Origin of the sequence: Streptomyces sp. NPDC057302 (genome assembly GCF_042667685.1) — a bacterium.
Taxonomy (GTDB): domain Bacteria; phylum Actinomycetota; class Actinomycetes; order Streptomycetales; family Streptomycetaceae; genus Streptomyces.
Genome location: NZ_JBHUZJ010000006.1, coordinates 57,165 through 114,835, shown reverse-complemented (window position 1 = coordinate 114,835; position 57,671 = coordinate 57,165). Strand labels below are relative to the sequence as shown.

Annotated in this window: 30 protein-coding genes and 1 tRNA gene (2 of these 31 cut by a window edge); 17 read left to right on the top strand and 14 right to left on the bottom strand. The window is 71.4% G+C overall.

Annotated elements, in window-relative coordinates; genetic code table 11:
* Positions 1–566: the 5' end (the start) of a glycosyltransferase 87 family protein gene (locus ACFUPX_RS07015; RefSeq protein ID WP_383317271.1), read on the bottom strand. The gene continues 691 nt to the left of window position 1, outside the view; the window shows 566 of its 1,257 coding nt (coding positions 1–566); the start codon lies at positions 564–566; its stop codon lies off the left edge, out of view.
* A gap of 111 nt (positions 567–677) precedes the next feature.
* Between ACFUPX_RS07015 and ACFUPX_RS07010 the strand changes: the two genes are divergently transcribed.
* Positions 678–750, top strand: a tRNA-Ala gene (locus ACFUPX_RS07010).
* Positions 751–810: 60 nt separating this feature from the next.
* Here ACFUPX_RS07010 and ACFUPX_RS07005 read toward each other — a convergent pair.
* The gene (locus ACFUPX_RS07005) at positions 811–2,406 is read right to left on the bottom strand and encodes an NADH-ubiquinone oxidoreductase-F iron-sulfur binding region domain-containing protein (RefSeq protein ID WP_383317268.1); all 1,596 of its coding nucleotides are present in this window, start codon (positions 2,404–2,406) and stop codon (positions 811–813) included.
* Positions 2,403–3,635, bottom strand: a complete 1,233-nt coding sequence (locus tag ACFUPX_RS07000; protein WP_383317265.1) for a cytochrome b/b6 domain-containing protein — start codon at positions 3,633–3,635, stop codon at positions 2,403–2,405. Before ACFUPX_RS07000 ends, ACFUPX_RS07005 begins: the two co-directional genes overlap by 4 nt.
* Positions 3,636–4,049: 414 nt before the next feature.
* Between ACFUPX_RS07000 and leuS the strand changes: the two genes are divergently transcribed.
* The 6 genes from leuS (at position 4,050) to ACFUPX_RS06970 (ending at position 14,346) form a co-directional block, all read left to right on the top strand.
* Positions 4,050–6,959, top strand: a complete 2,910-nt coding sequence (leuS, locus tag ACFUPX_RS06995) for a leucine--tRNA ligase (protein ID WP_383317263.1) — start codon at positions 4,050–4,052, stop codon at positions 6,957–6,959.
* Positions 6,960–7,111: 152 nt separating this feature from the next.
* Positions 7,112–7,885, top strand: a complete 774-nt coding sequence (locus tag ACFUPX_RS06990) for a hypothetical protein (RefSeq protein WP_383317260.1) — start codon at positions 7,112–7,114, stop codon at positions 7,883–7,885.
* Between the two features lie 99 nt (positions 7,886–7,984).
* Positions 7,985–8,830 carry a DegV family protein gene (locus tag ACFUPX_RS06985; RefSeq protein WP_383317257.1) on the top strand — a complete coding sequence of 282 codons (846 nt, stop codon included), beginning with the start codon at positions 7,985–7,987 and terminating at the stop codon, positions 8,828–8,830.
* A gap of 781 nt (positions 8,831–9,611) precedes the next feature.
* A complete protein-coding gene (locus tag ACFUPX_RS06980) occupies positions 9,612–10,403 on the top strand; it encodes a helix-hairpin-helix domain-containing protein (protein ID WP_383317253.1) in 792 nt (263 codons plus the stop codon).
* Positions 10,400–13,183 carry a ComEC/Rec2 family competence protein gene (locus tag ACFUPX_RS06975; RefSeq protein WP_383317250.1) on the top strand — a complete coding sequence of 928 codons (2,784 nt, stop codon included), beginning with the start codon at positions 10,400–10,402 and terminating at the stop codon, positions 13,181–13,183. Before ACFUPX_RS06980 ends, ACFUPX_RS06975 begins: the two co-directional genes overlap by 4 nt.
* 197 nt (positions 13,184–13,380) lie before the next feature.
* On the top strand, positions 13,381–14,346 hold the full coding sequence (locus ACFUPX_RS06970; protein ID WP_383317511.1) for a YceI family protein: 966 nt from the start codon (positions 13,381–13,383) through the stop codon (positions 14,344–14,346).
* Between the two features lie 39 nt (positions 14,347–14,385).
* On the opposite strand, the gene ACFUPX_RS06965 is transcribed toward ACFUPX_RS06970, so the two are convergent.
* Positions 14,386–14,631 carry a hypothetical protein gene (locus ACFUPX_RS06965; RefSeq protein ID WP_371529219.1) on the bottom strand — a complete coding sequence of 82 codons (246 nt, stop codon included), beginning with the start codon at positions 14,629–14,631 and terminating at the stop codon, positions 14,386–14,388.
* A 93-nt stretch (positions 14,632–14,724) separates the two neighbouring features.
* Here ACFUPX_RS06965 and holA point away from each other — a divergent pair, with 93 nt between their 5' ends.
* Positions 14,725–15,711: a DNA polymerase III subunit delta gene (gene holA, locus ACFUPX_RS06960; protein ID WP_383317245.1), complete on the top strand. Its 987-nt coding sequence runs from the start codon at positions 14,725–14,727 to the stop codon at positions 15,709–15,711.
* A 75-nt stretch (positions 15,712–15,786) separates the two neighbouring features.
* On the opposite strand, the gene ccsB is transcribed toward holA, so the two are convergent.
* Complete coding sequence (gene ccsB, locus ACFUPX_RS06955; RefSeq protein WP_383317241.1) at positions 15,787–16,875, bottom strand: c-type cytochrome biogenesis protein CcsB; 1,089 nt, start codon at positions 16,873–16,875, stop codon at positions 15,787–15,789.
* A gap of 558 nt (positions 16,876–17,433) precedes the next feature.
* Between ccsB and ACFUPX_RS06950 the strand changes: the two genes are divergently transcribed.
* The 3 genes from ACFUPX_RS06950 to ACFUPX_RS06940 all read left to right on the top strand — a co-directional run bounded on the left by ACFUPX_RS06950 (position 17,434) and on the right by ACFUPX_RS06940 (position 20,979).
* Positions 17,434–18,672 (top strand): PLP-dependent aminotransferase family protein, encoded by a 1,239-nt coding sequence (locus ACFUPX_RS06950; RefSeq protein ID WP_383317239.1) that lies wholly within the window; start codon positions 17,434–17,436, stop codon positions 18,670–18,672.
* Between the two features lie 121 nt (positions 18,673–18,793).
* Positions 18,794–19,906, top strand: coding sequence for a 4-hydroxyphenylpyruvate dioxygenase (gene hppD, locus ACFUPX_RS06945; protein ID WP_383317236.1), 1,113 nt, complete (start codon positions 18,794–18,796; stop codon positions 19,904–19,906).
* Positions 19,903–20,979 (top strand): alpha-hydroxy acid oxidase, encoded by a 1,077-nt coding sequence (locus ACFUPX_RS06940; protein ID WP_383317233.1) that lies wholly within the window; start codon positions 19,903–19,905, stop codon positions 20,977–20,979. The genes hppD and ACFUPX_RS06940 overlap by 4 nt, the downstream gene beginning before the upstream one ends.
* Positions 20,980–21,074: 95 nt before the next feature.
* Here ACFUPX_RS06940 and ACFUPX_RS06935 read toward each other — a convergent pair whose 3' ends face one another.
* The 5 genes from ACFUPX_RS06935 to rpsT all read right to left on the bottom strand — a co-directional run bounded on the left by ACFUPX_RS06935 (position 21,075) and on the right by rpsT (position 41,769).
* Positions 21,075–22,424, bottom strand: a complete 1,350-nt coding sequence (locus ACFUPX_RS06935) for a hypothetical protein (protein ID WP_383317230.1) — start codon at positions 22,422–22,424, stop codon at positions 21,075–21,077.
* Positions 22,425–22,453: 29 nt separating this feature from the next.
* Positions 22,454–22,684, bottom strand: coding sequence for an MbtH family protein (locus ACFUPX_RS06930; RefSeq protein ID WP_383317226.1), 231 nt, complete (start codon positions 22,682–22,684; stop codon positions 22,454–22,456).
* On the bottom strand, positions 22,681–26,697 hold the full coding sequence (locus ACFUPX_RS06925; protein ID WP_383317223.1) for an amino acid adenylation domain-containing protein: 4,017 nt from the start codon (positions 26,695–26,697) through the stop codon (positions 22,681–22,683). Before ACFUPX_RS06925 ends, ACFUPX_RS06930 begins: the two co-directional genes overlap by 4 nt.
* A complete protein-coding gene (locus ACFUPX_RS06920) occupies positions 26,694–40,976 on the bottom strand; it encodes an amino acid adenylation domain-containing protein (protein WP_383317221.1) in 14,283 nt (4,760 codons plus the stop codon). Before ACFUPX_RS06920 ends, ACFUPX_RS06925 begins: the two co-directional genes overlap by 4 nt.
* 526 nt (positions 40,977–41,502) lie before the next feature.
* Entirely contained in the window at positions 41,503–41,769 is a 267-nt protein-coding gene (rpsT, locus tag ACFUPX_RS06915) for a 30S ribosomal protein S20 (protein ID WP_383317216.1), read from the bottom strand.
* A 277-nt stretch (positions 41,770–42,046) separates the two neighbouring features.
* Here rpsT and lepA point away from each other — a divergent pair, with 277 nt between their 5' ends.
* Both lepA and ACFUPX_RS06905 read left to right on the top strand, forming a co-directional pair.
* Positions 42,047–43,924, top strand: a complete 1,878-nt coding sequence (gene lepA, locus ACFUPX_RS06910) for a translation elongation factor 4 (RefSeq protein ID WP_383317213.1) — start codon at positions 42,047–42,049, stop codon at positions 43,922–43,924.
* A gap of 218 nt (positions 43,925–44,142) precedes the next feature.
* A complete protein-coding gene (locus tag ACFUPX_RS06905) occupies positions 44,143–46,032 on the top strand; it encodes an AMP-dependent synthetase/ligase (protein WP_383317208.1) in 1,890 nt (629 codons plus the stop codon).
* Positions 46,033–46,074: 42 nt separating this feature from the next.
* On the opposite strand, the gene ACFUPX_RS06900 is transcribed toward ACFUPX_RS06905, so the two are convergent.
* Positions 46,075–46,659: a two-component system response regulator gene (locus ACFUPX_RS06900; protein WP_383317205.1), complete on the bottom strand. Its 585-nt coding sequence runs from the start codon at positions 46,657–46,659 to the stop codon at positions 46,075–46,077.
* A 12-nt stretch (positions 46,660–46,671) separates the two neighbouring features.
* On the bottom strand, positions 46,672–50,769 hold the full coding sequence (locus ACFUPX_RS06895) for a HAMP domain-containing protein (RefSeq protein ID WP_383317508.1): 4,098 nt from the start codon (positions 50,767–50,769) through the stop codon (positions 46,672–46,674).
* Between the two features lie 270 nt (positions 50,770–51,039).
* Here ACFUPX_RS06895 and ACFUPX_RS06890 point away from each other — a divergent pair, with 270 nt between their 5' ends.
* Both ACFUPX_RS06890 and hemW read left to right on the top strand, forming a co-directional pair.
* Positions 51,040–52,962, top strand: coding sequence for a SpoIIE family protein phosphatase (locus tag ACFUPX_RS06890; RefSeq protein ID WP_383317201.1), 1,923 nt, complete (start codon positions 51,040–51,042; stop codon positions 52,960–52,962).
* 63 nt (positions 52,963–53,025) lie between these two features.
* Positions 53,026–54,258: a radical SAM family heme chaperone HemW gene (gene hemW, locus ACFUPX_RS06885; RefSeq protein WP_383317197.1), complete on the top strand. Its 1,233-nt coding sequence runs from the start codon at positions 53,026–53,028 to the stop codon at positions 54,256–54,258.
* A 201-nt stretch (positions 54,259–54,459) separates the two neighbouring features.
* On the opposite strand, the gene ACFUPX_RS06880 is transcribed toward hemW, so the two are convergent.
* Positions 54,460–55,284, bottom strand: coding sequence for a DUF3097 domain-containing protein (locus tag ACFUPX_RS06880; protein ID WP_383317194.1), 825 nt, complete (start codon positions 55,282–55,284; stop codon positions 54,460–54,462).
* Positions 55,285–55,318: 34 nt separating this feature from the next.
* Positions 55,319–56,062, bottom strand: coding sequence for an MBL fold metallo-hydrolase (locus ACFUPX_RS06875; RefSeq protein WP_383317191.1), 744 nt, complete (start codon positions 56,060–56,062; stop codon positions 55,319–55,321).
* Between the two features lie 199 nt (positions 56,063–56,261).
* Here ACFUPX_RS06875 and hrcA point away from each other — a divergent pair, with 199 nt between their 5' ends.
* Both hrcA and dnaJ read left to right on the top strand, forming a co-directional pair.
* Positions 56,262–57,278, top strand: a complete 1,017-nt coding sequence (gene hrcA, locus ACFUPX_RS06870) for a heat-inducible transcriptional repressor HrcA (RefSeq protein WP_383317187.1) — start codon at positions 56,262–56,264, stop codon at positions 57,276–57,278.
* Positions 57,279–57,671, top strand: the start of a protein-coding gene (dnaJ, locus tag ACFUPX_RS06865; RefSeq protein ID WP_361828118.1) for a molecular chaperone DnaJ. 744 nt of this gene lie beyond the right edge of the window; 393 of the gene's 1,137 nt are visible here — the first part of the coding sequence; it begins with the start codon at positions 57,279–57,281; its stop codon lies beyond the right edge, outside the window. It abuts the gene before it with no gap.

Below are 57,671 nucleotides of genomic sequence, written 5' to 3'. Positions count from 1 at the left end.
GTGAGCTTGATCGCCGCCGCGATGCCGATGCCCAGGCCCGCCCAGCGGTGGCCGGGGCGCCGTGACAGGTCCCACAGGACCAGGACGGCGAGCAGCAGATTGATCTGGCCGTAGCGAAGGGTCGTCCACACCGGCTCGGCCCAGACCGCGAGGGCGGACACCCACAGGGCGCTCTCCACGCGCGCGTGCCCGACGGCCCAGAGGGGTCCGACGCCCGGGACGGGACCGACGAGCCGGAGAGCGAGGTGCGTGAAGGACACCAGGAGGAGCAGGTTCCCCAGCGTCGCCAGCGTGCGCATGTCCGCCGTGTCCAGGAGCGTCAGCGGCGTGAACAGCAGGGCGGCGAACGGCGGGTAGGTGGTGGGCAGATGGGCCTCGGTGGTGCGAAGCGCGTAGAGATCGCCGCCCGCGCGCACGGTCTCGCCCTCGGCGCGGTAGACCATCAGGTCGATCATCGAGACGTCCGCGGCACGCTGCGCGAACCAGAAGGCCGTGAAGGAGAGCAGGCACACCCCGGCGGCGAGGGGCACGCGGCGGCGGGCGCCGACAAGCGCGATCACGGTCACGAAGGCTGACAGTACCGGCCGTATCCGTACAGACCGGAAACGATTTGGTGGAGCACGGGGAGGACCGTGTAATGTTGGCGGAGCCGCCGGGGAAACCGGGCGGACAGGCAAGGGGCTATAGCTCAGTTGGTAGAGCGCCTGCATGGCATGCAGGAGGTCAGGAGTTCAATTCTCCTTAGCTCCACAGCAGATGAGAGCGGGCCACCCGGATCGGGTGGCCCGCTTTCGTGTGTCTTCTTGTGGGTTACTGCCGTCCGCTGCCGAGCGCCCTGCGGCCACGGCCGCGCCCCGGCGGGAGCGCGAGCGGCAGCGCCGTACGCGGGGAGGGCGCCGACGGGTCCTCCTCGATGCGCAGCGCGAGCGCGGGGCAGCGGCGTACGGCACGCTCGGCGCGCGCTTCGGAGTAGCGCGGTACGGACGCCTCCGCCACCCCGGGGAAGCCGTCCGGGCCCAGCTGGATCAGCTCGGGGATGATGTCCGCGCACAGCCCGTGGCCCTGGCAGAGCGTCCAGTCGACGGCGAGCCTGCGGCCGCTGGGGGCCTCGGCCGAGGAGACCTCCGCCTGCAGCGGCAGGACGCCCTCGACGGGGCGGCCGCAGCCGCCGCCGAGTACGTGCGCGGCGAGGTCGTCCGTGAACGCCGAGATCGTGGAGTCGATGAAGGCCGCCGTGCCGTCGGGGTGTTTGCAGGCGCCGCGTCGCTTCACGGCCCGTGTCACCTCGCGCAGCGCCTCCAACGCGGTGGGGCCGCCGCCGTCCAGGACGTCCGCGAGGCCGCGGGCCGCCGCCGGGAGGCCCAGATAGCAGGGGCCGCACTGCCCGGCGCTCTCGGAGGCCAGCCAGTTCGCCACGTGCAGCGCCTCCCCGAGCGGGCAGGTGCCGGGGCCGATCGGCAGGATCGCGCCCGCGCCGAGCGCGCCTCCACAGGCCTCCAGGGAGGCGCGTGAGACGACCGCGTCGTGCGCGGTGACCGCGTCGAGCCACTTGCCGTGATAGCCGCCCGTCAGGACGCCCTGGGGGAGCGGCGGGGCGCCGGCGAGCTGAAGGACGTACCGCAGGGGCACTCCTGTGGGCACCTCGACCACCATCGGCCGGGCGACGGCTCCGGAGACGGTGAGCAGGACCGTACCGGGCTCCTCGCGCAGGCCGGTGCGGCAGTAGCGGTCGGCGCCGATCCGGGCGGCGACCGCGAGCTGGGCGAAGGTCTCCGCGTTGGACAGCAGGGTGGGCGCCCCGCCCACTCCGGAGTCGGAGGTGCGCACCTTGCGCCCCGGCGGCACAGGGGGGCCGCCGTCCGCCGAGCGCACCAGGGCCGACGATTCGCCGGTCACCATGCGCACCGGATTGCGCTGCACGCGCGCGCGGATGCTCGATCCGCGCCGGTTGGTCAGGCCGCGCTCGGCGAGCGCCGCGAGCATCGAGGACTCGGTGGAGTCCCGGGTCACGCCCACGACGAGGGTGCGGGCGCCCAGGGCCTCGGCGGCAAGGAGAGCGCCGTCGAGGATGAGGTGCGGGGCGCGGTTGATCAGGACGGTGTCCTTGCGGCAGGCGGGCTCGTCCTCGCTGCCGTTGACGACGACCACGGGGCGCACGCCGCGACGTATCGCCGCGTCGGCGACCGCGCGCAGCTTCTTGGCGAAGGGGAAGCCTGCGCCGCCCCGGCCGCGCAGCGAGATGGCCTCGGAGAGGGAGGCGAGGGACTCGCCCGCCATGGGTTCGAGCGGGCCGTGCACCTTGAGGTGCATCGCCAGATCGAGGCGCTCGACCAGGTCGAAGCCGGAAGTCAGGAGGGGAAGCCCGACGACGCGTACTTCGGGGACGTCGGGCAGCGACGCGTTCACTTGTTGCCTCCGGTGGCGGCGTTCCAGGGTTCGCCCGAGCTCGGCGCCTGAAAGGTGTGGGGCAGCGGCTCGGTGGCGGGGCCGTTGTCGTACGGGGCTTGGTACGGCGCCTCGTACGGGGGGTGGTGGGCCGCTTCGTACGGCGGGTCGTACGGCGGCTCGTAGGCGGTGTCGTGGGAGCGGTAGGGGGTGTCCTCGGAGCCGTACGCCTGGGAATGGGTGTCGTACGGGGGGTCGTAGGGGATGTGCGGGGCCTCGGCCGGGGGCGGCGGGGACGGGGAGGGCCAGCGCGGTGGCGGAGGGTCGGTGATCGGCAGGACCTCCGTGGGCCTGCTGGTGGAGCCCAGGACGCGGTAGGCGGCGGCGATGCCGACCACCGGCGGCGGGTCGGAGGCGGCTTCGGGGCCGCGGCCGGGAGCGGCGGTCGTGCCGGGGAGCGGGGACTCGGCGGTGTCCCGGCGGACGGCCTCCCGGTTGCGGGCCCTGCCCTCAGGTTCGAGCAGGGCCAGGATCCGGGCGGCGACCTTCCGCTTGATCGGCAGCGGGGCCGCGCGCAACGCGACCGCGCCGGCGACGGCGAACAGGCAGAGGCAGTACAGGGCGATCACCCACGGCTTGGGCGCGCGTCCCGCGTACAGACCGTGGATCAGCGCCGAGCACCAGGCGGGGTAGGCGAGCATGTGCAGCGCACGCCATCGGGACGCGACCTGGGCGGGCGAGGCGAAGGCGCTGCGCAGGGCCCCGGTGACGGCCGTGACCACCATGAGGAGCCCGGCGAGCGAGCCGAGGCCGATGAGCCCGTCGCTGCCCGAGAAGCCGAGCCCGAAGGGGATGAGGGCGCCGACCGGCGACACGTGGTCGAGCGCGAGTTTGACGGTGACGTGCAGCAGAAGGAAGCCGATGGAGGCGACGGCTGTGGCCCGGTGCACGGCCTGGGCGAGCAGTCGCTGACGGGAGTGCAGGAAGAGCCGGTCGGTGGCGACCAGGCCCCAGACGACGGCGGCGGTCAGGGAGACCAGGGACAGGACGCCGGTGGTGAAGTCGAGGGCGGCGCGGAAGGCGTCGCTGCCGACTATGACGAGCAGGGGTATCAGCAGAAGTGCGGCGGTGGTCAGGACTCCGCGCGTGGTTCTGCTCGGTTCGGGGAAGGCTGCGAACGAACGGCTCTTGCGGCTTGAACGGTTGGAGCGGTTGGTGCGGCTCTGACGATGCGGATTCAGAGGGTTCATGGGGGCGACTCCGAAATGGCTCGATCGCCGCATGCTAAGTGGCCTCATACCAGTGAGTACGAGGTTTGAGTTATTGCGTCGTTATCTAAAAGCGATGCGATCTTGGTGTTGCCCCGATAGAGGTCGGTACGCGGGGTAACCCTTGGCCAAAGGTCGGGTTCCGGGCCTCCGCGCGACTCCGGAGCGGCCGTGGTCGGCGCGGTGGAACCTCGTCGCGGGTCACGGGGGCGCTGCGGTACCCTGACGCCATGCGTGCCGTACGCCTTCTGCTTAGCGGGCCGCGCTGATCAGTCCCGACCGCCGGAAAATCGCGGTCGGCATCGGCGCGGCGTCCCCTCCTGTGTGAGGGGCTTTTTCATTTGGCCGGGACGGTCATTTCCGCAGGCAGAGACGATCGATGGAGCTTTGAGGATCATGAGCGAGACGAATTCTGCTGCCGCCTCCGAGGTGGCCGCACCGCACCGCTATACGGCCGCCCTGGCCGCCGACATCGAGGCACGCTGGCAGGACTTCTGGGACGCGAACGGCACGTACGAAGCGCCGAACCCGAGCGGTGACCTGGCCGCGGACGGGGACGCGCAGGCCGCGCTGGTCGCCAAGCCCAAGCGGTTCATCATGGACATGTTCCCCTACCCCTCCGGCGCGGGCCTGCACGTCGGCCACCCGCTGGGGTACATCGCCACGGACGTCTACGCGCGCTTCCAGCGCATGACGGGCCACAACGTCCTGCACACCCTGGGCTTCGACGCCTTCGGCCTGCCCGCCGAGCAGTACGCCGTGCAGACGGGCACCCACCCCCGGGTCTCCACCGAGGCCAACATCGAGAACATGAAGTCGCAGCTGCGCGGTCTGGGCCTGGGCCACGACAAGCGCCGCTCCTTCGCGACGATCGACCCGGACTACTACAAGTGGACCCAGTGGATCTTCGTACAGATCTTCAACTCCTGGTACGACGCGGAGGCCGGCAAGGCCCGCCCGATCGCCGACCTGGTCGCCAAGTTCGACAGCGGTGAGCGTGCCGTACCGGGCACCACGCGCGCGTGGAGCGAACTGGACGCCACGGAGCGCGCCGAGGCCCTGAGCGAGTACCGCCTGGCGTACGCGTCGGACGCGCCCGTCAACTGGTGCCCCGGCCTGGGCACCGTCCTGGCGAACGAGGAGGTCACCGCCGACGGACGCTCCGAGCGCGGCAACTTCCCCGTCTTCAAGGCCAAGCTGCGCCAGTGGAACATGCGCATCACCGCGTACGCGGACCGCCTGCTGGACGACCTGGACGCGCTGGACTGGCCCGAGGCCATCAAGCTGCAGCAGCGCAACTGGATCGGCCGCTCCGAAGGCGCCCGCGTCGCCTTCCCCGTCGGCTCCGAGGACGGCGACGCGATCACCGTCTTCACCACCCGCCAGGACACCCTGTTCGGCGCCACCTACATGGTCCTGGCGCCCGAGCACGAGCTGGTCGACAAGGTCGTCCCCGACGCCTGGCCCCAGGGCACCCACGAGACGTGGACCGGCGGGCACGCCACCCCGGCCGAGGCCATCGCCAAGTACCGCGCGTTCGCCGCGTCCAAGTCCGACGTCGAGCGCCAGGCCGACGCCAAGGAGAAGACCGGCGTCTTCACCGGCGTCTACGCCACCAACCCGGTCAGCGGCGAGCAGGTCCCGGTCTTCATCGCCGACTACGTACTGATGGGGTACGGCACCGGCGCGATCATGGCCGTCCCGGCGCACGACAGCCGCGACTTCGCCTTCGCGCGCGCCTTCCACCTGCCGATGCGCTGTGTGGTGGAGCCGTCCGATGACCGCGGCACCGACACCTCGGCGTGGGACGAGGCCTTCTCCTCGTACGAGGCGAAGCTGATCAACTCCTCGAACCCGGAGATCTCCCTGGACGGCCTGGGCGTCGTCGACGCCAAGGCGCGCATCACCGGCTGGCTGGCCACCCGGGGCATCGGCGAGGGCACCGTCAACTTCCGCCTGCGCGACTGGCTGTTCAGCCGCCAGCGCTACTGGGGCGAGCCCTTCCCGATCGTCTACGACGAGGACGGCGTCGCCCACTCGCTGCCCGAGTCGATGCTGCCCCTGGAGCTGCCGGAGGTCGAGGACTACTCCCCGCGCACCTTCGAGCCGGACGACGCGGACACCTCTCCGGAGACGCCGCTGTCCCGCAACGAGGACTGGGTCAACGTCACGCTGGACCTGGGCGACGGGTCTGGTCTGCGAAATTACCGCCGCGAGACCAACACCATGCCCAACTGGGCCGGTTCGTGCTGGTACGAGCTGCGCTACCTGGACCCGCACAACGACCAGAAGCTGGTCGACCCGGCCATCGAGCAGTACTGGATGGGCCCGCGCGAGGGCCGGCCGACGGGCGGCGTCGACCTGTACGTCGGCGGCGCCGAGCACGCGGTGCTGCACCTGCTGTACGCCCGCTTCTGGTCGAAGGTCCTGTTCGACCTGGGGCACATCTCGTCCGCCGAGCCGTTCCACAAGCTGTTCAACCAGGGCATGATCCAGGCCTACGTGTACCGCGACAGCCGTGGCTTCCCGGTCCAGGCCACCGAGGTCGAGGAGCGCGACGGCCAGTACTTCTTCGAGGGCGAGCCGGTCAAGCGCGAGCTGGGCAAGATGGGCAAGTCCCTGAAGAACGCGGTCACCCCGGACGAGATCTGCGAGGAGTACGGCGCGGACACCCTGCGTCTGTACGAGATGGCGATGGGGCCGCTGGACGTCTCGCGCCCGTGGGACACGCGCGCGGTCGTCGGCCAGTACCGCCTGCTGCAGCGCATGTGGCGTCTGATCGTCGACGAGTCCACCGGTGAGGTCACCGTCACGGACGTCGCGGAGTCCGACGTCGCCGAGGGCACGCTGCGCGCCCTGCACAAGGCGATCGACGGCGTGCGCCAGGACCTGGACGGCATGCGGTTCAACACCGCCATCGCCAAGATCACCGAGCTGAACAACTACCTGACCAAGGAGGGCGGCGCGCTGCCGCGCCCGGTCGCCGAGCGCCTGGTGCTGCTGATCGCTCCGCTGGCCCCGCACGTCGGCGAGGAGCTGTGGCGCAAGCTGGGCCACGGCGACTCGGTCGTCCACCAGGACTTCCCCGTGGCAGACCCGGCGTACGTCGTGGACGAGACCGTGACCTGCGTCGTGCAGATCAAGGGCAAGGTCAGGGCGCGCCTGGAGGTCCCCCCGTCGATCTCGGACGAGGAGCTGGAGAAGGTGGCCCTGGGCGACGAGAGGGTGCTGGCGGCGCTGGACGGCGCCGGGATCCGCAAGGTCATCGTGCGGGCGCCGAAGCTGGTGAACATCGTTCCGGCCTGAGTTCGGCCCCTGGCCGGCCCGAGTCGCGCGAGGGGGCATGAGGGTAGTCCCCTACGGGCAGGTTGGGGGTTCCGCTGGAACCCTCGGCCTGCCCTTTGCGTTTACCGTTGAGGAGTCGGTGCGGACCCGCCGCAGGACCTGGAAGGAGCGTCATGGAAGCCGTGGGCGTGATCGTGGCGCTACTCGTCCTGCTGTTCGTGGTCTTTGGTGCGTACATGACGGTGAAGGCGATCGGTGCCGCCAAGCGCGGCGTGGACCGCACGATCTCGCAGGCACGCCGTTCGGTGGAGGACACGACGCTTCGCGCGAAGAGCTTCGCGCAGGTGGGTTCGTCCGCCGAACTGGCCCAGCTGCGGCTCTCTTTGCGTACGTCGATGCGGGCCACGCAGGACGCCCTGCACGCGGGTGTGGCCGAGGACGCCTCGCTGAAGGAGTCCCTGGGGCTCTTCGAGCGGCTCAGCGCGCACGGCCACGAGCTGGACGAGGAGCTCCGGCGCCTCGAGCGGGACCCGGACAAGGTCTCCCTGGCCCAGCGACTCCCCGCGCTGCGGGAGCGTACGACCCAGATCACGAAGTCGGCGGACTCGCTGCGGTGGGCGGTGCGCGAGAGGGCCCACCGTTTCGCGGACGACGACCTGGAGTCGCTGAGCTCGCAGATCGACCTGGAGACGGGCGCGCTGCGGCACTGGACGAAGGAGCCGGCGCCCACCCAGACCCCGGCCGCCTGGCCGGAGCCCGAGCAGGCGCCCGACGCGGGCAGGAGCGCGGAACAGACCTGGACGGAGCCGTCGGGTCAGCCGGGCCGGCCGGAGCAGTCGAGGCCGTCCGCATCGGCTGAGGAGTCCGAGCGGCCCGCCATCACGCCGCCGACGCCGCGGCCCTCCTACCCCTGGGAGAAGCAGGCCAGGCCCGAAAGCACGACGTGAGCGCACGGGTGACGTGGCACGGCCGGGAGCACGGCTGGCACACTGACCCGCGAGGGGTCGGGCTGCCGCCTTCGGGCCCAGGCAGGTAATCTCCACCGCATGTCCCGTCATGTCGCGATCGTCACGGATTCAACGGCCTATCTGCCGCAGCGGACGATGGAGCGGCACGGCATCACGTCGGTACCCCTGACCGTGGTCCTCGGTGACCAGGCGCTCGAAGAGGGCACGGAGATCTCCGCCCGCTCCCTGGCCCTGGCGCTGCAGAAGCGGCGCTCCGTCACCACATCGCGGCCCAGCCCGGAACTCTTCGCCGAGACCTATCGCAGGGTCGCCGATGCGGGCGCGAAGGCCATCGTCTCGCTGCATCTGTCCGCCGAGTTCTCGGGCACGTACGACGCTGCCGTCCTCGCGGCGAAGGACGCGCCGGTGCCGGTGCGGGTGGTGGACACCGGAATGGTCGCGATGGCCCTGGGCTTCTGCGCGCTCTCGGCGGCGGAGGCCGCCGAGTCCGGGGGCTCAGTGGACGAGGCGGTCACCGCGGCGGAGAAGCGGGCCGCGAACACGTCCGCGTACTTCTACGTCGACACCCTGGACTACCTGCGCCGGGGCGGCCGGATCGGCGCCGCGCAGGCACTGTTGGGTTCGGCGCTCGCCGTGAAGCCGCTGCTCCAGCTGGACGGCGGGCGGATCGAGATGCTGGAGAAGGTGCGGACGGCGTCCAAGGCGATCGCGAGGCTCGAGGAGATCGTGGTCGAGCGGGCCGGGGCCGACCCCGTCGACATCGCGGTCCATCACCTGGCGGCGCCGGAACGGGCGTCGACCCTCGCGGACCGGCTCAGGGACCGGGTGCCGGGCCTTGCGGAGCTGCACGTCAGCGAGGTCGGGGCGGTGATCGGGGCGCATACGGGGCCCGGGTTGTTGGGGGCTGTGATTTCGCCTCGGTGAGGTGTGGGTGAGGCGTGTCCGTGGGCGTGGGCGCCGGTGGTGGATGAGGGCGGCGGGGTGCTTGTGGGTGGCGGAGTTATCCACAACCGCTGGGTAATCCACGGGAATTGACCAAGATCAACATGATTTCGCCGGGGTCCCTAGCGTCGTCGGCATGGCACTTCGATCACTTTCACGGACACCTGCCGCGACGAGCGGACCGGGGCGAGGCCCCGCGTCGGACGGCCGCGCTTCCGATGGCCGCGCTTCCGGTGGACGCGTTTCCGACGGCCGCGCTTCCGGTGGACGCACCACTGATGACCGCGCTCCCGGCGGCCCTGCTCCGGACGGCCGCGAGCGATACGGGCACGCCCGCAGGCGGGCGGCCCGGCGCAGACATGCCTCGGCGGAGGCGCGGGCGCAGGCGTTGCGGCAGCGCGCGGAGTCGCTCTTCGCCGAGCCTGAACGGGAGGGTGCCGGTGGGGGGTTGAGGTCGGGGGCGCCGCCGGAGCCGGGTGTGTTGGGAGTGGGGGTGCCGCCGGGTCCGGGTGGGTCGGAGGTGGGGCGCGGGCGGGCGGTTCGGGGGCCTCGGGGCGTGCCGGTGCGGGGGGCGCAGGGGGTGCCGGTGCCTCTGTCGCAGCCGCGGGTTGTGTCGCCGTCTCGGCCTGGGGTGCCGTCCTGGGTCCAGCCGCAGGTCGTGTCGTCTCCTCGGCCGGTGTTGCCGTCTCGGGGCGAGTCCCAGGCTGTGCCGCAGTCGGTGGTGCCGTCTCGGGACCGGGTGGAGCCCAAGCTTCGGCAGCCTGTGTCGGTTCTGGCCGAGGGTGTGTCGGCGCCGACGCTGTGGGGGCGGGTGGGGCTTGCTGTGCGGGAGCGGTTGCCGGTGTGGCTGCAACTGCGGTGTGGTCTTGAGCGACGGAGCATCGTCGCGCTCGCGGTGGTTCTCGTCATCGCCGCGGTGTTCGCCGCCCAGCACTTCTGGGCGGGGCGGACGCAGCCGGTGCGGGCTCCGGACGTGGTCGGGGCGGCGCCTGATCGGGGCGCGGAGCCGTCTCCGTCCCCGGGGGCTCCGCCTCCTGCGGAGGGTGGTGGCCGGGCGACGGCCGGAGCGAGCGGTGCGCCCGGTGCGGGCGGCGGTGGGGTCGTGGTGGACGTCAGCGGGAAGGTCCGCAGCCCCGGAATTCTGCGGCTGCCCGCGGGTTCCCGGGTCGCCGACGCACTGAAGGCCGCGGGCGGGGTTCGCCCCGGCGCGGACACGGGAGGGCTCAACCGCGCCCGCCTGCTCATCGACGGCGAACAGGTGGTGGTGGGCGCCCCGGCTGCTCCATCGGCTCCATCGGATCCAGTGGCTCCGGCGGTGCCTGGTGCGGGGGCGGCCGCCGGGTCGACGGGAGCGGGTCCAGCCGCTCCGGTCGGCCTCAACACGGCCACGCCCGAGCAGCTCGACGAACTGCCGGGTGTCGGCCCCGTGCTGGCCCAGCACATCATCGACTACCGCACCGAACACGGCGGCTTCCGCTCGGTGGAGGAGTTGCGCGAGGTCAACGGAATCGGCGACAAGCGCTATGCCGACCTGCAGAATCTCGTGCGGCCATGAGGTCGAGAAGTCAGGCGGCCGTGGTCCCCGGAGCCTCGACGGGCCCGCCCGACAACACAGTTGGCGCCGCGTCCGGGCGTCGACTCGGCGACGCCCACCCCCGCCAGGAGGGCCCGCTGGACCTTCGCCTGGTGCCGCCCGCCCTCGCGGCCTGGGGGACGGCGGCCCTGGCACTGGACGCCCCGCCCCGGTGGGTGATCGCAGCCGTGGTGGTGGGTGTGGCGGTGGCCGGCGTTCTGTTGGTGACGTGGACGGTGCGGGCGCACCCGGAAGGGGCGGTGCGGGCGCGCCCGGCGGGTGGTGTGCGGGATGGTGCGCCGGGGGTGGATGCGGTCCCGGCGCGGCGGCAGCCCTGGCGGCGGGTGTCGGTGGCGGCAGTCCTCCTCTGTGCCGCGGCGGCCGCCGGCTCCGCGGCGCTGCACGGGGCCGACCTGCACCGGGGGCCGGTTCCTGCCTTGGCTCGGCACTATGCCGAAGCGGAGGTCGAGTTGGAGATCACCTCCGACCCTCGGCTCACCAGGCCCCGCGTCACGGGAGCCCATGCCATGCCGCCCTCCGTCATGCTCAACGCGGAGATCGTCCGGGTCAGGGCGGCGGACGGCTCGACCTCCGTGACACGGACCCCGGTCCTGGTCTTTGCCGGGGACGGACACCGGAGCAAGGGCGGGGCAGGCGGCGAGGACTCCGCCGGTCCCTGGTCCAAGGCGCGCTGGCTCAAGCTGCTGCCGTCGACCAAGCTGCGCGTCCAGGCGAGCCTCGCGCCTCCTCTGCCGGAGGGCGACCGTGTCGCGGCGGTGCTCCGGGTGGACGAAGAGCGGACACCGCTGGTGATCGAGGCGCCGTCCGGGCCGCAGCGCCTGGCGGGGCGGTTGCGGGGCGGGTTGCGGGAGGCCACGGACGGGTTGGCGCCCGATGCCAGGGCGCTGCTGCCCGGGCTGGTGGTGGGGGACACCTCCCGCGTGCCGCCCGAGCTGGATGAGGCGTTCAGGGCGACCGATCTGACGCACCTCCTCGCCGTCAGCGGGGCCAATCTCACCATCGTCCTCGCCCTGCTCATCGGCCCGCCCGGCCTCGCTCAGCGTGCCGAACGGCGTGGCCTCGCCCCACGGCTGGGGATTCCGCTGCGGGCGACCGCGCTGCTCGGCGGCGCTCTCACCCTCTGCTTCGTCATCGTCTGCCGACCGGACCCGAGCGTGCTGCGGGCCGCGGCCTGCGGGCTGATCGCGCTGCTGGCCATCGGCACCGGTCGGCGCCGGTCGCTGATCCCGGCCCTCGCCGCGGCGGTACTGCTGCTCGTCCTGTACGACCCATGGCTGGCCCGCAGCCCTGGCTTTCTGCTCTCCGTGCTCGCCACCGGCGCCCTTCTCACCCTGGCGCCGAGGTGGAGCGCCGCCCTGCAAAGGCGCCGGGTTCCCCCACGTCCGGCGGAGGCACTGGCCGCCGCGGCTGCCGCGCAGGCGGTGTGCGCGCCCGTCGTCGCCGTCCTCGCGGCGCGGGTGAGCCTGGTGGCGATCCCCTGCAATCTCCTCGCGGAGGTGGCCGTCGCCCCCGCGACGGTCCTCGGCTTCGCCACGCTCGCGGCGGCGCCGTTGGCGATGCCGGTCGCCAAGGGGCTCGCCTGGTGCGCGAGCTGGCCCGCCTCATGGATCGCGGACATCGCCCGCACGGGTGCGGCCCTGCCCGGCAGCGGTGTCGACTGGCCCGGCGGCTGGCGTGGCGGTCTGCTGCTCGCCCTCGCCACGGTCGGCGTGGTCCTGGTCGGCCGCAGGCTCGTCCGGCATGCCTGGCTCAGCGCGCTCTGTGCCCTGCTGCTTGTCCTGGCGATCGTGCAACCCCCGCCCCTCACCCGGGTGATCGCGGGCTGGCCGCCGCCGGGGTGGCGGTTCGCGATGTGTGACGTGGGCCAGGGGGATGCCACCGTGCTGGCCGCGGGGGACGGGGCGGGGGTGGTGGTGGATGCCGGGCCGGACCCGGTGCTCGTGGACCGCTGTCTGAGTTCGCTCGGCGTGACCCGTGTGCCACTCGTCCTGTTGACCCACTTCCATGCGGATCATGTGGCGGGGCTGCCGGGCGTGCTGCGGGGGCGTTCGGTCGGGGCGATCCAGACGACGGGGTATCAAGAGCCTCCCGAACAGGCACGGTTCGTGCGCGAACAGGCGGCTGCCCACCGGATTCCCGTGAGCGACGCGGCGGCGGGAGAGCGGCGCCGTGCGGGCGTTGGCCTCCTCGACTGGCAAGTGCTCTGGCCGATGCCGATGCCGATGCCGACCCAGCCGCAGCCGCCGCCGCAGCAGCCGCAGCCGCCGCCGCAGTCGCCGATGTCGACGGCGCCGGGGCCAGCTCCGGGAGCGGGGCAGGTGCCGACTCCCGAAGGGCCGAACGATGCCAGTGTCACCCTGCTCGTGCGCGCCCAAGGGGTGACCCTGCTCCTGCTCGGCGATCTCGAACCGCCCGCCCAGCGGGCCCTGGCCCGCACGCCTGCCGTGGCGGCGCTGCCACCCGTGGACGTCCTCAAGGTCGCCCACCACGGCTCGGCCTACCAAGACCCCGGGCTCCTGCGGCGGACCGCGCCACGCCTCGCACTCATCTCCTGCGGCAAGGACAACTCGTACGGACACCCGGCACCTCGTACGGTCGCGGCGCTGCGGGCCGGGGGAGCGGAGGTGTTCCGGACGGACACGAGCGGCTCGATCGCGGTCATCGGGCCCAAGGGCGGAACGGAGGCCGGGTCGGTGGACGGGGCGGCTCCGGCCCTGAAGGTGGCCACTCGCCCGCCCTAGCCCGCCCTAGCCCACCCTGCGGAAGCCCCAGCATCGCGGCTCGGTCGCTCGCAGGGGCCAATTCGGGCTACTCGTGACAGTTCAAGCTCTAGCGCAGCATTACTGCGAAGTGGGTTCGTGTTGCATCGAATGCCGCAACGGTGATCGAATGCCTCTTCGTGACAGGAGTTGTCAAGGTGCGTGGGGGTGTGTCGCAAGTGTTCGGCCGTTGGCTGGGAGACCGTACGAACCGAGTCGATCGGACGAACCGAGTCGATCGGACGAACCGAGCCGGTGGGGCAGGGCGAGTCGGGGGAGTGGGGCGGGCCGGTGGGGCAGGGCGGGCCGGGGGGCCCTTGTCCGCCGTGGCGGTTCCGCCCCGTGCGGGAGTGCTCAGCTGCCGGGTGCTCGACCCCGTCAACGAGCCCGTGCGGCACGCGGAGTTCGCGGTCAGCGATGCCATGGGGCGCAAGGTCGTCGGTGGGGGTCTTGATCCGTTCGGTTCGTTCGTCGCGACCGTTCCGGCCGGGGACTACCGCCTGGCGGTCTCGGCGGAAGGATTCACTCCCTACCGGGCGAACGCCACGGTCGGGGAGAGCGCGCACGCCTCGCTCGGTGACGTCATGCTCCAGATCGCGCAGCCCCCGGCGCTCCCGGAGGCCGGTGACTGGGAGATCGACCCCCTGCATTCCTCGGTCGCCTTCACCGCGCGGCACATCGGGCTTGCCCGTATCCACGGCCGGTTCAACAGTTTCGCGGGAGCCATACGGCTGGGCGAGCAGATGGAGGAGTCCGCGATGCACGTCGTCATCGACGCCGCCTCCATCGACACCGCGGTGAAGATGCGCGACGACCACCTGCGGTCCGGCGACTTCCTGGACGTGGAGCGCTTCCCGACGGTGGAGTTCTACAGCGACCGCTTCGTGCACAAGGGCGGCAGCCGCTGGGTGCTGACCGGCGGTCTGACGCTGCACGGCGTGACGCGCACGGTCACGCTCGAGACGGAGTACCTCGGGGTGGGCCAGGGGCTTGAAGGGGAGACCCGCGTCGCCTGCCGCGCCTCCACCGAGCTGCACCGCGACGACTTCACGATCAACTGGCAGACGATGCTCGCCCGCGGCATCGCGGCCATCGGGCCCAGCATCACGATCGACCTCGACATCCAGGTCCTGCGCAAGGGCTGAACCGCACAGCTGCGTGAGGCCGGTCAGCCGGTCAGCCGGTCAGGGAGCTTCGAGCCAGCCCTCGTGCTCCGCCGCCAGTTCGTCCAGGGCCGCGCGGTCGAGGCGCCGGTCGGGGTCCTCGACCACGACCAGCCACTGGGCGTCCTCGGCGTCGTCCTCGCCCGCCAGGGCGTCACGGACGAGCTGGGGCTGCTCGCGCACGCCGAAACGGTCGGGGAGCTCTTCGGCCACTTCCTCCGCGGCATCGCGGTCGGGCAGCACCAGGACATGTCGTACGTCGGTCACCTGCCCATTCTGGCAGCAGCGCGAGACAGGGCGGGCGGCACGGGACCGGCAGTACGGGACGGGCTGTCAGTGCCTCGTGGGATGCTTACCGCGATGGCCAGGAAGACAGATACCGCCGACCCGCTGACTCCTCTCACGCTCGCCGTGGGCCAGGAGGACCTCCTCCTCGACCGCGCCGTGCAGCAGGTGGTCGCCGCCGCCCGTGCCGCCGACGCGGACACGGACGTGCGCGACCTCACGTCCGACCAGTTGCAGCCCGGCACGCTCGCCGAGCTGACAAGCCCGTCGCTCTTCGCCGAGCGCAAGGTCGTGATCGTCCGCAACGCGCAGGATCTGTCGGCCGACACGGTCAAGGACGTGAAGGCGTATCTCGGGTCGCCGGCCGAGGAGATCACCCTCGTCCTGCTGCACGCGGGCGGGGTCAAGGGCAAGGGCCTGCTCGACGCGGCACGCAAGGCGGGCGCCCGTGAGGTCGCCTGCCCCAAGATGACCAAGGCCGCGGACCGGCTCTCGTTCGTGCGGAGCGAGTTCCGCGCCCTGGGCCGTTCGGCCACGCCCGAGGCATGCCAGGCGCTGGTGGACTCGATCGGCAGCGATCTGCGGGAGCTCGCTTCGGCGGTGTCCCAGCTGGTGGCGGACGTCGAGGGCACGATCGACGAGGCGGTCGTCGGCCGCTATTACACGGGCCGGGCCGAGGCCTCCAGCTTCACCGTGGCCGACCGTGCCGTGGAGGGGCGGGCCGCCGAAGCGCTCGAAGCGTTGCGCTGGTCCCTGTCGACCGGTGTCGCCCCCGTCCTGATCACCAGCGCCCTCGCCCAGGCCGTGCGGGCGATCGGCAAGCTCTCCTCCGCGCGGGGCGGGCGTCCCGCCGACCTCGCCCGTGAGCTGGGCATGCCGCCCTGGAAGATCGACCGGGTCCGCCAGCAGATGCGGGGGTGGACGCCGGACGGAGTGGCCGCCGCGCTGACCGCCGTCGCTGCGGCTGATGCGGGGGTCAAGGGCGGCGGGGACGACCCCGAGTACGCACTGGAGAAGGCGGTCGTCGCCATCGCCCGCGCGGCCAGGTTCCGCCGCGGCTGAACCCGTCCACGGGCGCCCCCCCCGCGCCCCCCACCTCGCGCAAGCCCCACCCAGCGCGACGCGAACCGGCTCGGCTCAGACCCCGGAGTAGGCGTGCTTGCCGCCGAAGAGGAAGTTCACGCCGTAGTAGTTGAACAGGTAGCAGCTGAAGGCGATCAGGGCGAGTGAGGCGGCCTTGCGGCCCTTCCAGCCCGCGGTCGCGCGTGCGTGCAGGTAGCAGGCGTAGGCGACCCAGGTGATGAAGGACCAGACCTCCTTGGGGTCCCAGCCCCAGTAGCGGCCCCACGCGTCGCCCGCCCAGATCGCGCCCGCGACGATCGCGAACGTCCACAGCGGGAAGACCGCGGCGTTCACGCGGTAGGCGAAGCGGTCGAGGTTGACCGCGGCGGGCAGCCGCTCCATGACGGAGGTCGCGAACCGGCCGGGCGTGCCGCCCTTGGCGAGCTTGCTCTCGTACGAGTCGCGGAAGAGGAAGACGAGGTTGGACACCGCGCCGAGGTAGAGGACCGCGCCGCAGAAGATGGCCGTGGAGACGTGGATCCACAGCCAGTAGGAGTGCAGGGCGGGGACCAGGGGGGCGCTGTCGGTGTAGAGCCAGGTGACCGCGATACCCAGGTCGAGCAGGACGGTGGTGACCAGCGGCAGACCGATCCACCGCACGTCCTTCTTCGTCAGGAGCAGCACGAGGTAGACGGCGACGGCCACCGTGGAGAACGTGAGGCTGAACTCGTACATGTTGCCCCACGGCGCCCGCCGCACCGAGAGGGCGCGGCTGAGCACGCCACCGGCCTCGGTGAGGAAGGCGAGCACGGTGAGGGACACGGCGATCCGGCCGTAGAGGTCGCCCTTCTCGTCGCCGCCGTGCGCACCGGGGCCGTCCTTGACGTCGCGTGCGTCGGCCGTGGAGCGGCCGATCACCTTCGGCCGGTCGAGTACCGCCGTCCCGCCGCTCGCCTGTGCCGTGCCCGCCCCCGCGGTCGCACTCCCGGCCCCCGCATCGCCGTCGGCGACGAGCGCCGCGGCCGTACGGCCGACCTTGCTGCGGCTGCCGAAAATCCATTCGGTGATATGGGCGAGGAAGGCCAACGTGTAGACAGCCATTGACGAATAGATCAGCACATTGCTGATGTGCGCCAAGTTCTCGTTGGCGGCGGCCAGATTCACTTCTCTGCCCCTTTGAAGGATTCAGACTGCGATCCGGGCGCGGTCCACGCCCGGGATCAGCCTAGCCTCCGCGCCCTTCCCGACGGCATCCGGGGCCCGCGTGTGCAAAGAGCAATGCCGGGCCACCTTGGGCCAGTTGGCGCACCGCCGCCATCGGGTCCGCCGGGCCGGGAAGCGGTGGGCGGGGAACTCGGGGGAGCGGTGCGCGACTTGTGGCGGAACTCAGGGAGTTGCCCCGACGCCCTTGATTAGAGGGGAGGTTGACGGCCACTCAGGCACCATGATTGAATCGATCAAGTTGTGTTTCGTGCCCATTGATTTCCGCCTGTCTCCGCTGGATCTGCTCTTGATTCCCGTGTGATGCAAGCCACTTTCACGGGTGCCATTCGCAGGGAACCCTCAAAGCGGGGGCCGGGGTTCCGTGTTCACATGGTGAGAAGCAGGGGGCCTCCGTTCTGTCTCGGAGGGGATTCGGCCGCGTACGGCCGGCACTTTATGCACGCAGAACTGAGTCTCATCGATCTGCATACGTCTCTCGATTCGCCGGTCATCGAATCGATGAACTTTCTCAATGAGGTCGCACAGCGTTTTCCGGACGCGCTCTCGCTCGCCGCGGGGCGGCCGTACGAAGGATTCTTCGACACCGCGGACATGCATCGCCATCTCCGCGTCTTCGAGGGCCATCTCCTTTCGGAGCACGACGGGGACGTGGCCCGGACGCGCCGAACTCTTCTGCAGTACGGCAGGACCAAGGGGATCATTCACGGCCTGATCGCCAAGAATCTCTCCGTCGACGAGAACATCGACGTCGATCCCGAGAGCGTGGTCGTCACGGTCGGCTGCCAGGAGGCGCTCTTCCTCGCCCTGCGCGCGCTGCGCCGGACCGAGGAAGACGTGCTGCTCGCCCCGATGCCCTGTTACGTGGGGGCGACGGGTGCTGCCGAACTGGCGGATATGCGGGTACTTCCCGTCAAAGAGAGCGCCGACGGCATCGACCTGGACGATCTCGCACGGGTGGCCGGGGAGGCGAAGGCGGCCGGACTGCGCCCGCGCGCCTGCTACGTCGTGGCTGATTTCGCCAATCCTTCGGGCGCCAGTCTCAGCCGTGAATCCAGGGAATCCCTGCTCCGGCTGGCCGGCGAGCACGACTTCCTCATCCTTGAGGACAACCCTTACGGGATCTTTCAGGCCACCGGCATCGAACCGCTCCCGACGCTCAAGTCCCTCGACCGGGACAGGCGCGTCGTTTACCTCGGTTCGTACGCCAAGACCGGCCTCCCGGGTGCGCGGATCGGATTTGTGGTCGCCGACCAGCAGGTGGCGACGGCGGACGGCGGGACCGAACTCTTCGCCGACCAACTGGCGAAGATCAAGAGCATGCTCACGGTGAACACCCCACCGGTCGCCCAGGCGGTGATCGGCGGAAAGCTCCTGGAGAACGACTACAGCCTGCGCGCGGCGAACGTACGGGAAACGGAGCTGTACCAGGGAAACCTCCGGCATCTGCTCAAGGAACTCGAGCGGAACTTCCCCGCGGGAAGCCGTCCCGAGGTGACCTGGAATACGCCGGCGGGCGGATTCTTCGTCGTCATCACGGTCCCCTTCCCGGTCGACGACGAACTGCTCGAGCATTCCGCGCGCCGGCACCGGGTCCTGTGGACCCCCATGCACCACTTCTACGGCGACGGACGGCCGCGACAGCAGATCCGGCTGTCCTTCAGCTATCTGTCCCCGGACGACATCACGATCGGCGTCGACCGTCTCGCGGAGTTCATTCGCGAGCAATGCGGTGTCTGACACACAAAATCCCCGCCCGGTGTTCAGCATCCGTTAGTAGCACCGCTGCATCTGGAATCCGCGGACAGGATTCCCCTGCCCGAAAACTGTTGTTCGGCCTGCATGAAGAAGGAAGAAGAAAATGAGTCCCTTTGATGAACTCGGAATCGACCACGTCGGCTTCTCCGTGGGCGACCTCGACGCCGCCACCGCATTCTTCACGGAGAGCTACGGCCTGAGCGTTTATGCCCGCTCGGTGGCGACCACGGACGCCGCGCAAGCAGGCGAGGCCCGTGCCGCCGTCGGCAGATCCGGCATCCGGTTCGTGCTGACCGACGCCCGGGGCGCCGACCACGCGGCAGCCGCCTATGCGGAGCGCCATGGTGACGGTGTGTCGGACATCGCGCTGAGCACGCCGGACGCCGCTGCCGCCTACGAAGAGGCGGTGCGCCGGGGCGCCCGCCCGGTCGCAGCGCCGCAGGACCACGACGGCGTCGTCACCGCGTCCATAGCCGCGTTCGGCGACGTGACCCACACGTTCGTGCAGCGCCCGGCGGGCACGGGAGCCCAGGCGCTGCCCGGCCTGACGCCGGTGACCGACGAGGGCGCGACCGCGTCCACGGACGGATCCGTGGACGCGCCCGCCGCGGGGCTGCACACGATCGACCACTTCGCCGTGTGCCTGGAGGCCGGCCAACTGTCGCCCACGGTCGCGTTCTACGAGAGCGTCCTCGACTTCGAGATGGTCTTCACCGAGCGCATCGTCGTCGGCGGCCAGGCCATGGACTCCAAGGTGGTCCAGAGCCGCTCCGGCACGGTGACGCTCACCCTGATCGAGCCGGACACGTCCCGTGAGCCGGGCCAGATCGACAAGTTCGTCAAGGAGCACGGCGGGGCGGGCGTCCAGCACATCGCGTTCGCCACGGACGACATCGTGCGGGACGTGACCCTTCTCGGCGGCGGCGGTCTCGCCTTCCTCAAGACACCCTCGGCGTACTACGACCTCGTACCGGAGCGCCTCAGCCTGCTGCGGCACTCGGTCGACCAGCTCCGCGCGCTCAACATCCTGGTGGACGAGGACCAGGACGGCCAGCTGCTGCAGATCTTCACGAAGTCGGTCCACCCGCGCGGCACCCTGTTCTTCGAGGTCATCGAGCGCCTGGGCGCACGCACGTTCGGCAGCGGCAACATCAAGGCGCTCTACACCGCGGTCGAGATGGAGATGGAGCGGGCGCAGCAGGACGGCGGCCGGTGACCCCGCTCTGCATCGCCGACGTGGCCCGCGTCGCGGGCGAACGACTGCCGCACGACGTACGGGACTTCGTCGACGGCGGCAGCGGCGACGAGTCCACCCAGGCCGCCAACAGGACCGCGCTCGACCGGGTCCGGCTGCTGCCCCGCGTCCTGGGCGGCACCGGCGAGGCCGACACGACCGCGAAACTGCTCGCCACCACGGCGGGGATGCCGGTGGCCGTGGCCCCGATGGCGTACCAGAGGCTGCTGCACGCGGACGGGGAACTCGCGGCGGCACGCGCCGCCCGGGACGCCCAAGTGCCCTTCATCATCAGTACGTTGAGCAGCTTCACCCTGGAGGAGATCGCCTCGGTCGGCGGTCCCGTCTGGTTCCAGCTGTACTGGGTGCACGACCGTGACGTGGTGCTCGACCTGGTCCGCAGGGCCGAGGACGCGGGGTGCGAGGCCCTGGTCGTCACGGTCGACGTGCCCCACATGGGCCGCAGGCTGCGCGACGTGCGCAACGGATTCTCGCTGCCCTCCGACGTGGTGGCGGCGAACCTCGGTCCCGCCCCGGTCTCCGCCGCGCACACGCGGCAGGCCGGAAGTTCGGCGGTGGCCACCCACACCGCCGCGGCCTTCGACCCGGCGATCGGCTGGGACGACCTGGCCTGGCTGCGCGGACGGACGAGGCTCCCGCTGGTCCTCAAGGGAATCCTGGATCCGCGGGACGCCGAACGCGCCGTGGACCTGGGCGCCGACGGGGTGATCGTCTCCAACCACGGCGGCCGGCAGTTCGCCGCCGCCGTGCCGAGCGTCACCGCGCTGCCGGAGGTCCTCGACGCGGTCGGCGGCCGGTGCTCGGTGCTGTTCGACAGCGGCGTACGCACCGGTATGGACGTCCTGCGTGCCGTGGCACTGGGCGCCGACGGGGTGCTGTGCGGCCGTCCGGTGCTCTGGGGCCTTGCCGCGGACGGCGAGGCCGGGGTGCGGCTCGTGCTCGAACTGCTGCACACCGAACTGCGCGAGGCGCTCCTGCTGTCCGGCTGTCCCGACCTCGCGGCCGCGGGCGATCTGCGCACGGTCCACCTCTGACCCGGTCCGGAGGTCATGCCCGCGGCGGCCGTAGCGGCCCGCGGGCATGACCCCCGGTCGGGGCGAGCGCCCCCGAGTGGCACCCGAGCGCGGCCTCAGGCCGCCGTGATCAGCGGGAAGAGCCCCATGTCCGCCGCCGCCTTGAGGTAATCGGCACCCGCCGTGCCGCCGGTGCCGGGCACCCGCCCGATGATCTTCATCGTGACGCCCCAGTGCGTGCGCTTCATCCCGCGCCAGTTGGTGTCGAGCCGGTGCATGGCGTCCTGCAGACGACGCGCGTCCCGCGTCGACCAGCCCGCGGCCCGCTGCAGGAACTGCTCCTGCAGCGTGGCGTCGAAGGTGAACAGCGGGCCCTTCTCCGGCCGGTGCGTCCCGCCCTCGCGCTTGGCGCTCACCGTCTCGACCAGCTGATAGGGCCTCGACTGGATGGCGCTCGCGCCATGGGTGTGGTCCCGGATCACCGCGAACGACTCCGGCGGCATCGTGGTCAGCACCCGGTAGAGCGGCCCCGTGGAGCCGGAGAGCCGGCTCGCCGCCGTCTCCAGCACGGCCGCCGCGTCGGCCGGGCGGTCCGCGCGGACCGCCTCGACCGCCGTGGTCAGCGCCCGCGCCGTCAGCGTGAACAGCCGCTCGAACAGCTGGATGGAGCGGATGAACATCCGCTCGTCGTGCAGCGTCGTGACCGGAAGCAGCGCCATCTCCACGGCCCTCGGAAGCGCGGGCGGCGCCTCGGCCAGGACGGCGGCCACCGCTGCCCGCGCGGCGTCCGCCGCGGCCTCCTCGTCGGGGCCGCCGAGCGCCCCGCGCAGCGTGTCAAGCGGCGCGGTGTCGGTCAGGCCCGTGGGGGCGTAGTCGGCGAGGCGGGCCAGGGCCTGCCAGACGGCCGTGGTGCGGGTGCGCTGACGGGGGTCGCTCCCGTCGGCCGCCAGCGCCTCGGTCTCGCGCGTCACGACATCGGCGAGCAGCACCGCCATCAGCCGGTCGTCGGCCAGGTCGGCGGCTTCCGGTGTGCCGTCCGCCGTCCACTGGGCCACTCCCAGTACGTCGTTCCCGGCGTACGAGACGTAGTTCATGGGCCGGTCGGTGAAGGTCAGGGGAAGCCAGCTGTCGAACACCCAGGCGTCCGGCGACGACCAGGGGCGGGCACGCCCCGAGCACTCGACGCCGAGCCGGGCCCCGCGCAGGGCGGCGACCAACTCGGTGGAGACGGCGAGCTTGCCCACCCGCTGGTAGTAGTCGACGACCTCGCGGTACGGGAAACCGCGGAAATCGGTGTGGCCCGGCCCCAGTGCCCGATGCGTCCAGGCGGTCACCGCGTCATGGGCCTGCCGCAGCGCCCGGTTGTGGTCGCGGACGGTGCCGCGGCCCAGGGCCGCCCCGCCGACGCCGGTCTTCTCCTGCTCGAGGTGCTCAGCGGATCCCCCCACCGACGCCTTCTCGGTCATATACACGCTCTCACCAATTCCCCGAGTCGCTAGACCCGTTCGGCGTTCTTGGAGTTCATGGCATCGACCAGGCTCTTGGGACGCATGTCCGTCCAGTTCCGCTCGATGTGGTCCAGGCAGGCCTGGCGGGTGTCCTCGCCGTGCACCCGCTCCCAGCCGGCCGGTACGTCGGCGAAGGCCGGCCACAGGGAGTGCTGGCCCTCGGCGTTGGCCAGGACCAGGTAGCTGCCGTTGTCGTCCTCGAAGGGGTTGGTCGTCATGGTGTTGCCTCTCCTTGTCGTGGACCGGACATCCGGTCGTTGAGTACCCGAGTGATCACGTCCAGCGCGGCCGGGGTGGTCATCTCAAGGTGCGTGCAGTCCACTTCGTACTCATGGATCTCACCCGTCACGTGGGAGTCCCACGCCTTGACGGCGTACGGGTGCGACCCCTCGGCCCGCCCTGAACGGAAGGCCAGGACGTCGCCCCGGAACACGCCGGGCTCGAACTCCCCGGCGATACGGCGGTTGTTGGTGGCGACACGGTTGAACGCCGCGATCCCGGCCTCCCCGATACCGGCCAGCGGGCTGTCCTGCTCGCGCAGCAGCCCGGCGATCTCCGCAGCCGACAGGGGCTTGTCCCGGTCGTCCGCCGCCGGGCCGAGCGCCGCCGCGAGGACGGCGAGGATCTCCTGCTCCAGATCGCCCTGCGGATCGCCTTCGGGGGCGAACGACTCCTCGGCCCGTGCGGGGTAGGAGTCCAGCAGCGCGAGCAGTTCGACCCCGGCGCCCTCGCTCTGCAGCCGGGTGGCGATCTCGTGGGCCACCAGGCCGCCGAACGACCAGCCGGCCAGGCGGTAGGGGCCCGTCGGCCGGACCGCGCGGATCTGGGCCACATAGTCCGCGGCCATCTCCGCGAGATCGGCCGCGCACTCCTCACCGGCGTTCAGGCCGCGGGCCTGAAGGGCGTAGACGGGGGTGTCCTGGCCCAGGCGCGTGATGAACCCGGAGTAGCACCAGCCGATGCCGACCACCGGGTGGATCAGGAAGTACGGGGTGCTGTCCCGCTTACCCGCCCGCAGCCGCAGCGGGGTGGCGAACGGGTCGTCGTCCTGGTGCAGCCGCCGGGAGAGCCCGGCGACCGTCGGCGCCTCGAAGATGCTGCGGATCGAGGTGCCGGTGCCCAGCTCGGCGCGGACGCGGTTGACGAGACGGGTGGCGAGCAGCGAGTGGCCGCCGAGATCGAAGAAGTCGTCGTCGATGCCGACCGATGCGAGGCCGAGCACCTCCGCGAAGAGCCCGCACAGCAGCTCTTCCCGCGGGGTGCGCGGCGCCCGCCCGCCGGTGCCGCGGCCCGCCGTGACGTCGGGCGCCGGGAGCGCCCTGCGGTCCAGCTTGCCGTTGGGCGTGAGCGGCAGGGCGGGCAGCGTGACGACGACCGAGGGGACCATGTACTCCGGGAGGCGGTCGCGGACGTGCGCCCGCAGGGCTTCGGACAGGTTCTCGGAGACAGCATCGGAGGCACCAGGGCCAGGGGCCGGGGAGTCTCCCGCGGAAGCGGCCACCACATACCCGACGACCCGCTTGTCGCCGGGGCGGTCCTCGCGGACCACCACCGCGGCCTGTGTCACCCGGGCGTCGGCGACGAGCGCCGTCTCGATCTCGCCCAGCTCGATGCGGTGTCCTCGCACCTTCACCTGGTGGTCGGTGCGGCTGAGGTACTCCAGCTCGCCGTCCGGGGTCCAGCGCGCCAGGTCACCCGTGCGGTACATCCGCGACCCCGGGGCCCCGTGCGGGTCCGCCACGAAACGCCCCGAAGTGAGCGCGGGACGGCCCAGATAGCCCCGGGCCAGCCCTTCGCCCGCCAGGTACAGCTCTCCGGCCACACCGGGAAGGACCGGGCGCAGGGCGCCGTCGAGCACGTAGGCGCGGGTGTTGAGGATCGGACGGCCGATGGTGGGCGCGGGCCCTTCGATCGTGACCGACGTCGACCACACCGTCGTCTCCGTCGGCCCGTAGAGGTTGGTGACCTCCGCGCCCGTCTCCCGCATCCGGGCGGCCAGCGTGGCGGGCAGCGCCTCGCCGCCCACCAGCATCCGCAGGCCCTCCGCGGCGGACGCCTGCTCGGCCAGCAGCGAGTGCCAGAGCGTGGGCGTCGCCTGCATGACCGTCGCCCCGCTGCGGCGGATCAGGTCGCCCAGGGCCGCGGGGTCGAGCACCGCGTCCCGCTCGGCCACGACCACGCTCGCCCCGGTGAGCAGCGGCAGTTGCAGCTCGAGCGCGTGGATGTCGAAGGCGACCGTGGTCACCGCGAGCATCCGGTCCGCCGTGCCCAGCGGGAACGTGCCGCCCATCGCGGTCAGGAAGTTGAGCAGCGCCCGGTGGGGCACCACGACCCCCTTGGGCGCGCCCGTGGAACCCGAGGTGAAGATCGCGTAGGCCGGGTGATCGGGCCGCAGCGCGGCGGTGCGGTCCGCGTCGGTCAGGTCGTGCCCGTCCCGCTCCGCCAGGTCCGCACGCAGCTCCGGGTCGTCGAGGCAGAGCGTCACCTGGCCCTCGGGCAGCAGGTGGCGGTCCTCCAGAGTGGTCAGGGCCACCGGCGGCCCGGCCTCGGCGAGGATGGCCGCGACACGCTCGCGCGGATGCCCCAGGTCCACCGGAAGGTAGGCGGCGCCCGCCTTCTGGACGGCCAGCAGCGCGACGACCAGTTGCGGGGAGCGGGGCAGTGCGAGGGCGACGAGCGTCTCGGGCCCGGCGCCGCGGGTCACCAGAAGGCGTGCGAGACGGTTGGCCTCGGCGTTCAGCGCGGCGTACGTGATGATGTCGCCGTCCCGCCACAGTGCCACGGCCTCAGGGGTGCGCGGCGCCTGCTCCTCGAAGAGCTGGAACCAGCACTGCTCCGAGAGCCCGGCCGCGGTGTCGTTCCACTCCTCAAGGACGCGCCGCCGCTCCCCGGAGTCAAGGACGTCCACCCGCGCGACCGGAAGCCCGGGGTCGGCCACGGCGGCCCGCAGCACCCGGCGCAGCCGCTCGGCCCAGCCGAGGACCGTCTCGCGGGTGAACAGGTCGGGCCGGTAGGTGAGCCGGAACCGGAGCCGCGGGCCGGGCAGCACCGTGAGCGTCAGGGGGTAGTGGGCGGCGCCCTGGCCCTCCGTGCCCGCGATCTCCAGGCCCTGGTAGGCGGGCTTGCCGTCACCGGAAGGGGCGGGGTAGTTCTCGAAGACGTAGAGCGTGTCGAAGAGTTCACCGCCCGTCCCGGCCAGCTGCTGGATCTCCCCGAGGCCGACGTACTCGTACGCAGCGAGGGACGAGCGCTCGCTCTGGAGCTGCGCCATCGTGTCCGCGACGGACCGGGCCGGGTCGAGGCGGAGCCGCACCGGGACGGTGTTGGCGAAGAGACCGATCATCGACTCGACGCCGGGAAGCTCCGGCGGCCGCCCCGAGACCGTCGCGCCGAAGACGACGTCGTCGCTGCCGGTGAGCGCGCCGAGCACCTGCGCCCACGCGCCCTGGACCACCGTGTTCAGGGTGAGGCCGCCGCGCCGGGCGAACTCCGCTATGCCCGCGGTCAGTTCCGCGTCGAGCTCGGCTTCGGCCTCATCGGGCAGCACGGTCTCGCGGCCCGCGCCGGGCGGGCCGAGCAGGGTCGGACCCTCCAGGCCCGCGAGGTGCCGCTGCCAGGCATCGGTGGCTTCCGTGCGGTCGCGCCCCGCCAGCCAGCGCAGGTAGTCGCGGTAGGGGTGGACGGGAGGCAGCGTGTGGTCGCTGCCTCCCTGCGCGTACATGGTGAAGAGCTCGTGCAGCAGCAGGGGCACCGACCAGCCGTCGAGCAGGATGTGATGACTCGTCAGCACGAAGCGGTACTCGGCCTCGGCGAGCCGGATCAGCCGGCAGCGGACGAGCGGCGGCTTCTTGAGGTCGAACCGGGTCGCACGGTCGTCGGCCAGCGCGTCGGCGAGCCGCTGCGCACGCTCGGTCGCGGGGAGCGCCGAGAGGTCGAGCTCGATCCACGGAACCCGTACGCGTTCCAGGACGACCTGCACCGATTCGCCGTTACGGCGCTGGCGGAACGCTCCCCGCAGGTTGCTGTGCCGCCGCAGCAGCCCGTCGGCCGCCCGGCGCAGGGCCAGGGGGTCCAGGTCCCCGCGCAGGTCGAAGACGAACTGCAAGTGGTAGACGTCCGCGCCCTGTTCGTCGTACATCGAGTGGAACAGGAAGCCCTCCTGGAGGGCCGTCGGCGGCAGCACGTCCTCAATGCGTGCCGGAGCGCGCCTCGCGCCCGATTCGCGCTTCATCCCTGGTCCCCGTCCTTGTCCTCGTCCTCGTCGAACTGGTCGTACTCGTCGAGATCGCCGAAATCGCCGAAATCATCGAGGGCGAACTCGTCCTCGAACGCCTCGATCTCGCCCTGGTCAAGGCTGACCAGGTCGAAGTCCGATGCCGTCGCGCCACCGGCGTCGGTCCGCTCCACGTGCCGGGCCATCACGGTCAGCGCACGCACCCAGGTGTCCGCGATCGCGGACACCCGCGCCTCGCTCAGCAGGCCGTCCGGCCACGTCCACACGGCGCGCAGCTCGGGGCCGTCCGGTCCCGGCCGCGTCATGGCGTTGACCGCGAGCGGGTTGCGCAGCGGCATCGCGGTGCCCGGCGGGATCCCCGCGCCGTCGTCCCGCGTGGCCTCGGGGGCCAGGCCCCAGTCGGCCGGCTGCCCCGAACCGTCGAACCGGCCCAGGTAGTTGAAGCCGATCTGCGGGACGGGCAGGGCGGCGAGCGCCGGGGCGGTCTCCGCGTTGAGGTACCTCAGCAGGCCGTGGCCCAGGCCCTGTCCCGGCACGGTCCGCAGCTGCTCCTTGGTGCGCTTGAGCACCTCGGAGACCGTGGGCCCCGCCTGCCACAGATCGTCCCAGTCGACGCCGCCCGGCTCGATGCGCACGGGGTGGACGCTCGTGAACCAGCCGAGGGTGCGGGACAGGTCGAGCCCCTCCACCAGGTCCTCGTGCCTGCCGTGGCCCTCGACCTCCACGAGCACCGGGCCGTCGTCGGGCTCGTCGCGGCCGGCCAGCGACGCCAGGGCGAGCGCGGTGAGCAGCACGTCGTTGACGCCCGCGTTGTAGGCGGCGGGCACCCGGGACAGCACGGCGTCCGTCACCGCCGCGGGCAGCGCGACCGTGAGCGAGCGTGCCGTGGCGGTGGTGTCCCGTGCCGGGTCGAGTTCCCGTACGCCGATGGGCCGCTCGGGCCGCTCGTGCAGGGCGGTCCAGTAGGCGAGTTCGGCCGTACGGGAGGGCCGCGCGGCCTCCTCGGTCAGAAGCTCCGACCAGCGCCGGAAGGACGTGCCCACCCTTTCGAGCCGGGGCGCGGACCCCGCGGCGACGGCGCTCCAGGCCGTGCTCAGGTCGTGCAGCAGGACGCGCCAGGACACCCCGTCCACCGCCAGGTGATGGATCGTCAGGAGCAGCCTGCCGGGAGTGTTCGTACCCGCGTCGAACCAGACGGCCTGGAACAGCACGCCGTCGCGCGGCGAGAGGCGCTCGCCCGCGGCGGTCGCCTCCTTGGCCATCAGCGCGCGGGCCGACTCCGTGTCCATGCCCGCCGTGTCGACGCGGCGCAGCTGCTCGGCGGCGGACACCGTGCCGGTGGCCCGCACCCGCAGGCGCCAGTCGTCGCCCACGACCTCGTCGTCCGTGACTTCGAGGCGCAGGACGTCGTGCTGGTCCACGGCCGCCTGAAGCGTCGCGGCGAGCCCCGTCTCGGTGAGGTCGGCGGGGACCTGGAGGAGCACCGCCTGGAGCAGTCCGTCCAGACTGCCGCCGCGTGCGCGCAGATCGTGCATGACCGGCGTCAGCGGTACGTCACCCACACCGTCATCGGCGGCGAGCGTCACGTCGGATGCCGTCAACTCACCGGCGACCGAAGCCAGTTCGGCGAGTGTGCGGGTGCGGAAGACGTCCTTCGGGGCGAGCGCGAGGCCGGCCGCGCGGGCCCGGCTCGCCAGCTGGATCGAGCCGATGCTGTCCCCGCCGAGCTCGAAGAAGTTGTCCTGCACGCCCACCTGCTCCAGGCCGAGCACCTCGGCGACCAGACGGCACAGCAGTACCTCCCGCTCGGTGCGGGGCGCGGCGGCGGATCCGGTGCGGTAGACGGGAGCGGGCAGCGCGGCCCGGTCCAGCTTGCCGTTGGGGGTCAGCGGCAGCTCGTCCAAGGTGACCACGGCCGACGGGACCATGTAGTCGGGCAGCAAGCCGCCGACATGGGCCCGCAGTTGGGACGCGTCGAAGTCGGGTATGTTCCCCCGGCCCGCATCCGCGGCGGCGACGACGTAGGCGACGAGACGCTTGTCGCCGGGACGGTCCTCGCGGACGACGACCGCGCTCTGCGCGACCGAGGGATGGCGGGTGAGCGCCGCCTCGACCTCGCCCGGCTCGATGCGGAAGCCGCGCACCTTGACCTGGTCGTCGGCCCGCCCCGCGAACTCCAGCGTGCCGTCGTGCAGCCAGCGCGCCAGGTCACCCGTGCGGTACATGCGGGAACCCGCGGGGCCGTACGGATCGGCGACGAACCGCTCACCCGTGAGCGCGGCCCGGTCCAGATAGCCGCGCGCCAGCCCCGCGCCCGCGATGTACAGCTCGCCGACGGCGCCCACCGGCGCCGGCGCGAGCGCGGCATCGAGCACGTACGTCCGCGTATTGGCCATCGGCCTGCCGATCGGCAGCCGGTCGCCGAGGGCGTCAGCGGCGGTGACGAGGTGCGTCGTGGCGCACAGGGTGATCTCGGTCGGCCCGTACAGGTGGCGGACGGCCACGTGCGGAGCGGCGCGCAGCACGCTCTCGACCGCCGCGACCGACACCACGTCGCCGCCGGTGAGGATCTCCCTGACGCCGCCGAGCGCGTCCCCCAGGTCGTCCGCGACGACGCGGAACAGCCCCGCCGTGAAGTGGACGCCGGTGATGCCCTCCTCGACGATCAGCCGCTTGAGCTCGGCGATGTCCGGCTCGCCGGGGGGCGCGAGCACGACCCGCGCGCCGGAGAGCAGCGGAACCCACAGCTCGTAGTCGGAGATGTCGAAGGCGTACGGGGCGTGCATCAGCACATGCTCATGGCGGCCCCCCTCCGCCCAGGACGGGTCGAGAGCGAGCTCCAGGAGCGAGCGGTGGGAGATCGCGATGCCCTTGGGCTCCCCGGTCGAACCGGAGGTGTGCATGACGTACGCGAGAGCATCCGAAAGCCCCGGAACCAGCGGCGCGTTCTCCGCGACCCCGCCCTCATCGGCGAGGACGACCGTCGCGGCGTTCTCCGGCACGCCCCGCTCGCGCCAGGCGAGGTCGGTGACCAGGACCCGGGCGCCGGAACCGCTCAGCACGTCCCGCATGCGTTCGTCCGGGTAGCTCTCGTGCAGCGGAGCGTAGGCCGCGCCGGCCTTGAGGACGGCGAGCAGGGCGACCACGAGGTCCGCCGACCGCTCCATCAGCACGGCGACCCGGTCCTCGGGACGCACACCGAGACCGACCAGCCGGTGGGCCAGCCCGTTGGCCCTGCGGTCCAGTTCGCCGTACGTCAGATGCCGGGAGCCGGAGGTGACGGCCACGGCGTCCGGCCGCAGCCGCGCCTGCTCCGCGAACGTCTCGTGCGCCGTCGAACCGAGCCCGGGAACGGCCACGCCCGTGTCGTTCCACTCGACCAGGGTCCGGTGCCGCTCGTCCGGTCCGAGCACGTCGAGCAGGCCGACCGGAAGGTCCGGATCGGTGACGACGGCGCGCAGCAGCCGCTTCAGGCGGTCCGCGATCAGGGCGGCGCTCTCGGGGTCGAAGAGATCGGTGCTGTATTCGAGCATGCCGCGGATCCCGGCGGCGCTCTGCCCGTCCGTGTCCTCCCGCAGGCTCAGCGACAGGTCGAACTTGGCGACGCCGACGTCGACCGGCTCGGCTCCGATGGTGAGGCCGGGCAGTTCGAGGGCGGTCTCCGGGTTGTTCTGGAAGGCCAGCAGGATCTGGAAGAGGGGGTGTCGTGCGCGGGATCGGGTCGGGTTGACGAGTTCGACGAGGCGCTCGAAGGGGATGTCCTGGTGGGCGTAGGCGTCGAGGTCGGTGGACCGGACGCGGGAGACCAGCTCACGGAAGGTGGGCTGCCCGGAGACATCGGTACGCAGGACCAGGGTGTTGGTGAAGAAGCCGATGAGGTCGTCGAGCGCTTCGTCGGTGCGTCCGGCGATGGGGCTGCCGATGGGGATGTCGTCCCCGGCACCCAGCCGGTTCAGCAGGGCCGCGAGGGCGGCCTGCACGACCATGAAGACGGACGAGGACGACTCACGGGCGAACGCCACGAGCCGCTGGTGCAGTTCGGCGTCCCACTCCACGGCGACACGGCCACCACGGTGGCTCGCCTCCGCCGGACGCGGCCGGTCGGTGGGCAGCTCCAGTTCCTCGGGTAGAGCGCCGAGTTGCCGGCGCCAGTAGCCGAGCTGGGCGTGCGCGACGCTGTCCGACTCGGCTTCGTCGCCCAGGAGTTGACGCTGCCAGAGGGCGTAGTCGGCGTACTGGACCGGCAGAGGCTGCCAGCCGGGGGTCTCGCCCTTCAGGCGGGCCGCGTAGGCCGTGCCGAGGTCATTGGCGAGGGGGCCCATGGACCAGCCGTCGCCCGCGATGTGGTGCAGCGAGAGGAGCAGTACGTGATCGGTCTCGTCCAGCGTGAACAGGCCTGCCCGCACCGGTATCTGGGACGACAGGTCGAAGCCCGCCCCCGCTGCCGCGCTCAGCAGCCCCGGCAGCTCCCGCTCGTCGGTCCGCGTGACGGACAGGGCGAAGGCGGCCTGGGCCGGGGCGAGGATCCGCTGCTCGGCGTGCCCGTCGGTCTCGGTGAAGACGGTGCGCAGCGACTCGTGCCGGGCGATGACGTCGCCGAGCGCGCTCTGGAGGGCCTCGCGGTCCACGGTGCCGGTGAGGCGCAGCACCACAGGCATGTTGTAGAGGGCGTCCGCGTCGTGCAGACGGCTCAGCATCCACAGGCGGTGCTGGGCGAAGGACAGCGGCAACGGCTCAGGACGCGTCTGCCGCGCCAGCGCCGGGCGGGCCGCTTCGGCGCCGGTCGACACGGCGGCCAGTCCCACCACCGTCGGGGCCTCGAACAGGGTGGCGAGCGGCAGCTCGATCCCGAGGACCGACCGGACCCGGCTGACCAGGCGGGTGGCGAGCAGTGAATGCCCGCCCAGATCGAAGAAGTTGTCGTCGATGCCGACCCTGGTGAGGCCGAGGACCTCGGCGAACAGGCCGCAGAGGACCTCCTCGCGCGGGGTGCGCGGGGCACGCCCCGAGATCGCCGCGTCGTAGTCCGGGGCGGGCAGCGCCTCGCGGTGCACCTTGCCGGTGGGGGAGAGCGGGATCGCGTCCATGGTGACGACGGCGGCCGGGACCATGTATTCGGGGAGTGAGGCGGCGACGTGGGCGCGCAGTTCCGCCGCGTCCGCCTCCTGGCCGGGGTTCGCGGGGACGACGTACGCGACGAGGCGTTTGTCGCCGGGTCGGTCTTCGCGTACGACGACTGCGGAGTGGGCGATGGTGGGGTGGCGATCCAGGACGGCGGCGATCTCGCCGGGTTCGATGCGGAAGCCGCGGACCTTGACCTGGTCGTCCGCGCGCCCGAGGTATTCCAGCTCTCCGGCCGCGTTCCAGCGGACGAGGTCCCCGGTGCGGTACATGCGCTCGCCGGGCTCCCCGAACGGGCAGGGCACGAAGCGCTCACCGGTCAGACCCGGACGCCCCAGATAACCCCGCGCCACACCGCGTCCGGCGACATACAGCTCTCCGGGTACTCCGGCCGGGACAGGCATGAGCCCCGAACCGAGCACGTAGAGATGGGTGTTGGACAGCGGGCGGCCGATCGGCAGCGCTCCGGAATCCGGGCCCGTGCCGGGAGCGATCCGGTGCTCCGAGCAGCTGACGGTCGTCTCGGTCGGACCGTAGACGTTCCGCACGGTCACCCCGGGGTGGGCGGAACGCCAGCTCTCCAGCGCCTCGACGGACAGCGCCTCGCCCGCGAGCAGCAGGTCGCCGGACGGTGACGCGTGCCCGGGAAGGGCTTCGAGCAGCGGCAGATGGCTGGGTGTGCCCTTGAGCAGGGTCGGTGCGGCAGCAGGGAGCCCGGCCTCGTCGAGGCTGCCCACGCACACGGAGCCGCCGACGGTCAGCGGCGTCAACAGTGCGGTGACCGTCATGTCGAAGGACACCGAGGAGTGCAGGAGCGCGGAACCGCCCGCGCTCGGGTAGCTCCGACCCGCCCACTCCAGGTAGTCGACGAGGTTGCGCTGCTCCACGACGACGCCCTTGGGGACGCCGGTGGAACCCGAGGTGTAGATGACGTACGCAGGGTGGTGCGGCAGCAGCGGACGGGTCCGCCGCTCGTCGTCCGGGTTCTCGGCGACGGGCGGTACGCGGTCACCGAAGAGCCGCGGCAGCCCGGACGGCCCCCCGACGCTGTCACCGTCGCCGGGGCTGATGCCGTCGAACTCCGCCCGCCCGGCGACCGTCTCCTCCGTGGTCAGGAGCAGCGCGGGCGCCGAGTCCCGCAGCATGTGCGCGATGCGGTCGGCCGGATAATCGCAGTCCACCGGCAGATAGGCGGCACCGGCCTTGAGTACGCCGAGCAGCGCGGCGAGCAGCCGCGGCGACGGCCGCATGGCCACCGCCACCAGGTCCTCGGGGCCCACGCCACGCTCGGTCAGCTGCCGCGCCACACCGTTGGCGAGCGTGTTGAGCTCGGCGTAGCTGAGGGTGGTGCCGTCGTGGATGACGGCGTCGGTGTCCGGGGTGCGGGCGGCCTGGGTCTCGAAGAGGGCGGGCAGGGTGTCGTGCAGGACCGGGACCGCGGTGTCGTTCCAGTCGGTCAGGATGCGCCGGCGCTCGTCCGCGCCGAGCAGCTCCACTCGGCTGACCGGGAGGTCCGGGTCCGCCAGGAGGGCACGCAGGGTGTGGGTGAGGCGCGCGGTGAGCCCGGCCGCGGTGTCGTGGTCGAAGAGGTCGCCGTTGTACTCCAGCGTGCCGCCGATCCCCGCGGGGCCCTGATTCCCGTGCCGCTCCTGGACGTTGATCGACAGGTCGAACTTGGCGACACCGATGCCGACCGGCTCGATCCCGACGGTGAGACCGGGCAGTTCGAGGGACGCCTCAGGGGTGTTCTGGAAGGCGAGGAGCACCTGGAAGAGGGGGTGGCGTGCGCGGGAGCGGGAGGGGTTGACGAGTTCGACGAGGCGCTCGAAGGGGATGTCCTGGTGGGCGTAGGCGTCGAGGTCGGTGGTGCGTACGCGGGTGAGCAGCTCGCGGAAGGTGGGCTGCCCGGAGACGTCGGTGCGCAGGACCAGGGTGTTGGTGAAGAAGCCGATGAGGTCGTCGAGTGCTTCGTCGGTGCGTCCGGCGATGGGGCTGCCGATGGGGATGTCGTCCCCGGCACCGAGCCGGTTCAGCAGCGTCGCGAGGGCGGCCTGCACGACCATGAAGACCGACGAGGACGACTCACGGGCGAACTCCACGAGCCGCTGGTGCAGTTCGGCGTCCCACTCCACGGCGACACGGCCACCACGGTGGCTTCCCTCGGCGGGCCGCGGCCGGTCCGACGGAAGGTTCAGTTCGTCCGGGAGCCCCGCCAGTGTCTCGCGCCAGTAGTCGAGCTGGGCGTGCGCGATGCTGTCCGACTCGGTTTCGTCGCCGAGGAGTTGACGCTGCCAGAGGGCGTAGTCGGCGTACTGGACCGGCAGGGGCTGCCAGTTCGGGGCGGCGCCTTCGACGCGCGCCGCGTAGGCCGTGCCGAGGTCGTTGGCGAGAGGCCCCATGGACCAGCCGTCGCCCGCGATGTGGTGCAGGACCAGCGAGAGCACGTGCTCGGTGGCACCGAGCTTGAACAGGCCCGCCCGCACCGGTATCTGGGTCGAAAGGTCGAAGCCCGCCCCCACTGCCGCGCTCAGCAGCCCGGGAAGCTCCCGCTCGTCGGTCTCGGTGATGGGCAGCGGCACGGAGGAAGCGGCCAGCACGCTCTGGTGGGCTTCGCCGTCGGTGTCGGGGAAGACGGTGCGCAGTGATTCGTGCCGGGCGATGACGTCGCCGAGCGCGGCCTGGAGTGCCTCGCGGTCGAGGGTGCCGTTGAGGCGCAGGGCGAGCGGCATGTTGTAGAGGGCGCCCGCGCTCTCCAGGCGGTTGAGGAACCACAGGCGGCGCTGCGAGAAAGACAGCGGTACCGCGTCCGGTCGCGATTGCCTCGTCAGCGCGGGCCGGGCCGTGTCGGTTTCGGCGGAAGCGGTGGCGGCTGCGAGTCCGGCCACCGTAGGCGTCTCGAAGAGTGCGCTCAGGGGCAGTTCGATGCCCAGAACCGACCGGACCCGGCTGACCAGGCGCGTTGCGAGCAGTGAGTGTCCGCCGAGGTTGAAGAAGTTGTCGTCGATGCCGACCTGCTGGGCGCCGAGGACTTCGGCGAAGAGGCCGCAGAGGACTTCTTCGCGCGGGGTGCGCGGGGCGCGGCCTGCCACGACGGCGGTGAAGTCGGGTGCGGGCAGGGCGCGTCGGTCCAGCTTGCCGTTCGGGGTCAGGGGCAGGACGTCCATGGTGACGACGGCGGCCGGGACCATGTACTCCGGCAGCGAGGCGGCGACGTGGGCGCGCAGTTCCGCCGCGTCCGCCTCCTGGCCAGGGTCCGCCGGAACGACGTACGCAACGAGCTGACCGGGGCGGTCGGCCCGCGTGTCCACGACCGCCTGGGCGACCGTCGGATGAGCCGTGAGGACGGACTCGATCTCGCCGAGTTCGATGCGATGGCCGCGGACCTTGACCTGGTCGTCCGCGCGCCCGAGGTATTCCATCTCCCCGGCCGCGTTCCAGCGGACGAGGTCCCCGGAGCGGTACATGCGCTCGCCGGGCTCCCCGAACGGGCAGGGCACGAAGCGCTCACCGGTCAGACCCGGACGCCCCAGATAACCGCGCGCCACACCGTCACCCGCCAGATACAGCTCACCCACGACACCGACCGGCACCGGGCGCAGCCGCGCGTCGAGGACGTAGGCCCGCATGTTGGTGACCGGCCGGCCGATCGGCGGCTTGGCGTCGCCGGAGAGCGGCCCGCTCATCGTGGCGCAGACGGTGATCTCCGTCGGACCGTAGGCATTGATCATCCGGCGGCCGGGCGACCAGCGGCCCACCAGCTCGCCGGACGACGCCTCGCCCCCCACGAGGAGCGTGCGCACCGTGGGCAGGTCCGACGGCGCGAGGACGTCGAGCACGGACGGCGGAAGGAGCAGATGGGTCACCTCGTGCTCGGCGGCGAGCGCGACCAGCGGGGCTCCGGGCCGCAGCCGGTCGGGCGAGGCGAGGACCAGGGTGGCGCCGGACAGCAGCGCCATGGACAGCTCCCAGAACGCCGCGTCGAAGCTGAGCGAGGCGAACTGGAGCACCCGGTCGCCGGGGCCCAGGTCGAGGAGATTGCCCCGGGCGTCGAGCAGGCTCGCGACGCCGGTGTGGGTGCAGACCACTCCCTTGGGGCGGCCGCTGGATCCCGAGGTGTAGATGATGTAGGCCGCGTGGGAGAGCGTGAGCGGGCCGAGCCGCTCGGCGTCCGTCACGTTCGCGTCGCAGAAGCCGGGACCGGCGCCGACGCCAGGATCAGCGCCATGGCCGGCGCCGCCCCCGCAGAACTCCTCCGCCGTCCAATACGCCGTCCCCGCGGGCAGCCCACCCGCGAGAGCGTCCGTCGTGAGCGTGAGCCGGGGCGCCCCGTCGGTGAGCAGGTACGCGATGCGGTCGGCGGGGTAGGCCGGGTCGACGGGCAGATACGCGGCACCGGCCTTGAGCACGGCGAGCACCGCGACGACCAGCTCCGCCGAGCGCGGCAGCATCAGGGCCACCGTGTCCTCGGGACCGATGCCGCGCGCGATCAGCGCGCGGGCAAGGCGGTTGGCGCGCCGGTTCAGCTCCCCGTACGACAGGCTGGTGCCGTCAGAGGGACTGGTGCCGTCGAAGGGACCGGTGCCGTCGAAGACGACGGCGGGTGCGTCCGGCGACCCGGCGGCCCGTGCCTCGAAGAGCGCGGGCACGGTCAGCCGCGGCACGTCCCGCCGGGTGTCGTTGAAGTCGGCGGCCAGCTGGGCGTGTTCGCCTGCCGTGAGCAGCTCGATGTCGCCGATGCCCCGCTCGGGCGTGGCCGCCGCGGCGCTCAGCAGCCGCCCCAGGCGGGCCACCATCAGCTCCACGGTGCCCTGGTCGAACAGGTCGGTGCTGTACTCGATGAAGCCTTCGAGCCCGGCGGGCGCGCCCTCGGCGTCCCGGGTCTCGGTCAGGCTCAGCGAGAGGTCGAACTTGGACCCGCCGGGATGCACGGCGTACCGGTCGAGGTCGAGGCCGGGCAGCTCAAGGCCGGCCTCCGGGGTGTTCTGGAGCGCGAGCAGGATCTGCACCAGCGGCTGCCTGCCCGCGGAACGCGCCGGGTTGAGCACCTCGACGAGCCGGTCGAACGGCAGGTCCTGATGGGCGTAGGCCGCCAGGTCGGTGGACCTGACACGGTCCACGAGCTCGCCGAAGCCGGGATTGCCCGAGGTGTCGGTGCGCAGCACCAGGGTGTTGACGAAGAACCCGACGAGGTCGTCGAGCGCCTCGTCCGTACGGCCCGCGACAGGGCTGCCGATGGGGATGTCCTCGCCCGCGCCCAACCGGCTGAGCAGCGTCGCGAGCCCGGCCTGGAGCACCATGTACAGCGTGGCCCCGCGGCCCGCCGCCAGCGCCGCGAGCGCCCGGTGCAGCTCCGCGTCGAAGGCCACCGGCAGCGCGGCGCCCTCGTGGCCCGACACCGCGGGGCGCGGCCGGTCCGTCGGCAGGTCGAGCTCCTGCGGCAGCGCGGCGAGCGTCTCGCGCCAGTACGCGAGCTGCTGGTGGGCGAGGCTTTCGGGCTCGCTCTCGTCGCCGAGAAGCCGGCGCTGCCACAGGCTGTAGTCGGCGTACTGGACGGGCAGCGGCTGCCAGCCAGGCTCGCCGCCCTCAAGGCGGGCCGCGTACGCGGTGCCGAGGTCGCGGGCCAGCGGGGCCATCGACCACTCGTCGCCCGCGATGTGGTGCAGCACCAGCGCCAGTACGTGGTCCCGCTCGCCGAGGCTGAACAGGGTGGCGCGCAGCGGTATCTCGCGGGACAGGTCGAAGTCCGTGCGCGCCGCGTCGCTCAGCAGGCCGGGCAGGCGCACCTCGTCGGTCTCGGTCACCGGCAGCGGCACGGTGGGGGAGGCGAGCACGGTCTGGCGCGCGGCGCCGTCGGTCTCCGGGAAGACGGTGCGCAGCGACTCGTGCCGGGCGACGACGTCACCGAGCGCGGCGCGCAGCGCCTCGCGGTCAAGGCCGCCCCGCAGCCGCAGGGCCAGCGGCATGTTGTACGTCGATCCGACGCCCTCGACCTGGTGCAGGAACCACAGCCGCCGCTGGGCGAAGGAGAGCGGGACCGCGTCGGGCCTGGCCATCGCCACCAGCGCGGGACGGACGGCGGCGCCCGCCGCGGGGCCTGCGGCGAGCGCGGCGGCGAGGCCCGCCACGGTCGGCGACTCGAAGAGGGTGCTCAGCTGGATCTCGGCACCGAGCTCGGCCCGCACCCGCACGGCGAGGCGGGTGGCGAGCAGCGAGTGGCCGCCGAGCTCGAAGAAGTTGTCGTCGATGCCGAGCTGCTCCACGCCGAGGACCTCGGCGAAGAGGTCGCGCAGGATCTCCTCGTGCGCGGTGCGCGGCGCACGCCCGAAGGAAGCGCCGTCGAACCGCGGCGCGGGCAGCGCACGCTGGTTGAGCTTCCCGTTCGGCGTCAGCGGCAGGAAGTCCACGGTGACCACGGCCGAGGGCACCATGTACGAGGGGACGGACTCACCCGCGTACGAACGGAGCTCGGACGGGTCGACGCCGCCGTCGCGCGGCACCACGTAGGCGACGAGGCGCTTGTCGCCCGGCCGGTCCTCGCGTGCCACGACCGCGACCTGGGCGACCCGCGGATGGTGGGAGAGCGCCGCTTCGATCTCGCCGAGCTCGATCCGGAAGCCGCGGATCTTCACCTGGTGGTCGGCGCGCCCCTCGTGGACCAGCAGACCGCCGGACGTCCAGTGGGCCAGGTCGCCGGTGCGGTACATCCGGGCGCCCGCCGGGCCGAAGGGGCAGGCGACGAACCGGTCGGCGGTGAGCCCCGGGCGGCCGAGGTAGCCGCGGGCGAGCCCGGCACCGGCCACGTACAGCTCACCGACGGCGCCCGGCGGCACCGGCCGCAGCGCGGCGTCCAGGACGTAGGCACGCAGGTCCGGCAGTGCGGGGCCGACGGTGCTTCCGCTGTCGGCGGCGGCCGACTCGCGGGTGAGGGCGTGCTGGGTGACGTGCACGGTGGTCTCGGTGATGCCGTACATGTTGACGAGCGTGGGGCGGTCGTCGGGGTGGCGGTCGAACCACTCGCCGAGCCTGCCCGGGGCCAGCGCCTCACCGCCGAAGACGACGTAGCGCAGGGCGAGGCGGGTGTCGGGGCGCCGCTGGTCGGCCTCGATCAGCTGGTAGAACGCCGACGGGGTCTGGTTGAGCACCGTGACCCGCTCGTCGGCGAGCAGTTCGAGGAAGGCCTCGGGCGAGCGCGAGACGGCGTGCGGCACGACGACCAGACGGCCCCCGTACAGCAGCGCGCCCCACAGCTCCCACACCGAGAAGTCGAAGGCGTAGGAGTGGAAGAGCGTCCAGACGTCCCGCTCGCCGAAGCCGTACTGCTCCTCGGTGGCCGAGAGCAGCCGGGTGACGTTGCGGTGGGAGATCACCACGCCCTTGGGCTTGCCCGTCGAACCGGACGTGAAGATCACGTACGCCGGGTGGTCGGCCCGCAGCGCCGCGGTCCGGTCGGCGTCGGTGAGGTCGCTCGCGGGGTACCCGTCCACGTCCCGTACGGACTCGACGCCGTCGATCATGACGACGGGCCGGGCCTCGGAGACGATGGCCTCGATCCGGGCGGCCGGCGCGTCCGGGTCGATCGGCAGATATCCGGCGCCGGACTTGAGTACGGCGATGACGGCGACGACCAGTTCGACGGAGCGCGGCAGGAGGAGCCCGACGAGCCGCTCGGGCCCGGCGCCCCGGGAGACAAGGCGGTGGGCGAGCCGGTTGGCCCGCGCGTTCAGCTCGCGGTAGGTCAGCCGCTCGCCCGCGTGGACCAGGGCGGTGGCGTCGGGGGTGCGCAGGGCCTGCGCCTCGAACCAGGCGGGGAGCGTCCCGGCGGCCAGGTCGCGCGCGGTGCCGTTCCACTCCTCCAGGACCCGGCCGCGCTCGTTTGGCGCCATGACGTCGAGGGTGCCGATGGGCCGTGCGGGGTCGGCGGTCAGCGCCCGCAGATACGCGACGAAGCGCTGTCCGTGGGCGGTGATGGCGTCGGCGTCGTACGCGGCGACGTTGCCCGTGACGCGGACGCCGATGCCGTCGTCGCCGGAGCCGCCCTCGAAGATGATGACGAGGTCGTCCACGGGCCCGCTGGGCATGCCGTGGACGGAGGCCAGGCAGGGGCCGAACGGCAGGCCCTCCTCCAGCGGGAGGAAGTTGATGGAGGGGCCGAACATGCGGCGGGAGAGGCCGCCGAGGCCGAGGTCCTTGCGGAGGTCCTCGCCGCGGTAGCGCTGGTGGCGCAGCAGGCCGCGCATCTCCTGGCCGACGTGCCGTTGCAGGTCGGCGAAGGACATGCCGGGCCGCACGGCGATCCGCAGCGGCAGCACGTTCGAGGCCATGCCGGGGGTCTCCCGGGTGACCGGCGTGAGGCGGCCGGTGACCGGAAAACCGAGTACGACGTCCTCGGTGCGGGTGAAGTGGCGCAGATAGGCCGCGGCGGCGGCGGTCAGGGTGACCTGCCAGGTCGACCGCGCCTCACGCGCCAGCCGTTTGATTTCCGCGAAGTAATCGGATTCCAGCCACGAGCCGTGGCTCTTCGACTCGGCCCACAGCCCGGTGGCACGGTCGGGAAGGTTCAGAATGTCGGGGTCGTCGCCGTACTTTTCCAGCCAGTACTCACGGTCCCTGGCACTTCGCTCGCCTTCGGCGTACTTCATGTCCTCGTCGAGGAAGTCGGCGAGCGGCGAGAAAGGCGTCGCGGGCATCTCCTGGCCGTCGTCCGTGAGCGCGGAGTAGCACGCGGAAACGCGCTGCACGAGGAGATTGAAGGCATAGGCGTCGCACACGATGTGGTGCGTCCGCATGTACCAGAAGAACCGGTCGGGACCCACCTTGAAGAGCATCTGCTTGAACAGTGGACCATTCAGCAGATCAATGGGCCGTTCGAGGTCCGACTGCATGGCCGCGAATGCCGTGGCCCGGGGATCGTCGTCCGCGGTGAGGTCGATGCGGGGGAGCGGCCAGTCGCGTCCGGACCACAGGGACTGCCGGGGGACGCCGTCCGCCTCGCCGAAGGTGACGTGCAGGGCCTCGGCCTCGTCGACCGCCTGGCGCAGCGCTTTCTCGAACAGCGCCTCGTCGAGAGCGCCGCGAATCTCCACGTAGCCGTTGACGTTGTAGAGAAGGCTCTCCGGAGCCAGCTCCTGAGCGAACCAGACGCGCTCCTGTGCCACCGACAAAGGTTTGCTTGCGGACTGCGGCCCGTCGAACACTCTGAGATTCCCCCACGCGTCAGCAGGGGGCGAATCTCCTCTGGCCCCCCGGTGTGCGGGAGTTCACCCCGTCCGCACACACATTCCAAAGTCGAACAAGATCGAAGGCTAGCACCATGCGACGACACGTCAGTTTCGTGGTCGGCATTACCGCGGTGTTCTGTCGCCTTCATCACAGGGGTTTGCGCGAGAGGGGGGAAGCGGTTCGGATTCCCGGTGAGCGGAATGCAGAATTCCACCTTGCTGGAATGTGGACGGTCCGCGTCCGTGGCCCGAAATCACATGCCGAAAGCCCCGCACCGCCGTCCTGGGGAAGGACGGGATACGGGGCTTTCGGTTCAAGCTCTGGAAGGATCCGCACCCGCGTGGCGAACGCAGGTCGCGTGCGGATCCGAGGTGCCGGTCAGGAGTGGGAGAGAGGGCCCACTGGGTCCCTTCCGGCGGTCAAATCAAGTGAGCGGCCGCAGGGCGGCGCTCAGACAGGGTTTCAGCCCTGGAGGGACGCGACCTTCGAAGCAAGCGCCGACTTCTTGTTGGCGGCCTGGTTCTTGTGGATGACACCCTTGGAGACAGCCTTGTCGAGCTGACGCGAAGCCTCACGCGTCGCCTCGACGGCCTTCTGGGAGTCACCAGCGGCAACGGCCTCGCGGGCCTTGCGGATCGCGGTCTTCAGCGAAGACTTGACCGCCTTGTTGCGCTGACGCGCCTTCTCGTTGGTCTTGATCCGCTTGATCTGGGACTTGATGTTCGCCACGAAAGAGCCTTTTCAGGTTCAGGTACTGCAGAGGTACTGCAGATGAGTTTCTTTGACACGCGCCTCAGGACCGAAGGGCCGGTGGGGCCCATAGGTCCAGGAGACACAGCTGCCCAGATTACCAGCAGCCCCATCGCCGACCCAATCCGGGCCTCTCCGGGCCGCTCCCCCCGCCCTGACCTGCCCGATCCGGGGCCACTGCCCCACCCGTGGGACCATGGAACCTACGTATAGATCCGACCCGAGGCGACAGGCGCCTCAAGAGACAGGACCCTGCGTGCCCGCGACCCCTAAAAATGTGCCCGAGCCGAGCCGTACCGACCCGGCTCTGATCCGTAATTTCTGCATCATCGCGCACATCGACCACGGCAAGTCCACGCTCGCCGACCGCATGCTCCAGCTGACCGGTGTGGTCGACCAGCGGCAGATGCGCGCCCAGTACCTCGACCGCATGGACATCGAGCGTGAGCGCGGCATCACGATCAAGTCCCAGGCGGTGCGTCTGCCCTGGGCCCCCACGGAGGGCCCGGGCGCCGAGCAGACCAAGACCCATATCCTCAACATGATCGACACCCCGGGTCACGTGGACTTCACGTACGAGGTGTCCCGCTCTCTCGCGGCCTGTGAGGGCACGGTCCTCCTCGTCGATGCCGCGCAGGGCATCGAGGCGCAGACTCTCGCCAACCTCTACCTGGCGATGGAGAACGACCTCAAGATCGTTCCGGTGCTCAACAAGATCGACCTGCCGGCCGCCCAGCCGGAGAAGTTCTCCGAGGAGCTCGCCAACCTCATCGGCTGCGACCCCGACGACGTGCTGAAGGTCTCCGCGAAGACCGGCATGGGCGTCGAGGCGCTGCTGGACAAGGTCGTCGCCGAGGTCCCGCCGCCGGTCGGCGTCGCCGACGCGCCCGCGCGCGCGATGATCTTCGACTCGGTGTACGACTCCTACCGGGGCGTCGTGACGTACGTCCGTGTGGTCGACGGCCAGCTCAACAAGCGTGAGCGGATCCGGATGATGTCCACCGGCGCCACCCACGAGCTCCTCGAGATCGGTGTCTCCTCCCCCGAGATGACCCCGGCCGACGGCATCGGCGTCGGCGAGGTGGGCTACATCATCACCGGCGTGAAGGACGTCCGTCAGTCCAAGGTCGGTGACACGATCACCTCCCTGCACAAGGGCGCGACCGAGGCTCTGGGCGGTTACAAGGACCCCAAGCCGATGGTGTTCTCGGGTCTCTATCCGCTGGACGGCTCGGAGTACCCCGACCTGCGCGAGGCCCTGGACAAGCTGCAGCTCAACGACGCCGCTCTCGTCTACGAGCCGGAGACCTCCGCCGCGCTCGGCTTCGGCTTCCGCGTCGGCTTCCTGGGCCTGCTGCACCTCGACGTGATCCGTGAGCGCCTGGAGCGCGAGTTCGGCCTCGACCTGATCGCCACCGCCCCCAACGTGGTCTACCGCGTGGACATGGAGGACGGCGCCGAGCACACGGTCACCAACCCGAGCGAGTTCCCCGAGGGCAAGATCGACAAGGTCTTCGAGCCCGTCGTACGCGCCACGATCCTCGCGCCCAGCGAGTTCATCGGCTCGATCATGGAGCTCTGCCAGACCCGCCGCGGCACCCTCCTCGGCATGGACTACCTCTCCGAGGACCGGGTGGAGATCCGCTACACCCTCCCCCTCGCCGAGATCGTCTTCGACTTCTTCGACCAGCTGAAGTCCAAGACCCGTGGTTACGCGTCCCTGGACTACGAGCCCACCGGCGAGCAGTCCGCCGACCTGGTGAAGGTCGACATCCTGCTGCACGGCGACCGGGTCGACGCGTTCTCCGCCGTCACCCACAAGGACGCCGCGTACGCGTACGGCGTACGCCTCGTGGCCAAGCTGCGGGAGCTCATCCCGCGCCAGGCCTTCGAGATCCCCGTCCAGGCCGCCATCGGCTCCCGGGTCATCTCCCGCGAGACCATCCGCGCCATCCGCAAGGACGTGCTCGCCAAGTGCTACGGAGGAGACATCTCCCGTAAGCGCAAGCTGCTCGAGAAGCAGAAGGAGGGCAAGAAGCGCATGAAGATGGTCGGCTCCGTCGAGGTGCCGCAGGAAGCCTTCATCGCGGTGCTCTCCAGCGACGACAGCGGTCCTGGCAAGGCGAAGAAGTAACTCTGGCCCCGTCCGGCACGGGGTTCACGGAGGCAGCTCAGCGGGTCCGTCGCGCTCTTGCGCGGCGGACCCGTTCTTGTATGAAGTGACAGGCAGAAGCCCCTTACGCGGCGGGCCTCAGCGCTCTACTCTGATCACTGCTCGTAGGTTACTCGCAAGTTAAACAAGACCAGCAGCCGCCAGCCAGTCGCCGCCATGTCGCGGGTCCGGAGGATGTCGTGAGCGACACACAGACCTTGATCGAGAACCGTCCGCCCTCCGTGGCGCATCTCTTCCTGGAGCGGGTGGCGGCCACGCCCGATGCCGAGGCCTACCGCTATCCCGTGCCATCAACCTCGGGCGATGGCCCCGACGAATGGAAGTCGCTGAGCTGGGGGCAGGCCGCCGAGCGCGTCTACGCCATCGCCGCGGGCCTCATCGAGCTCGGCCTCGCCCCCGAGGACCGGGTGGCGCTCGCCTCGTCCACCCGGGTCGAGTGGATCCTCGCCGACCTCGGCATCCTCTGCGCGGGCGCGGCCACCACCACGGTGTATCCGCAGACCAACGCCGAGGAGTCCACCTACATCCTCTCCGACTCCAGCAGCCGGGTCCTGATCGCCGAGGACGCGGCGCAGCTCGCCAAGGCGCGCGAGAAGCGCGCCGAGCTGCCCGAGCTCCGGCATGTCGTGGTGATCGACGCCGAGGGCGCCGGACCTGTCGAGGGCGACCCCGACGGCTGGGTGCTCACCCTCGCCGACCTGGAGGCGCGCGGCGCCGCCCACCTGGAGAAGAACCCCGAGGCCGTCAAGGAGCGGATCGCGGCGATCACCAAGGACCAGCTCGCCACGATCATCTACACCTCCGGCACCACGGGTAAGCCCAAGGGCGTGCGCCTGCCGCAGGACAACTGGTCGTACATGGCGAAGGCCATCGCGTCGACCGGCCTCCTGGGCCCGGACGACGTGCAGTACCTCTGGCTGCCCCTCGCGCACGTCTTCGGCAAGGTGCTGACCTCCGGGCAGATCGAGCTCGGGCACGTCACCGCGGTCGACGGCCGCGTCGACAAGATCATCGAGAACCTCCCGGTGGTGCAGCCGACGTACATGGCCGCCGTGCCGCGCATCTTCGAGAAGGTCTACAACGGGGTCGCGGCCAAGGCGCGGGCCGGTGGCGGCGCCAAGTACAAGATCTTCCTGTGGGCGGCCGAGGTCTCCCGCGAGTACGCGAAGGTCAGCCAGGACAACTTCCGCAGGACCGGAAACGCCTCGGTGCCCTTCGGCCTCGGCGCCAAGCACAAGGTCGCCGACGCGCTCGTCTACTCCAAGCTGCGCGAGGCCTTCGGCGGCCGGCTGCGCGCCGCCGTCTCCGGTTCGGCCGCGCTGGCACCCGACATCGGCTACTTCTTCGCCGGCGCGGGCATCCACATCCTGGAGGGCTACGGCCTCACCGAGTCCTCCGCGGCCTCCTTCGTCAACCCCGGCGAGGCCTACCGCACCGGCACGGTCGGCAAGCCGCTGCCCGGCACGGAGGTCCGGATCGCGGACGACGGCGAGATCCTGCTGCGCGGCCCCGGCATCATGGAGGGCTACCACGGCCTCGAAGCGAAGACCGCCGAGGTCCTGGAGTCCGACGGGTGGTTCCACACCGGGGACATCGGCGAGCTCTCCGCGGACGGCTACCTGCGGATCACCGACCGCAAGAAGGACCTGATCAAGACGTCCGGCGGCAAGTACATCGCGCCCGCCGAGGTCGAGGGCCAGTTCAAGGCCGTCTGCCCGTACGTCTCGAACATCCTCGTGCACGGCGCCGACCGGAACTTCTGCACCGCCCTGATCGCGCTCGACGAGCCGGCCATCCTGGCCTGGGCCAAGGACAACGGCCTCGACGGCAAGAGCTACGCGGACGTGGTCGCCGCCCCGGCGACGGTCGCGCTCGTCGAGGGCTACGTGAAGCAGCTCAACGAAGGCCTCCAGCGCTGGCAGACCGTCAAGAAGTTCAAGCTGCTTCCCCGCGACCTGGACATCGAGCACGGCGAACTGACGCCCAGCCTGAAGCTGAAGCGCCCGGTCGTCGAGCGCGAGTACCAGCACCTGATCGACGAGATGTACGCGGGATCGCGCGAGGCCTGAGCCTCGGGCACCGCACGCGGGCGGGACGTCGGGCGCGCAGCGTCAGGCGCTCCGCCCGCGCCGCATCTCCCGCACCAGCTCCTCCATGTGCGTCACGTGGTGGCGCAGTTCGAGCACGTCCCCCAGGCTGCTGGCGGCCATGTGCGCCTCGATCGCCGAGAGGCGGACCGCCAGATCGTCGAACTGCTGCTGCTCGCGCGCCAGGATCTTCTCCAACTGCTGGTTCTTTCTGTGCAGTTCGAGGAAGACGGTGACCTTGGCGCGCAGCACCCACGGGTCGAACGGCTTGGTGAGGTAGTCCGCGGCGCCCGTCGCATAACCGCGGAAGGCGTAGCCCGCGTCGTTGTCGGTGCCCGTCAGGAAGATGATGGGCACGTCCTTGGTCTGGTCGAGCCGCTTGATGTTCGACGCGGTCTCGAACCCGTCCATCCCCGGCATGCGTACGTCCAGAAGGATCACGGCGAATCGTTGCCTCAGCAGCGCCTTCATCGCCTCCTCGCCCGAACGGGCGCGTACCAGCGGTTCGTTGAGTGACCCCAGGACGGCTTCGAGAGCCATCAGATTGTCCTCCATGTCATCGACAAGGAGGATGCTCGCGCGATTGTCGGTCATGACCTCAGTGCTCATGGTGACAGTGCCTCACTCGGTCGTCGGCGGAACGGCGGACTCCCCGTGAGTGCCTGCCGGTTCCGGAGCAACGGTGTTCTCTTCTGCGGTGGAGGTGTCGTGCTCTGCCGGGCTGTCGCCCTCAGGGGCCAGGAGGGCGCAGGCGACGGTGAGCAGCTGGTCCACGTCCACGGGTTTGGGTACGTAATCGTTGGCGCCCTGCTCGATGGCCTTCTCGCGATCGCCCGGCATGGCCTTGGCGGTCAGCGCGATGATGGGAAGGCCGGTCCAGCGCGGGGAGCGGCGGATCGCGGTGATGGTTTCGTAGCCGTCCATCTCCGGCATCATGATGTCCATCAGGATGAGATCGGTGTCGGGGTTGCGCTCCAGGGTCTCGATGCCTTCGCGGCCGTTCTCCGCGTAGAGGACGGGCATGCCCACGCGGCTCAGCACATGGGTGAGCGCGAAGACGTTGCGGATGTCGTCGTCCACGATCAGGACGCGACGCCCCCGCAATATGCGGCCCGCCGGCCCCTCGCGGTACTCCTCCAGCTTGGTCGGTGTCGGCCAGCTGTCGTTCTGTTCGTGGAAGGTGTGCGGGGTCATCGTGACCCGCTCGTCGTGCGGCTCCGGCGTCGTGAGGGACCTCGTCGCCGCGTACGCCGCCGCCGCGGGGCCGTGGCCGGGGTGCACCACGGGGACGTACAGCGTGAAGGTGGAGCCCTGCCCGGGGCTGCTCTCCGCGGTGATGCGGCCGCCGAGGAGCCCGGCGATCTCGCGGCTGATGGAGAGGCCGAGGCCGGTGCCGCCGTACTTGCGGTTGGTGGTGCCGTCCGCCTGCTGGAACGCCTCGAAGATGGCGGGCAGCTGATCGGCGGGGATGCCGATGCCGGTGTCCGTGACGGCGAAGCAGAGCCGGTCGCCGCCGTCGTGCAGCCGCCGCTCGCCGGTGTTCTTGACCCGGCTCACCCGCAGCTCGACCCGGCCGCTCGCGGTGAACTTGACCGCGTTCGACAGGAGGTTGCGCAGGATCTGCTGGAGCCGCTGCTCGTCCGAGAACATCTCGCGCGGCACGTCCTCGCCGACCGACACCTCGAAGGCGAGCCCGCGGTCGAGGGTGAGCGGACGGAACGTCGCGTGCACGTAGTCGAGGACCTTGATGAGGGGGAGCTTCTTGGGCCGTACGTCCATCCGGCCCGCCTCGATCTTCGACAGGTCGAGGATGTCGTTGATGAGCTGGAGGAGATCGGACCCGGAGCGGTGGATCGTGGTCGCGAACTGCACCTCCTGGTCCGAGAGATGGCTGTCGGGGTTGTCGGAGAGCAGCCGGGCCAGGATGAGCAGGGAGTTCAGCGGGGTGCGCAGCTCGTGCGACATGTTCGCGAGGAACTCGGACTTGTACTGCGAGGACGTGGCGAGCAGCGCCGCCTTCTCCTCCAGCTCCGCGTTCGAGCGCTGCAACTCCGCCTGCTGGAGCTGGAGTTCGTCCGAGCGGTCCTGCAGCTGCGTGGCGAGCCGCTGGGACTCGCTGAGCAGTGATTCCGTACGGGAGTTGGCGATGATCGTGTTGATCGCGACGCCGATGGTGCTCACGAACTGGTCGAAGAACGCGAGGTGCACGTCCGAGAAGCGCGAGAACGTGGCCAGCTCGATCACGCCGAGGAGCTTGTCCTCGAAGAGGATCGGGATGATCACCAGGCTGGCGGGGACGGCGTCCCCGAGCCCCGACGTGATCTTGATGTAGTCGGGCGGCACCTCGTCGACGAGGATGCGCTTCTTCTCCAGGGCCGCCTGGCGCACCAGACCGTGCGCGGGCATCGCGCCCGTGTCGACGACCGAGCCCTGCGCGGAGCCGTACCCGGCGATGAAGGCGAGCCCCTTGACCGGGGGAGTCTGCAGCGTCGTCGCCTCGCCGGCATCCGGGTCGGCCAGGAAGAAGGCGCCGTACTGCGCGTTCACCAGCGGGGTCAGCTCGCGCAGGATCAGGTCGGCGACCTCCATCAGGTCGCGGTGGCCCTGCATCAGACCCGCGAGACGGGCGAGGTTCGACTCCAGCCAGTCCTTGGCGCGGGTGGTCTCACGGAGGTTGGAGACCATGACGTTGATGTTGTTCTTGAGCTCGGAGACCTCGCCCCGCGTCTCGACGGTGATGGAGCGGGTCATGTCGCCCTGCGCCACCGCCGACGCGACCTCGGCGATCGCGCGGACCTGCGTGGTGAGGTTCAGGGCGAGTTCGTTCACGTTCGTCGTCAGGCGCTTCCACGTGCCGTAGACGCCCTCGACCCGCGCCTGGCCGCCGAGCTGGCCCTCGGAGCCGACCTCGCGGGCCACGCGGGTGACCTCGGAGGAGAAGGAGGACAGCGTGTCCACCATGGTGTTGATGGTGGTCTTCAGCTCCAGGATCTCGCCGCGCGCGTCCACGTCGATCTTCTTGGAGAGGTCGCCCTGGGCCACCGCCGTCGCGACCTGCGCGATGTTGCGGACCTGACCGGTGAGGTTGTCCGCCATGTAGTTGACGTTGTCCGTGAGGTCCTTCCAGACGCCCGATACGCCGAGCACCTGGGCACGGCCGCCGAGCCGGCCGTCCGTGCCGACCTCGCGGGCCACGCGGGTCACCTCGTCGGCGAAGGCACGCAGCTGCTCCACCATCGTGTTGACGGTGTCCTTCAGCTCCAGGATCTCGCCGCGCGCCGTCACCGTGATCATCTTGGACAGGTCGCCGTTGGCGACGGCCGTGGTGACCTGGGCGATGTTCCTCACCTGGGAGGTGAGGTTCAGCGCCATGAAGTTGACGTTGTCGGTGAGGTCCTTCCATACGCCGGACACCCCACGCACCTGGGCCTGACCGCCGAGGTTGCCTTCCGTGCCGACCTCGCGGGCGACGCGGGTGACCTCGTCGGCGAAGGCCGAGAGCTGGTCCACCATCGTGTTGATGGTCGACTTCAGTTCGAGGATCTCGCCCTTCGCCTCGACCGTGATCTTCTTGCCGAGGTCGCCCTGCGCGACGGCCGTCGACACGAGGGCGATGTTGCGCACCTGGGAGGTGAGGTTGTCCGCCATGAAGTTGACGTTGTCCGTGAGGTCCTTCCAGACCCCCGACACCCCACGCACCTGAGCGCGACCGCCCAGGTTGCCTTCCGTACCCACCTCGCGGGCGACGCGGGTGACCTCGTCGGCGAAGGCCGAGAGCTGGTCCACCATCGTGTTGACCGTCGACTTCAGCTCCAGGATCTCGCCCCGGGCGTCGACGGTGATCTTCTGGCTCAGGTCTCCGTTGGCGACGGCCGTGGTGACCTGGGCGATGTTCCTCACCTGAGAGGTGAGGTTCGACGCCATGAAGTTGACGTTGTCCGTCAGGTCCTTCCAGACCCCCGAGACACCGCGCGCCTGCGCCCTGCCGCCCAACTGCCCTTCCGTGCCGACCTCGCGGGCCACGCGGGTCACCTCGGCCGCGAACGCCGAGAGCTGCTCGACCATCGTGTTGACGGTCAGCTTCAGTTCGAGCAGCTCGCCCGTCGCCTCGACCGTCACCGTCCGTGTCAGGTCGCCCTGCGCCACCGCCGTCGTCACCAGGGCGATGTCACGCACCTGGGCGGTGAGCCGCGCCGCCATCGTGTTGACGGCCTCCGTCACGTCACGCCAACTGCCCGAGAGACCCCGCACCTTGGCACGGCCGCCGAGCCGCCCCTCCGTGCCCACCTCACGGGCGACCCGGGTGACCTCGCCCGTGAAGAGCGAGAGCTGGTCGACCATCGTGTTGACCGCGCGGCCCAGCCGCCGCAGGTCGCCCCGCAGCTCACGGGTGCCGTCGTGCAGGTCCACGCGCTGGGTGAGGTCACCGCCCGCGACCGCGTTCAGTACGCGCGTCGCGTTGGCCGCCGGGGCGACCAGGGAGTCGAGCAGCGAGTTGGCGTCCACCACACGAGTGGCCCAGCTGCCCTGCCCGGGGCTCGCGGAGAACCGCTCGTCGAGGTGGCCGTGGCGGATGATCTCGCGCCGTACGCGGGCGAGTTCACCGTCGAAGTGGAGGGAGCGGTCGAGCATCTCGTTGAACACCGTGTGCAACTCGGCGACCAGGCCGTCGCCGGCCACCGGGATCTTGGTGAAGTCCCCGTCACGAGCCGCCCGCATGGCGGCCAGCAGGACGCGCAGGTCGGTGTTGGCTTCCGCGGTGGTCTCCGGGGTGACCTTTGGTGCCGGGTCGGGAGCCGACCCGGAGCGCGGAGCTGGTTTCGGAGCTCGTTTCGGGGCCGGAATCCGACCATGACCGAGCGCGGGCATAGCACTGTTCTCACTCATAACGGCCCACTTCAGTAACTCGGTGCTTATGGGCATGGCCAGTCTGTCACTCTGTCGGTGTCGCCTGAGGCGTATTCGACCGAACTGCTCAGGAGCCGAAACGTGGGGTCCATTCCGATGCAACGGGAGACCACTTTCCGTGCGTCCGCCCAGCCGGGGTACCAGCCCGGCCCGCCGGCGGTGGTGTGCACATCGCTGCCGGGAAACCCGATGGCGCCCGCCGCCGCGCGCAGGTTCGTGCGGGCGGCGCTCGCCGACTGGACGGAGCTCGAGGTGCCCGCGGCCGCGGGCATCACCGACCGTCTCGCGGACGACGCCGTGCTGCTGGTCAGCGAACTGGTCACGAACGCCGTCGTGCACGCGGGCACGACGGTCGAGCTGGTGTGCCGGCTCGACGAGGCGGGACTGGGGGAGAGTTGCGACACCCTGGTCATCGAGGTGTCCGACCACCACCCCGCCCGCGCGGTCCGCAGCGAGCCCACACCCCAGCCGCCCGGCACCCCCGAGTACGGCCGCGGTCTGCAGCTCGTCGCGACCCTCTCCGACTCCTGGGGCATCACCTACCGCACCGGCACCAAGGCCGTCTGGGCACGCCTCCCCGTGGGCGGCGGGCAGGCCGTCCAGGAGACGGAGCCGTACGCGAGCGAACAGGCGATGCAGCGCGGGCTGCGCACCGCCGAGATCCTCGCGCCGCTGCCCAGACGCGTCACGCACGACACGGAGTGGGTCAACCGGGGCGCGCTCACCTTCCTCGCCGAGGCCTCCGACCTGCTCGCCGGTCAGTTCGACGAGGACCTGGTGGCCGCCCTCGCCGGGCAGTTGCTCGTGCCCCGGCTCGCGGACTGGTGCGCGGTGTGGCTCGACGACGAGCCGGAGGTGGCACCGCGCGGCGCCGGGAACGGATCGCCGGGAACCCGGCTGGCCCGCGTCTGGCACACCAGCGAACTGCGCATAGACGAACTGCGCCGCAGCCTGGAGAAGGACCCGCCCCTGCTGCCCGAAGCCGTCGGCTCCGGCGCCGTCCCCGTGCCCTGGCCCGGCGAGGGACCGGCCGGCGACGCGACGGGCACGGCCCTGGCGTACCGCCTCATGGCGGGCGGGCGCGCGCTGGGCACCCTCGTCATCGGGCGGGCCGGGATGATGCGCTTCGCGGACGAAGTCACGGGCCTCATCGAGGACTTCAGCCGCCGCGTCGCCCTCGCCATCAGTGCCGCACGGCGCTATCAGCGCCAGGCCACCATCAGCCAGGTCCTCCAGCGCGGCCTGCTGCCGAGCTCCGTCGCGGAGATCCCCGGCATGCACAGCAGCGTGGTGTACGAGCCGCGCGACAAGGGCGGCCCCGGCGGCGACTTCTACGACGTGTTCCAGGCGGGCAAGGGCCGCTGGTGCTTCGCGCTCGGCGACGTACAGGGCAAGGGGGTCGAGGCGGCCGTCGTGATCGGCCTCGCCCGCCCGTGGCTGCGGCTGCTCGCCCGCGAGGGATACGAGGTCGCGGAGGTGCTCGACCGCCTCAACCAGCTCCTCCTGGACGACGCGACGGAGGCGGCGGACGCGGCGGCGGCGGTGGTCGCCGTCGCGGGCGGCCAGGGCCTGCCGCCCGACGGCGCCACGTCCCGCTTCCTCTCCCTCCTCTACGGAGAGCTGGTGCCCATGGACGACGGCGGCGTCCGCTGCACGATCGCGAGCGCCGGACACCCCCTGCCGCTGCTGCTCTCGCCCGACGGGAAAGTCCGGTCGGCAGCCGAGCCCCAGCTCCTGCTCGGGGTCGTCGACGACGCGACGTACATGAGCGAGACCTTCGAGCTGCGGACCGGCGACACACTCCTCTGCGTCACCGACGGGGTGACGGAGCGTCGCGCCGGACGGCACATGTTCGACGACGCCGACGGCCTCGCGGCGGCGTTCGCGAGCTGTGCGGGGCTCGACGCGAACCTGGTGGCGGAACGGATCAAGAGGATGGTGCACGCGTTCTCGGAGCGGCCGCCGGACGACGATCTGGCGGTGCTCGTGCTGCAGGCGCAGTAGCGGCTTCTAGCGCGGCCTCGTGCGCGGCGTCGGCTTCCTCCGCGGTGCGGGACAATCGAAGGTATGCCTTCCGCACTGCCCGATGGTGAGCCCATGCCCGAGGACGGCGCGCTGCCCGCGTCCGCCCTGCAGGGAGCGGGGGCCCGTCCGCTCGGCTTCTACCTCCACGTCCCGTACTGCGCCACGCGCTGCGGCTACTGCGACTTCAACACCTACACGGCGACCGAGCTGCGCGGCTCCGGCGGCGTGCTCGCCTCACGCGACAACTACGCGGACACCCTGATCGACGAGGTGCGCACGGCACGCAAGGTCCTGGGGGACGATCCGCGCCCCGTACGGACCGTCTTCGTCGGGGGCGGTACGCCGACACTGCTGCCCGCGGCCGACCTCGTCCGCATGCTGGGCGCTGTCCGGGAGGAGTTCGGGCTCGCGGACGACGCCGAGATCACCACGGAGGCGAACCCCGAGTCCGTCGATCCGGCCTACCTGAGCGAGCTGCGGGCCGGTGGCTTCAACCGGGTCTCCTTCGGGATGCAGAGCGCGAAGCAGCACGTACTGAAGGTGCTCGACCGTACGCACACGCCCGGCCGGCCCGAGCAGTGCGTGGCGGAGGCGCGGGCGGCGGGCTTCGAGCACGTCAACCTGGACCTCATCTACGGGACGCCGGGGGAGAGCGACGACGACTGGCGGGCCACCCTCGACGCGGCGATCGGCGCGGGCCCCGACCACGTCAGTGCCTACGCGCTGATCGTCGAGGAGGGCACGCAGCTGGCGCGGCGCATCCGGCGCGGCGAGGTGCCCATGACGGACGACGACGTCCACGCGGACCGGTACCTGATCGCCGACGAGGTCCTCGGGGCCGCGGGATTCTCCTGGTACGAGGTGTCCAACTGGGCCACGTCCGAGGCCGGGCGGTGCCTGCACAACGAGCTGTACTGGCGGGGTGCCGACTGGTGGGGGGCCGGGCCGGGGGCCCACAGCCATGTCGGGGGCGTGCGGTGGTGGAACGTCAAGCATCCCGGGGCGTACGCGGGGGCGCTGGCCGCCGGGCGCTCGCCGGGGGCCGGACGGGAGATCCTCGCCGCGGAGGACCGGCGGGTGGAGCGGATCCTGCTGGAGCTGCGGCTGCTCGAGGGGTGCCCGCTGACCCTGCTGCGGCCCGCGGGGCTTGACGCCGCGGGGCGAGCGCTCGCCGACGGGCTGCTTGAGGCGGGGCCCTACGGGGAGGGGCGGGCGGTTCTTACGCTGCGGGGGCGGTTGCTGGCGGATGCGGTGGTGCGGGACCTGGTGGACTGAGCGGCTGGGGGGGGCGGGTCGGCTGGGGTTCGGGCGGGCCCTGCGGGGCTCTCCCCAATCCCGCCCCTTCCCGAAACTGGGGCTCCGCCCCAGACCCCGGTCCTCAAACGCCGGACGGCTGGATATGGCTGCCCGGTCCGGGTGGGCAGCTGCGGGGCAATCGGGTGGGTGGGCGGGAAAGATCCGCCGCGAAGCGGTGGGCTAGGACCCGGATGCCGTGACGAAGTCGATCAGTTCCTCCACGCGGCCGAGGAGCTCCGGCTCCAGATCCCGGTAGCTGCGCACCGAGCCCAGGATCCGCTGCCACGCGGCCCCCGTGTTCGGGGGCCAGCCCAGCGCCTCGCAGACGCCCGTCTTCCAGTCCTGGCCGCGCGGGACGCGGGGCCACGCCTCGATGCCCACCGACGACGGCTTCACCGCCTCCCACACGTCGATATAGGGATGCCCCACCACCAGCGCCGAAGCGGAACCCACCTGCGCCGCGATCCTCGACTCCTTGGAGCCCGGCACCAAGTGGTCCACCAGGACGCCGAGCCGCGCGTCGGGGCCGGGGGAGAACTCCGCGACGATCGCCGGGAGGTCGTCGATGCCCTCCAGATACTCGACGACGACGCCCTCGATCCGCAGGTCGTCGCCCCACACCCGCTCCACGAGCTCCGCGTCGTGCCTGCCCTCGACGTAGATCCGCCCGGCGCGGGCGACCCGGGCCCGCGCTCCCGGCACGGCCACCGAACCCGACGCGGTACGCGTGGGACGTACCGGAGGAGCGGCGGCCGACGGGCGGACGAGCGTGACCGTCCTGCCCTCCAGGGCGAAGCCCCCGGGAGTCATCGGGAAGACGCGGTGCTTGCCGAAGCGGTCCTCCAGCGTCACCGTCGGACCCTGCGCCGTCTTCTCGCAGCGGATCACCGCCCCGCAGAAACCGGAGCCGAGCTCCTCCACCACGAGGTCCACCTCCGCGGCGACCTCCGGCACGGGCTTCGGCTTCTTCCACGGCGGGGTGAGGTCTGCGGAGTACTGGCGCATTTGGATGACGATAGGAGAAGGGGCGTACGACCGGCTACGACACGCCGAAGCGGGCCGCCAGTGTGGCGCGTTGCGCACGAACAAAAGCCGCATCCACCACCGCACCGTGCCCCGGCACGTACAGCGCGTCCTCCCCGCCGAGTTCGAGGAGCCGGTCGAGCGCCGCGGGCCACCGCGCGGGGACCGAGTCCGGGCCCGCCTGCGGTTCGCCCGACTCCTCGACCAGGTCCCCGCAGAAGACGATCTCCGGAGAGCCGTCCGTGCCGGGGACCAGGACCGCCAGGTCGTGGCCCGAGTGCCCGGGGCCCACGTTCGCGAGCAGGACCTGCACCCCGCCGCCCAGATCGAGCGTCCACTCCCCGCACACCGAGTGGTGCGGGCGGACGAGCAGATCGGCGGCCTCCGCCGCCGCGTCCGGGGCGACCCCGTGCCGGACGGCGTCGTCGCGCAGCTCGTCGCGGCCCCTCGCCAGGAGCGCGTCGAGGCCCACGGCGCCGTACACCTCCACGCCCGCGAACGCCGCGGCGCCCAGGACGTGGTCGAAGTGCGGGTGCGTCAGGGCGAGGTGGGTGACCCGCCGCCCTCCGCCGAGGATGCCGCGCGCCTGGGTGCGCAGCTCGGCCCCCTCGCGCAGGGTCGCCCCCGCCTCGATCATCAGCGCCGATTCGCCGCCGACGACCAGGCCCGCCGTACAGTCCCAGACCGGCAGGCGCCGCCGCCCCACGTGCGGCGCGAGCCGCTCCCAACCCGCCGCGTCCCATGCCAGTGCCACGTCCATAAGCCGACGCTAGCCCCGCACGGGCGGCTTGGCAGCCGCTGCCCCGCCCCTCGGACCGACATGGGAGGTCCGGCCCTTGCCGGGGCCGTACCTCACGGCCGTACACTGGGCGCGGTGGAGGCTGGCACTCGCCCCAGGTGAGTGCCAGGCGAGACATCAGGCAGACAGGATTCAGGGCAAAAGGTGGAGGTGTGCGCGGATGCTCAATGAACGCAGGCTCGAGGTGCTGCGCGCCATCGTCCACGACTATGTCGGCACCGAGGAGCCCGTCGGCTCCAAGGCGCTCACCGAGCGGCACAGCCTCGGGGTCTCACCGGCCACCGTCCGCAACGACATGGCGGCGCTTGAGGAGGAAGGGTTCATCGCCCAGCCTCATACGAGCGCGGGGCGCATCCCGACGGACAAGGGGTACCGCCTCTTCGTCGACCGGCTCGCCGGCGTCAAGCCGATGGCGGCGCCGGAGCGCAGGGCCATCCAGAACTTCCTCGACGGCGCCGTCGACCTCGACGACGTCGTGGCCCGCACGGTGCGGCTGCTCGCGCAGCTGACCCGGCAGGTCGCGGTCGTGCAGTATCCGTCCCTCACGCGTTCGACGGTGCGGCACGTGGAGCTGCTCTCGCTGGCCCCCGCCCGCCTGATGCTCGTACTGATCACGGACACCGGCCGGGTCGAGCAGCGCATGATCGACTGTCCCGCCCCGTTCGGCGAGACCTCGGTGGCGGATCTGCGGGCGCGGCTCAACAGCCGGGTCGCGGGCCGCCGCTTCGCGGACGTGCCGCAGCTGGTGCAGGACATGACGGAGTCCTTCGACGCGGAGGACCGGGGCACGGTCGCGACGGTGCTCTCCACACTCCTCGAAACCTTGGTCGAGGAGACCGAGGAGCGGCTGATGATCGGCGGAACGGCCAATCTCACCCGCTTCGGACATGACTTTCCCCTCACCATCAGGCCCGTCCTGGAGGCTCTTGAGGAGCAGGTCGTTCTGCTCAAGTTGCTTGGCGAGGCCACAGATTCGGGCATGACCGTACGGATCGGTCACGAGAACGCCCATGAGGGACTCAGCTCCACGTCCGTGGTCTCCGTCGGCTACGGTTCGGGCAGCGAGGCAGTAGCCAAACTCGGCGTGGTCGGCCCGACCCGCATGGACTATCCGGGAACGATGGGAGCAGTACGCGCAGTGGCACGTTACGTCGGACAGATCCTGGCGGAGTCGTAAGTGGCCACGGACTACTACGCCGTACTAGGCGTGCGCCGCGACGCTTCCCAGGACGAAATCAAGAAGGCCTTCAGAAGGCTGGCCCGTGAGCTTCACCCGGACGTGAATCCGGATCCGAAGACTCAGGAGCGCTTCAAGGAGATCAACGCCGCGTACGAGGTGTTGTCGGACCCGCAGAAGAAGCAGGTCTACGACCTCGGCGGCGACCCGCTGTCCCAGGCGGGCGGCGGCGGTGCGGGCGGTTTCGGAGCCGGTGGCTTCGGCAACTTCTCGGACATCATGGACGCGTTCTTCGGTACGGCGTCGCAGCGTGGCCCCCGGTCGCGCACGCGCCGCGGCCAGGACGCCATGATCCGGCTCGAGATCGACCTGGACGAGGCGGCCTTCGGGACC

Coding starts and splice junctions, on each gene's coding strand:
- ACFUPX_RS06950 (WP_383317239.1), top strand. CDS start 17,434: ATGAACTTTCTCAATGAGGTCGCACAGCGTTTTCCGGACGCGCTCTCG.
- ACFUPX_RS06880 (WP_383317194.1), bottom strand. CDS start 55,284: ATGCGCCAGTACTCCGCAGACCTCACCCCGCCGTGGAAGAAGCCGAAG.
- ACFUPX_RS06930 (WP_383317226.1), bottom strand. CDS start 22,684: ATGACGACCAACCCCTTCGAGGACGACAACGGCAGCTACCTGGTCCTG.
- ACFUPX_RS06985 (WP_383317257.1), top strand. CDS start 7,985: ATGTCCCGTCATGTCGCGATCGTCACGGATTCAACGGCCTATCTGCCG.
- ACFUPX_RS06895 (WP_383317508.1), bottom strand. CDS start 50,769: ATGCGGGCGGCTCGTGACGGGGACTTCACCAAGATCCCGGTGGCCGGC.
- ACFUPX_RS06900 (WP_383317205.1), bottom strand. CDS start 46,659: ATGAGCACTGAGGTCATGACCGACAATCGCGCGAGCATCCTCCTTGTC.
- leuS (WP_383317263.1), top strand. CDS start 4,050: ATGAGCGAGACGAATTCTGCTGCCGCCTCCGAGGTGGCCGCACCGCAC.
- ACFUPX_RS06975 (WP_383317250.1), top strand. CDS start 10,400: ATGAGGTCGAGAAGTCAGGCGGCCGTGGTCCCCGGAGCCTCGACGGGC.
- ACFUPX_RS06990 (WP_383317260.1), top strand. CDS start 7,112: ATGGAAGCCGTGGGCGTGATCGTGGCGCTACTCGTCCTGCTGTTCGTG.
- ACFUPX_RS06875 (WP_383317191.1), bottom strand. CDS start 56,062: ATGGACGTGGCACTGGCATGGGACGCGGCGGGTTGGGAGCGGCTCGCG.
- hemW (WP_383317197.1), top strand. CDS start 53,026: ATGCCTTCCGCACTGCCCGATGGTGAGCCCATGCCCGAGGACGGCGCG.
- holA (WP_383317245.1), top strand. CDS start 14,725: ATGGCCAGGAAGACAGATACCGCCGACCCGCTGACTCCTCTCACGCTC.
- hppD (WP_383317236.1), top strand. CDS start 18,794: ATGAGTCCCTTTGATGAACTCGGAATCGACCACGTCGGCTTCTCCGTG.
- ACFUPX_RS06935 (WP_383317230.1), bottom strand. CDS start 22,424: ATGACCGAGAAGGCGTCGGTGGGGGGATCCGCTGAGCACCTCGAGCAG.
- ACFUPX_RS07000 (WP_383317265.1), bottom strand. CDS start 3,635: ATGAACCCTCTGAATCCGCATCGTCAGAGCCGCACCAACCGCTCCAAC.
- hrcA (WP_383317187.1), top strand. CDS start 56,262: ATGCTCAATGAACGCAGGCTCGAGGTGCTGCGCGCCATCGTCCACGAC.
- ACFUPX_RS06925 (WP_383317223.1), bottom strand. CDS start 26,697: ATGAAGCGCGAATCGGGCGCGAGGCGCGCTCCGGCACGCATTGAGGAC.